This window comes from Verrucomicrobiia bacterium (genome assembly GCA_036268055.1).
Taxonomy (GTDB): domain Bacteria; phylum Verrucomicrobiota; class Verrucomicrobiia; order Limisphaerales; family Pedosphaeraceae; genus DATAUW01.
Genome location: DATAUW010000038.1, coordinates 57672 through 115342 on the forward strand (window position 1 = coordinate 57672; position 57671 = coordinate 115342).

Here is a 57671-nt window from a genome sequence, read left to right on the forward strand (position 1 = left end):
TAAGTGAACGGCGCGGTGCCGTTGGCGGTTACGGTGAAGGTCGCTCCCGTGTTGGTTGTAGGCTGGGCGTTCGCAAATGAAGTAAGAAACAGGATCGGCAGCCATCGCATCAGAGATTTCATAGTAGTCAGGCAAGCTTAGGGGGAAACCGAAAAATTCGCCAGCACGTTTTCATTCCGGGTGGACCGCGGGTCTATGACCCGCAGCAACGCACAAAGAAGATTGCCGCTCAAGGCTGATTCGAGAACGGCTTTACCGGATGGACCTTGCTGCGGATCATAGACCCGCGATCCGTCAGGAGTAATTTCCCACCAACGCAACTACGCTTTTAACGCCTTCAACGCCGCCTTGAAATCTTCCGGCAACGGCGCTTCACACGTCAGTTTCTTTTTTTTGCGCGGATGCAAAATGGTCAGCTTGCGCGCGTGCAACAACTGGCGCGGCGCGGCGTAACCCGTCAATTCCATGAGCCGCTTGTTCTGTCGCGCGCCATAGGTGTCGTCACCCACCACGGGAAATCCCAGATGCTGAAAATGCACGCGGATCTGATGCGTGCGTCCGGTGTGCAGCAACGCCTCCATAAGCGTCGCCGCATGTAATCGCTGAAGCACGCGATAACTCGTCCACGCTTCCCGTCCGCTGCCATCCGTCGCCGCCATGCGTTTGCGATGGGTGGGATGCCGCGCAATCGCCGCGCGAATTTCACCCTGCGCGCGCGGCACTTCGCCGCAAACAATCGCCTCGTAAATTTTTTCCACCGTCCGCCCGGCGAATTGTTCCGCCAGCGCGACGTGCGTCTCGTCATTTTTCGCCACCACCAAACAGCCGCTGGTTTCCTGATCGAGCCGATGCACAATTCCCGGCCGCGCGACGCCGCCGATGCCGCTCAACTTTCCCGCGCAATGATGCAGCAACGCATTGACGAGTGTGTGCTCCTCATGGCCGGCGGCGGGATGCACCACGATTCCCGGCGGTTTGTTCAGCACGAGCAAATCGCGATCTTCAAAAAGAATTTCGAGCGGGATGTCTTCGGGTTGCGCTTCCGCGGGCCGCGCCTCGGGCCAATAAACCTGGATTTCTTCGCCCGCATGCGGATGGTGAGTGGGCTTGACGGTGCGGCCATTGACGCGGATGTGGCCTTCTTCGATCAAGCGTTGAATCGTGCCGCGCGACACGGCGGGAAATTTTTCGCGCAGCACACTGTCCAGCCGTTCCATCGGGCGGGAGATTTCCACAATGAATGTTTCCGTGCGCGATGACATGTGCGGCAAAGTTAAATGGAGAATGGCTTCTACGCCGACGGCTGCGGCGCGGCGGGAACCTTTTCGTTTTTCAACGAGAGAATAAAAATCAATCCCACGCCGACACAAATCGCGCTATCGGCGATGTTGAATGCTGGAAAACCAATTTCCGAACCGCCGCGTTGATCGAGATAAAAATACAAAAAATCCGTCACGTAATGCGAAATCAACCGGTCAATCAGGTTGCCGATGATGCCGCCGAAAATCAGTCCCAGCGCGACCTGGCCCATGAGCGTGTGGGCATCAAAATGATGGCGGCTGCGATAAAGTATGAACAAGGCGATGAGCGCGACGAGGGCGAGCAGGTTATTCCGTCCACTGAACAGGCTCCACGCCGCGCCGGTGTTGTGCCAATTCACGAATTTAAAAAACCCCGCGATGATCACGCGGTCTTCGTCAAAGTGCAGAAGATGTTTGACGAGTTGCTTGGTGACCTGGTCAAGCACCAGCACGAACGCGGCGACAAGCGCAATGCGGCGATTGGACGTGCTCAAGGCGGGCATGGTCGTTAGCGTTTTACCGCTTTTAATTGCATCGCTGCCTTCAATCCCATGAAAATGCGGAACAAGACGTATGCATGAAGCGCCAGCGCGATCCAGTCAGGTTCAAGTATGACCACTATGCCGTCCACCACATACAATAGCGCACCCACGATGAATGCCCAAACCTGCCCTTTTCGCGCAAACACTCCGAATACGGCAAAAAACGCCGATACAATAATGTAGGCGGCAACTCCTTCATTTAAGTTGCCACTGGAACCTGCGACTAATTCCAACGCCTTGCTCGCGAGCCCAAGTTCACCAAAAATAAGCTGGATGCCCGCATGTGCCAAACCGAGGACGATGTTGATGATGGACAAAGCGGCGATCCAATAAAACCATTGCGCGCCGCGGATTAATTGCACCACGACTCTGGGATCATATCCGCCAGCGGGCACAGCGCGCACCGGCGAAATCGGCGCGGGGGAAGTAGGCATGGGCGGAGGCACGAGCACATTCGCGGGCGCGACCGGAAAATTTAACTCTGGATAACTCGAGGCCGGCAGCCACGACATAGTATCACTCCGCATCACTTTCGTATCGGGCAGGATGCGTCCCTCCGAAATCCAGGTTTGAAAATTGGGCAGCGTCACCGGGCCGTATTGCGCGCCGTCCGCGCCGATCATTGTATAGGTTATTTCCATAGCGTCACCATGCAGGAAGCGACGGGTTATTTAATCGTTTGCCGGGCGAAAAACAATTCAATTATTTGCGCGGCGTTTGGGAAAATCCACTCCGCGCTTGCCTCGCGCCAAAACTTTCCCTACAAAACCGCGCATGGCAGCAGCAAAACGCACCACCAAAAACACGTCCTTCGATTTGCCGGGTTATCTCAACTCCAGCACCGCCGCGGTGAACGCCGCGCTCGACCAGTTCCTGCCGTCGCAATCCACCAAGCCCGCCACCATCCATCAGGCGATGCGCTACTCGCTTTTCGCCGGCGGCAAACGCATGCGTCCCGCGCTGGTGCTCGCGTCGGCGGAAGCTTGCGGCGGCAAGCAAAGCGATGCCCTGCCCTTCGCTTGCGCGGTCGAGTGCATCCATACTTATTCGCTGATCCACGACGACTTGCCGGCGATGGACAACGACGATTTTCGCCGCGGCAAACCCACGAACCATAAAGTCTATGGCGAAGGCATCGCCGTGCTCGCGGGTGACGCGCTCCTGACACAAGCTTTTGAAATCGCGGCGCAATGCCGTTCATGGCCGCGATACTCTCATCAAACCATCGTGCTCGAAATCGCGCGCGCCTCGGGTTCGCTGCAACTCATCGCCGGGCAGGTCGCCGATCTCGAAGGCGAAGGCAAAAAGATTTCCGTGAACCAGTTGAAATATATTCACGAGCGCAAGACCTCGGCGCTGCTGTGCTGCTCAGCGCGCCTCGGCGGCATGAGCGCGAATTGCACCGCCGCGCAACTCGCCGCGCTGACGGATTTCGGTTATCATGTCGGCCTCGCGTTCCAGATCATTGACGACATCCTTGATGTCACCCAAACCAGCGAGCAACTCGGCAAGACCGCCGGGAAAGATACCGCCGCGCAGAAAGCGACTTATCCCGCCATCATCGGATTGGAAAAATCGCGCGGCATCGCCAAGCGCCTCACCGAACGCGCATTTGCATCCTTGAAGACTTTCGGAAAACGCGGCGCGGCGCTCGAAGCGCTGGCCACGTATCTTTTGCAGCGAAGCAACTGACGATCAGGTCCCGCCCGCGGCGTAATAATCGTCCACCTTTTGGGAGACGTCGCGATAGGCCATGTCAATTTCGTAGATCTGCTTGAACTGTTCGATGGCCTCTTCCTTCTTGTTCATCTTTTCATAGACGCTGCCGAGCGTGTAAACCAAATCCTTCTTCTCTTCGTCGAAAGAAATCTTTTCCTTGAGGACTTCCTGCAACCGCCGCGCCGCGAGATCATACATGCCGCGCTGTTGAAAACATTTCGCAAGATAAGTGATGGATTGCACGCGGCGATTCGGGTTCGCCTGCGCCTTTTGAAATTCCGCGATCGCTTCGTTGATCTTGCCGGCGTGAAAATAAAATTCACCCAGCTTGAAACGAAATTGCAGATCGGTCGGGTAGCGTTCGACAAGTTGCTTGGTCGCATCAATTTGATACGCCTGCTTCTCGGCTTTGATGGCGGCGGATTTGTCGGCGTAATCTTCCGCCGTGGAATCCAGTTGCGACAACGCGTGGTTGAACTTCTTCACTTTAAGATCCACGACCTGTTGCATCATGGACGCATCACCGCCGCTCTCCGTCGCGAGGATGCGATCATAATAAGTCAAGGCCTTGTCGAACTCGTTGCGTTGTGCGTAAACCTCGCCGAGGTTGCGCAGCATTTTGACATTGTTCGGCTCGGTCTTGAGCCGCGCTTCCCATTCCTTGACCAGTGAATCCGCCGAGTCTTCGCTCTTTATCTGGCGATTGGCTTGTTCCAGATTTACCGCTTCGGCCTTGTTCTTGAGCACGTCGCGATACGAACCCTGGCCGCTGGCGAGCGCCTCGTAACCGCCTTCGTCGAGCGTCTTGCGCGCGGACAAATCCTTGAGCTTCGAGGAAATCTCCTGATCAGCCGGATAATATTTTTGCAATTCGCTCAACACATTTTCGCCTTCGGTCTTGCGACCGGAACCGGCGAGCGCATCGGCGAGTTGATAACTCAAGTCCTTGTCCTTGGGCGAATGGGCCACGAGAATTTCCAGCGACATCACCGCGACCTTGGGCATCTCGGCGGCGAGCGCGGCTTCAGCCAGAAGCTTGTGTCCGCTGGCGTTGTTGGCGTCCGCGTTTAAAATTTGCTCCGCGATCTGCATCGCTTCGAGCGGATTTTTGCGCAAAGCCATCTGGCCCTTGGCGATCATCGGCGCGGCGCTGGCATTGCTCGATAAGCGCTTGAAGAAACCGCCGGCTTTCCCGCTCTTCGCCGTCTGGGCGGTCCGCAAAGTTTTGCGGATTTCAAAAACGTGAGGTTCCTTGGCTAAAATCTGGGTGAACATTTCGACTGCGTAATCGAAATTTTCCCGCTGGTAAGCTTCAAATCCCTTGGTGTACAACATCCGCAAGTCACGAGGCAAATCGTTCAGAGTTTTTTCTTGCATGGCCATAAGTTGCCAGAATCCCGAAAAAAAATCCAGACCAAAGCTCTCAGGACGGACCGCGGGTCTATGACCCGCAGCAATGCACAAAGAAGATTGCCGCTTCCGATCAAGGCAAGAATTTTGAAAACCACCAGACCTGGATGTTGCGGGATACGTCCGGCCGAAATTGTATCATGCGGTGGACTGAGCCGACAGCGGCTTGTCCGGATGTACCTTGCTGCGGGTCGCAGACCCGCGGTCCGTTCGGAAAAGGTTGAATGCGCGCTCGAATCCCACCGTCAAAACTTCATTGGAAATCCGCGCGCCGCACGTGCTATAATAGAACGACATGAACCATCATGCACCCAACCCGGAACATCTCGCGCTGACGCGCCGGGATTTTCTGCGCCGCTGCGGCATGGGCATGGGCTCGCTTGGCTTGGCCAGTTTGCTCGGCAATTTGGGCTTCATCAACACCGCGCAAGCTGAGACTTACAGTTCTCCGCTGCTGCCGAAGTCCCCGCAATTTCCCGCGAAGGCCAAACGCGTTATTCACATTTTCGCCAACGGCGGCCCGTCGCACGTTGATACTTTTGATCCCAAGCCCGCGCTCGAAAAATATTCCGGCAAACTGTTGCCGATGGAAAATCTCGCGACCGAACGCAAAACCGGCGCGGCTTTCCCCTCCCCGTTCAAATTTCAAAAATACGGCCAGAGCGGCATCGAGGTCAGCGAATTGTTTCCCCACGTCGCTGAAAATATTGACGACATCTGCGTGATCCGTTCGATGACGGCGGACGTGCCGAACCACGAGCCTTCGCTGCTGCTGATGAATTGCGGCGACGCGCGTTCGATCCGGCCGAGCATGGGTTCGTGGGTGACGTACGGCCTCGGCTCGGAGAACCAGAATTTGCCGGGCTTCATCGCCATGTGCCCGGGCGGCTATCCCATCCAGGAATCGCAGAATTGGCAGTCGGGATTTTTGCCGGGAGTTTATCAGGGCACTTACGTAAACACCGAGCATACGAAGATCGAGGAATTGATCCAGAACATCTCGAACAAATACACTTCGCAGCCGGAACAACGGCAGCAGCTCGACCTGCTCCAAAAGCTCAACGAGATTCACCAGGCCAAACGCCGCGACGATGCCCAACTCGAAGCGCGCATTCAGTCCTTCGAACTTGCGTACCGCATGCAGATGGATGCGAGCGATGCCTTCGACATCAGCCGCGAGCCCGAGAGCATCCGCAAACTTTACGGCGAAGGCACGCAAGCGCGGCAACTGCTCATCACGCGCCGCCTGTTGGAGCGCGGCGTGCGTTTCGTGCAGGTATGGCACGGCGCGGGCCAGCCGTGGGACAGCCACGACGACATCAAGATCAATCACGCCCGGCTCGCGCGCGAATCGGACCAGGCCATCGGCGCGCTGCTCCAGGATTTGAAACAACGCGGGATGCTGGACGATACGCTGGTGATTTGGGGCGGTGAATTCGGCCGCACGCCGACGGTGGAGTTGCCCAAGCCGGGCGCGAATGCCGGCAAGATCAACGGGCGCGATCATAATCATCACGGTTTCACCATGTGGCTCGCGGGCGGCGGCGCGCGCGGCGGCCATGTTCACGGCGCGACGGATGAATATGGTTTTGCCGCCGTGGAAAATAAAGTCCACGTCCACGATCTGCACGCGACCATTTTGCAACTGCTGGGTTTCGATCATGAGAAATTCACATTCCGCAATTCCGGCCGCGATTTTCGTTTGACGGATGTCTATGGCCGCGTGGTGCGTGAGTTGATTGCGTAGTTACTTCCTAACGGACCGCGGGTCTATGACCCGCAGCAAGGTCCATAAGGTCAAGCCGTTTGCGGCTCAGCCTTACCGTGTGACACCGTCCCCATCTTATCTCTGCATTATTCAAGATTCGTATTTTTTCAAAATTCTTGCCGAGTCGGAAGCGGCAATCTTAGCGTGGGTTGCTGCGGGTCATAGACCCGCGCTCCGTCCGGATTGATTAAGCTTGTAATTGGGCGGGGTTGCGGGTTTGGTCAGGGCATTCGGACATGAAAAATTTCACCAGCATCTTATTCTGCGCCGCCGTCATCGCGCTACTGGCCGGTTGTTCCAAAGCGAAGGAAGAGAAAGCGGTTTCGATGCAAATAAAATGGATGGCGGGCAAGCAATACACGAATGAAATGATCATGAGTCAGGCTTCGCACATGGATGTGCCCGGCTTGCCCAATGCCGTGGATCAGATCACGGACGTGGCCCAAAGTTACACCATCTCCGCATTGAAAGACTTGCCGAATGGCGTGACGGAAATGGCGATGGATTTCACCGCGGAAAAAATGCTCATCCGCGTAGGCAATAATACCGTCGCCGCATCCGATTCCAAAACGAGCGCTGCTGGCGACAACACCAACAATGTGGCCGCAATGCTGCGCCGGATCGTGGGCGCGCATTTTGGTTATGAGATGGATGCCCAGGGCAAGGCGAGCCACATCACTGGGGTGAAGGAATTTTTTGCGCACGTGCCCACCGAAGACAACCAGGGATCGAGCATCCTCAAAAGTATGATGAGCGAGGATTTGATCCGGCAGTTCGCCACGCGCGGCCAGGGTTTGCCGCCAAACCCGGTCAAGCTCGGAGATCATTGGAAATTGCATCTCGAGGAAAACGCGGGCTCGGTGGGCGTATTGCAAATGGACCTGAATTATATTTTCAGCGGGTTTGAAAATCACGACGGACATCACTGCGCGGCGATTGATTTCAACGGAACCGTAATGAGCAAGCCGTCCACGAACGCGGCTGCGATGAACATCACCGTGGAAGGCGGTTCCATCCTCGGCAAGATGTGGTTCGATCCCGAATTGAACATGGTCATGGAAACCGGCTCCGACCAAATGATGACGATGAAGATTCTCGCCCAGGGAAAAACCATCCATTCGCAGATGAAACAGACCGTGGACATCCGCATGACCGGCGTCGGCGATCTGCCAAAATAATTTTCGCAAACTCCCTTGCGTAAAAAATGTTTCGAGGCATTTTAAGCCGCGCTTCCCGTTTTGACGGCAGCGCGTAATTCATTAACCAATAAAAAAGAAAAAGGAAACTATGCCACTCACGAATGCACCTGATCTGACCCAGCGTCCGCCCCGCAGCGCGCGCGTCCGCCTTGGCGGCTACGCCGTGCTGCCCCGCATGCTCGACAAAGGCCGCGCGACCATCGCCGGCAAGAACGGCGAATTTCATTACAACTGCCCGCTCGACCAGCACATCCTGAATTTCCTCGGCGTTGATCCGGAAGCCTTGAAAAAAGAACTCGAAACCGGCAAAGGCGACGGCGACATCTTCGAGTGGATTGAAAAGAATGCCAAAAACAAACATTCGCTCGTCGAAATCCAGGCGTGGTCCGACTTCATGGACAAGCGCGCCCCGGCGGATGTGGAATCCCGTGCCTACTTCAACGAACTCCACACCAAGCTCGCGCCGAAATTGGAGAACGTCGTTTCCTGGGGTGACTTGCTGGACATTGACGACTACGTTTCGTTCGGCGGGAAAGTGTAAAATCGGCGATCATAAATCGCCGCTATAATTACACTGAAATATTTCCGAGCCGGTTGGTGCTTTGCGCCAGCCGGTTTTTTTATGGAAAAATGGCGAGAAGCTTTATGCGTAGAGACTGGTTTTGCGCAAATGGACGGCGTCAATCAACCCCTGGTCGGTCAACTTTAATTCAGGTATCGGCGAGAGGCTGAGGAACGAGAGAGTCATGAACGGCGCTTCGAGATCGCAACCCATGTCGTGGGCGGCGGCGTTGAGGGCATCCATTTTTTTGATGACTTCGGCGAGGGGTTGATCGGAAACAAGTCCCGCAATCGGCAAGCCCAGCGCCGCTTTGACTTTGCCGTGGGCGACGGCTACCTGTCCGCCTTTGAGATGCTCCAATTCTTCGATGACCCGCTGGATGTCGGCATCGTTTGTGCCCGCCACGACCACATTGTGGGCATCGTGGGCGACGGTGGAACCCAGTGCGCCATATTTTAATTTGAAACCGCGCACGAAACCGACGCCGACATTGCCCGTGGCACAATGCCGTTCAACCACGACCAATTTTAAAATATCGCGCTCCACGTCCGCCACGATTTTTCCGTCTTCGATTTTCGGCGTCGCGAGAATTTGCTTGGTGACGATCTGGTCGGGGACGATTTCAATGACTTTGATTTTTCCGCGCGGCGCGGCCTTCACCTGAAAATTCCCGGGATGATAGCGCAGGTTCATGGTGCTGCGCGGTTGCGGGACGATTTCCGTTTTGCGCCCCAAATATTTTCCGTTCTCCGCGATGAGCAGGCCCTTTTTATAAACCTGGCGCACCACCGGTTTTTTCAAATTGTCGAATACCACGAAGTCCGCCCAATACCGCGGCGCGACGGCGCCGAAATTTCGCAGGCGATAGTGGCGCGCGGTATTGATGGTGGCGATTTGAATGGCGGTGATCGGCGGCATGCCAAGCTTGATGGATTTGCGCACGCAATGATCAATGTGGCCTTCGATCACGAGGTCGCCCGCGAGTTTGTCATCGGTGGCGAAGGAGCAATTCATCGAATTGTGCGGATTGACGAGCGGCGCGATGGTCGCGAGGTTGCGTTCCGTGCTGCCCTCGCGCAACAGGAGGTGCATGCCCAGGCGAAGTTTTTGTTCGGCTTCGTCAAGCTCGGTGGATTCGTGGTCGGAGCGCACGCCAGCAAGGACGTAGGCGTTGAGATTTTTCCCCTTGAGGCCGGGCGCGTGGCCGTCAATGGCCTTGCCTTTGCCGGCGCGAATTTTCGCCAGCTCACTTTCCTGCCCGAGATAAACCCCGGGATAATTCATCAATTCCGCCACGCCCGCCACACGTTCATCGGCGATCATCAATGCGAGGTCGTCGGCGGTGAGGCGCGCGCCGGCGGTTTCCAGATGCGTCGCGGGAACGCATGAAGGCAGCATGATAAAAAAATCGAGTGGCAAATTTTTGCTCGATTCCAGCACGTAACGAATGCCATCGAGGCCAAGGACATTGGCATATTCGTGCGGGTCAATTACTACTGCGCCCGTGCCGTGCGGAACCACCGCGCGCGCGAACTCGGGCATGGTGAGCATGGAGCTTTCGACATGAAAATGGCCGTCAATAAAACTCGGGGCGAGATACGCGCCTTTGAGATCTATGGTTTTTTTGGCTTCGTAATCGCCGATGCCGACGACGCGGCCATCGGTGACGGCGATGTTGGCCTTGTAGATTTCGCCACTGAGGACGTTGACGAGTTTGGCGTTCTTGAAAAGAAATTCCGCGGGTTGTTCGCCACGCGCCATCGCCAGTTTTTGTTGAAGGTTCCTCATGAATCAGGGTTGCGCCGGGACATCGTTTTTATCCTTGGGAAATTTGTGGTTCGCCTCCGTGCTGATGATGCGGGCGCCGCGTTTGTAAGTGACGTAGGAATAAAACCACTGGATGAGCACCGCAATCTTGTTGCGAAAACCGATGAGAAAAAGCAGATGCACGCCGAGCCACGCCAGCCACGCGATAAAACCAGTGAACTCCAGCTTGCCGATTTGCGCGACCGCCGCGGAACGTCCGATGGTGGACATCGTGCCTTTGTCCCAATATTTAAAGGGTGGACGCGCTCCCTCACCGGAGAAGTTGATTTCGTGCTGGATGATTTGGGCCGCATGCCGCGCCATTTGCATGGCGGCGGGCGAAACGCCGGGAACCGGTTTTCCATTTTCATCCAGAATCAGGGTCACGTCGCCGACGGCGAAAACTTCCGGATGGCCGGGAACGCTCAAATCAGGATTCACTTTGATGCGATCGCCCTTGTCGAGTTCGACGCCGAGTTTTTTCATCAATGGAGAAGCAGAAACCCCGGCGGCCCAAACGATGTTTGCGGCGAAAATGGTTTCGCCATTCTCCAATTCAATGCGGCCTTCGCTGATGTTTTTGACTTTCGTTTTAAGCCGCACTTGCACGCCGAGTTTTTCCAACTGGTGCAGCGCGTTCTCCGAAAGCTCGGGCGACATGTGGGCGAGAATGCGCGACTCGGCTTCAAGCAATAGGATGTGCGCCTGCGAAGGGTCCACGTGGCGAAAATCCGTGACCAGGACGCGCCGCGCAAGTTCGGCAAACGCGCCCGCCAATTCCACGCCGGTCGGCCCGCCGCCCACGACCACGATGGTCATCAGGCGTTGCTGATGGTCGGGCTCGGTTTCGATTTCAGCGCGCTCGAAGGCGAGCAAAATATTGCTGCGGATGTGGACGGCATCGGCAAGTGATTTTAGACCGGGCGCGAATTGCTCCCATTCCGGGTGGCCGAAATAACTGGTGCGTCCGCCGAGCGCGAGAATGAGGTAATCGTATTCAAGGACTTTTTCCTCGAGAAAAACTTTTTTGGCGTCCAGCTTGATGTCAACGACTTGATCGAGCAGGACGGTGGTGTTCGTGTGTTCCGTCAGGATGGAACGGATGGGCTGGGCGATGTCCGGCGCGGACAAACCCGCCGTGGCAACCTGGTAAAGCAGCGGCTGGAAGAGATGATGATTGGTGCGGTCCACCAGCGTGATGCGCACATCCGGGCTTCGGAAATTTTTGCAAAATTCCAAGCCGCCAAATCCAGCGCCAAGCACAACGATATGCGGTTTCGCGTCTTCCGCCATGCACTATTCTTAGTTGGATTTGAGAAAAAAGCAATGTCTCACGTTTTTATCGCGACGGGCCCGAAATTTAATTCGCAGCGGTATCTATGAGTGTTTAATCTGTTTGGACCGCGGGTCTATGACCCGTGGTCCATTAAGAGAAAGTTGCGCGCGCTTGACTTAGAGGCCGCGAGCAGTTTGGGTTTGGCGTTCATGAATTTGGTTTCCTATTCCGCAATACCCGCGTGGGGCTTCGCCGTGCTGTTTCTTACGGGACTCGTCGCGGGCTTTGTGGATTCGATTGCTGGCGGAGGCGGATTGATCACGTTGCCGGTATTGTTGAGCCTCGGATTGCCGCCGCAATTCGCGCTGGGGACGAACAAGCTTCAAGCAACTTTCGGCTCCGCCACTGCCGCGTGGCATTATACGCGCGCGGGTTTGGTAGATCTGCACAAATGCAAATGGGGTATTGTATTTACCATTGTGGGCGCAACGGCGGGGACGGTGACCGTGCAACATCTCGACGCAACTTTTTTGAAACACTTCATTCCGGTGGTGCTGATAGCGATCGCGGCTTACATGTTTTTCAAACCGCAACTGGGAGCGGAAGATATTCATCCGCGCATGAAGACGGGAATATTTTATCTGGTAGTGGGCCTGGGACTGGGATTCTACGATGGATTTATCGGGCCGGGAACCGGGACGTTTTGGACGATGGCGCTGATGCTCGGACTTGGATTCAATCTCACCAAAGCGACGGCGCATACGAAGGTGATGAACTTCGCGAGCAACATAACCTCGCTCACTTTTTTTGCGTGCGCGGGACAGATGTACGTGGCGGCGGGATTGGCGATGGGCGCGGGCCAGTTGCTCGGCGCGCGCGCGGGCTCAAGCCTGGTTGTTACGAAAGGCACGAAATTTATACGGCCCATTTTCCTGGCGACCGTGCTGGTGGTGACGGTGAAATTATTGTTCGACTCGTATCGGAAGTGAGGAAATTCGCAATTACCGCGCAACTCGGCTAGGATACAGGCGTCGAAACTTTTTTATGCAACGATTGATCGTGGATATGGATGGGGTGCTGGCGGATGTTTATTCGCAATTCATCGTATTTGAGGAGCGGGCTACCGGGAAAAAACTTTCCATGAACGACGTGGCCGGAAAATCGGAACTCGAGGCGTTCACGCACGCGCGCGAATACGTGCGCACGCCGGGATTTTTTCGCACCGCGCCGGTGGTAAAAGGCAGCCAGGAAACGCTGCAAAAATTAAATGACCGGTATGAGATTTTCATCGTGTCGGCGGCGACGGAATTTCCGCGCAGCTTTAACGAGAAGATGGAATGGCTGGAGGAAAATTTCTCGTTCATCAAATGGCAGCAGATTGTTTTTTGCGGCTCCAAGCGCATCGTGACCGGCGACATCATGATTGATGATCATTTCAAGAATTTGGATTTCTTCAAGGGCCGCACTTTGCTTTTCACGCAGCCGCATAATCAGAATGAAGACAGCAAGTGGCACGAACGCGTCAGCACCTGGGAGGAAATTTCGCATGTGCTGGGGTGACGGGCGCGGGATTGGCCGTTCACTTTTTCTTTGCGCTCGGAGGGCGGGGGCGGTATTTTCGCTTCGGTTTGTCCGATGGTGTAATGGTAGCACAAGGCCCTTTGGAGGCTTTTGTCATGGTTCGAATCCATGTCGGACAGCCAACTTCTTGCAGAGGATTTGCCACTAATGAAATCAATTACCAATGCGCCAGCGGAAGAATTGCACGCGCTTGTAACGTCGGGAGTCGCGGATGGCTGGAATGTCGAGTTCCGGACGAGCCTGCCGTTGATGACCGACGCCGGCCAACTGGAATTTTTGGGCGACGTCTGTTCGTTCGCCAATGGACCGGGCGGAAACATCCTGTACGGCGCGACGCCGCGGACGGATGCGCCGGTGGAACTGCGCGGGTTTGATACGCTCTCGGTCGCGCAGGCGTTGACGTGGCTGGAGGAGGCAGTTGCCGCTGGCATTTCGCCGCGTGTGATCGGGATCAAGTTCAAGATCGTGGAAGTGACGAAACAAAAATCGCTGCTCGCGATCCATGTTCCGAAATCATGGAGCGGTCCGCACCTGGTTTCGTTTAAAGACTCGAACCAATTTTTTTCGCGGAACCAGCATGGAAAATATTTATTGAACGTGGGCGAATTGCGCTCAGCGTTTTTATTGACCGAATCGTTGCGCGATAAGCTGCGAAATTTCCGGCTGGAACGAATGAACGCGATCACGAATCGGACGTTGTCCATTCAACTTTCCACGGCGCCGAAGACGGTGCTTCACATCGTGCCGTTGTGCGCGTTCGCGCCGGGATTTCGGATAGATGTATCACAAGTGGCGGCGATGGAACCCGGGATGTTCAAGCCGATGCAATCGCGCAGCCTGGTCACGCATTTCAATTACGACGGCATGATGGCGTTCAGTTCGATGGAGAAATTTGCGTATTCCTACATGCAGGTTTTTCGCAACGGGTGTCTCGAAGCGGGTGAAACGCTCATGCTCGAGTTGCGCGACGGGCGCAAATATATTCCAGGTGTGGCCTTCGAGAAGGAAATCATCCAGTGCGGCGAGCGCATGGTGGGCTTGCTGCGCCGGCTCGAAGTGCCGCCGCCGTACGTGGCGATGCTGAGCTTCCTCGGGGTGAAAGGCTATAGCATGTTCATCGGTTCAATGCGCTGGCAATCCAATGCGCATCATATTGAACGCGATGATTTGTATCTCGACGATGTGATCATCGAAGACCCGACCCAGGATTTTTCGCAGATCATCCGGCCCGCGTTTGACCAGGTTTGGAATTCGTGCGGCTGGGCGAAGTCCATGAATTACGACGACGCCGGGAAGTGGCACGAGACGGCGCGATGATTGTGGCTCAGCGCTGCTGACAGAATCAATCCTCAGCGAAAAGATATTCCAAATCCGTCTTCGACAAACTGCGGGCGAAACCTTCTTCGCCCAGCACATCGGCGATGGTTTGCGCTTTGCTTTGCTGGAGTTCCCAAATTTTTTCCTCGACAGTTCCTGGCGCGATGAGGCGGTAGGCGTTCACGGTGTTGACCTGGCCGATGCGATGGGAACGATCAATCGCCTGCGCCTCGACGGCGGGATTCCACCACGGATCGTAGAGAACCACGTAGCTGGCGTTCGTCAAATTCAAGCCAGTGCCGGCGGCGCGCAGGCTCAGCAAAAACACCGCCGCGCCGGAATCGTTTTGAAACGCGGTCACGACTTCCTGGCGTTGTTTGGTTTGGCCGGTGAGCAGATGCGTGCGGATTTGGCGGCGCTGGCATTCCGTTTCAAGCAGCTTCAACACCTGGACGAATTGGCTGAACACTAAAACTTTTTGGCCGTCGGACAATAGCGGGTCGAGCAACTCGAAGAGCGTTTCGGTTTTGCCGGAGACGGCGTCGTTGCCGACGAGTTGCGGATGGCAGCAAATCTGACGGAGGCGCGTGAGCGCGGCGAGCACGTGAATTTTGCTTTGGTTGAGGCCTTTTTCGGCAACGGTCTGGAAAACCTGTTCGCGGCTGCGGCGCAGTTCGGCGAGATACAGTTTGCGCTGGTCGTCGCCAAGCTGGCAATCGCGGCGCTGTTCGATGCGGTCGGGCAGGTCCTTGGCGACGCGTTGCTTGAGGCGGCGCAGCATGAGCGGGCGAAGCTTGGCCGACAGACGGCGGCGCGCGATGCGCTGGGCGTTCTCGGGATCTTCACCGCGCGGCTCGTAGGTCTGCGTGAAATGTTCTTGCGTGCCGAGGTAACCCGGCTGGATGAAATCCACAATGCTCCACAAGTCGAGCAAACGATTTTCCAACGGCGTGCCCGTGAGCGCGAGCATGTGGTCGGCGCGAAGTTGTTTAACCGATTGGGTGACTTGCGCGGTCGGGTTTTTGATGAACTGCGCCTCGTCGAGAATCACCGCGTGGAAAGCGAATTTTTGCAAGGCTTCCAAATCGCGGCGGAGGAGCGCGTAATTCGTCACGATCAAATCGTGCTGGGGAATTTGTTTGCGCAAGTTGTGGCGCGCGGAACCGCTCTCGAGCACGAGCACTTTGAGATGCGGCGTGAAGCGCTCGGCTTCGCGGCGCCAGTTGTGCAAAACGGACGCGGGACAAATCACAAGCGACGGGCGCGGATGCGCATTCGGGCGCGCCTGCAACCACGCCAGCCATGCGAGCGTCTGCAAGGTTTTGCCGAGGCCCATGTCGTCGGCAAGGATGCCACCAAGTTTGATTTGCGTAAGGTGGCAAAGGAAATCGAAACCTTCCTTTTGATACGGCCGCAGGTCGGCGCGGATACTGTCCGGCAGCGCAGTGGACGGCGTGCCTTTGAAATCCTTGAGGCGTTCGCGCAAGGCCTGGGCGTGCGCGGAATCGCCGAAGCGTTTGAGTTCGTCCTCGTCGAGATGCGCAGCCTGCTCGATGCCGATGCGATGCGGCACGGGGATGAGGCCATCCACGCCGAGATCGGCCATCGCTTCATGCGCAGATTGCACGGCGCCCGCGTCGAGTTCGACCCAGCCGGAATCGGGAAGTTTGACGAAACGGCCCGTGGCGGTTTGCAGGCGTTGTAAATCGGCGGCGGTCAGGCGCAGTCCTTCCTGTTCCCACTCGGCGGACACCGAGAGCCAGTCAATGCCGCTGCCCTTGACGACGACGCGGGGGCGAAGCTGGCGCGGCGTGAGGAACAGGCGATGAAACGCGGGGTTGCCCAGATATTCGGCTTCGTTCGGGCGCTCCGGCCACGCGGCGCCGAGGACGCTCAGGAAATTTTCATTGGCATCGCCAACCCAAAGCCCGGGCTCAGGTGTGAACCAATCGAGTTTGCGCAACCAGCGCGTGACGGGTTCGAGTCGCGGGTCGTCGAGAATTTCCGGTTTGTCACCGGCGTTCGCGCGCGGTTCGTTGAATTGCCATTCGTGGCCGTTCCAAAGCCAGAGGCTTTGATCGCGATCACTGCGGGCCATGAGACGAAGGCGCACGGTGTCGTCGAGCAATTCAAAAATGAATTGGGGCATCGCCGTGTGCGCGACGCACAGTTGCTCCCAATCCGCGCCGGGAAAAGCGCGGGCGGCGCGCAATTTTTTCAACAGGCGATGACTGAGCTTGCGCACAGGCATGGCCGGTTTCCGCGACCAATGCTCGAGCAGCGTCGGCGGCGGGGCGTTGCGCAAAAGATAAAAAGTATTGCCGACCAGTGCGAGCGGCGGGCGTTGGGAAAAGAATTGGACATTGGCGAGCGGATGGATTTCGCCGCCGGGAAGCGTGACTTGATGGAGAAAAGAAAGGTCCTCGCCCTCGTGATGAAGATGCGGTGTCAATTCGGCGACCTGCCCTTGGAACTTCAAGCCGCCCGGACCGGTGGCGAGTTCGAGGCGCGTGCCGTGACCCCAGCGCGCGAGCCATTGAAGCAATTCAAGATCGGAAAGGAGTAAAGTTTCCTCGCCATCGGCGCGGCCGGCGTGAGTATCGGCCAGCCACTGGATGAACTCCCAATCGGCGGGCTGGAAAAGCTCCTGTTCGTGCGCGGCGCGCGTGGTAAGTTCCATGACCTCGCCCATCGTCTTGTGTTTCTCGCCGGTGCGCGAACGGAACAAATGGAATTGCACAGCGAGGCGATGCCGCGCGGGATTTTCGGGATCGGGATGCGTGCGGCAAAGCACGCGCAACGCGGCGCGGGGAGAATCCAGATGCGATGGCGCGGGTGGAAAGAGCCATTGCTCAAGCTGGTGCATGAGGCGCTGCTCCTGTTCGGCTTCCTCGACTTCGGCAAAGTGATCGAGGTTGGCGAGCGGCAGCAACTCGGTCGGCAGCGGACGATGGGCGCGCAGAAAAAGAAAAGCGAGTTGTTCGAGGCGCGTCTTGCCGGCGACGGCCATGAGATGCGGCCACCAGTCTTCGCCGGTGAAATCCTTGCGCGAGAGCGAAAGCTTCTCGAAATAATCCTCCAGCAGCAACCAGGCGCGCTGGGAATCGGCGCAGGTGGAGAATTGGTTGAGGATGTCGGTGCGCAGCGCGACCGCAGTTTTGGAGTCGGCGAGTTCGCGACGAAGGTCGGCAAGCGCACCGTAGGTCTTGGACAGGACAGTATGATGCGCGTCGTACTTCGTCGTGCTCGACGAGCGCAAGGCATTCCCGCTTCTTAACGAACCTTTGGCCATTCTGATTAAAATTGCCCTAGGGCAACGGTCTATCATCACGTCATAACACCCCCCATGTGGTCAATCTTATTCTTGGGATTTTTCGGTGGTGAAAGCCAGAAAAGTGTTGCAATGAGGGGAGAATTTCAGCCACGGATGGAACACTGATTTTAAAACGGATTGGGGAAACCGTGAATTTGGGCTAAGCTTATTTTGTGAAAAAGCAAAGCGCGGGCTTGATGATGTACCGGCGGGGCGAGGGTGTAGTGGAAATTTTACTGGCGCATCCGGGCGGGCCGTTTTGGAAAAACAAGGATGCCGGGGCGTGGACGATTCCAAAGGGTGAACCGGCGGATGGTGAAGATTTATTGGCGGCGGCGATTCGTGAGTTCAAAGAGGAATTGGGCGTGGAAGCAACCGGGCCATTTCAATCATTAGGCTCAATCACGCAGAAGGCAGGGAAGGTAGTGCATGCGTGGGCATTTGAAGGAGACCTGAACCCGGCAGAAATTCAGAGCAATTTTTTTGAAATGGAATGGCCGCCGCGATCAGGAAGGAAAATGACTTTCCCTGAAGTGGACCGGGCAGAATTTTTTTCGCTCGAAGAGGCGCGCGGAAAAATGAACGCGGCTCAGGTGGAGTTTTTAGGGCGGTTGGAAAAATTATTGTTTTGATTTTGGGTCGCGGGAAGCATCGCGACGCCCCGCACCGTAAGCCTCAAATACGCGCTGAATTTCATCACGAACCTGGCGGAATATTTTCAGGATTTCTTCGTCAGTTCCGATGGCTTTGGCGGGATCATAAAATGGCCAATGATGCCGATTAACCTGGCCGGGGAAAACCGGGCATGCCGTGTCGGCGTCGCCGCACACGGTGATGACCGTCTCAATTTTTTGGTTGAGGAATTCGTCCAGGTGTTTGGAGCAATGCTCCGAAATATCAATGCCCACTTCATTCATGACTTGGATGGCGATCGGATGAACATGCCCCGCGGGTTTTGACCCCGCGCTTTGCACATCGAGAAAATCTCCGGCGGCCGCGCGAAGAAATCCTTCGGCGAGATGGCTTCGGCAGGAGTTTCCGGTGCAAAGAATTAAAATAGTGGGCTTGCCGGTTTTCATAAAAAAATTAGCAACATTTGCCCGCTTTGAATTCCGGGATCGGCGCGAACCGAGAAGCCTTATTAAGATTCGGCGGCAGGCAACGATCTTCAGCCAAACAAGCGGTATGTTTGACACCCAACTGGATCGCCAACTCTTCATTCTTTATTTCCGCGCTCTCGACAGGAAATTGGGAGACAAACGGCGCCTCATATTCCACGTCCACCTCCAATTCGTCGTTTGTCAGGAAGGACCCGGCCTTGTTCAGCACGCCAAGCAATTTGCCCGCAGTCAGGCGATGGTCTGTATCATCGGCAAACCAGGCTTGCAGGCGGCACGTTGATTCGGTGCGGAATTGTCCGCCGCAATCAATAAATTTTTTCTCGATGAGGGCGATTTCCGTGACGTGAGCATGAGGCGGTATCTTGCTGCCCGTCGGCAGAAAAAAGCGCACGTTGCGTTGAGGATTATCAGCGAGAATTCGTTTAAATTCAGACAGTTTCATTGGTAACTCCGGTTTGGGGAATGATGGAAGAGTCGTCAGACCCGCGGCAGCAACGGCACACCGGGACGGCAAATGAAGCGCCAGCAAAGGGCGCCGCGATATAAATCCAAAGATGCGCGAGGTTTCCCGAAACAATCGCGGGCGCCAGCGAGCGCGCAGGATTCATGGACGCTCCGCAAATGGGCCCGGCGAACATGGCCTCCAAACCGATCACCGCGCCGACCGCGATACCGGCTGTGATGCCCTTTTCTTTGGCGCCGGTTGACACGCTTAATATAACGAACATCAAAAATAACGTGAGGATAAATTCCAGACCGAAAGATTGCATTTCTGAACCGGCGGGCAAAGTAATTCCAAGCTGCCGATCCAGCGGAAAAAGCCCATGGAGGATGAGGCTCGCCAGCACCGCGCCGCCGCACTGGACGGCGATGTATGGCAAAACTTGTGAGATTGGAAAACGCCCGGCTAGCGAAAACGCCGCCGTGACCGCAGGATTTAAATGCGCGCCGGAAACGTCTCCCACCGCGTATATCATGGCCAGGACAATTAACCCGAAAGTCAGCGCAATGCCCACGTGCGTGACGCCGCCGGTAGTCTCGTTGATCACCACCGCCCCCGTTCCTGCGAAAACCAGCGCAAAGGTGCCGATGAACTCCGAAACGAGCTTGTTGGCCAGCGTTATTTTCATATTTGATTACGCGTATATGATGATGTCATTGCACATATATGTCAATCCGTATATAATGTGACGATGCGCAATCTCCCATTGTTCTTTTCGGCGCTGGCGGATGAAAATCGCCTGCGCCTCCTGCTGCTCATTGGGAAAGGCGAAGTCTGCGTCTGCCACCTTCAGTCCGTCCTGCAAACCAACCAGCCGAAGATTTCACGGCATCTGGCCTATTTGAAACGCGCCGGCCTGGTTTCAGCGCGGCGCGATGGGAAATGGATGCATTATCGCCTGGGGAAACTGGATGCGTTCCAGCAAAAAATCCTAGCGGAAACATTGCATGATCTAAAAAGACATGCGCAAATCCAGCGCGATCTGCAAAGACTCAAAAAAATCCTTTGTTGTCCTGGCGAATAAAAAAACCGCCGAAAGAAATTGAAATGAAATTTCAGCGCGACGAAACCATCGCGTGCCGCTTTAGGATTTATCGAGTTTCTTCTCGATATCGCGCACGCGGCGGATGAGGTCGGGTAGCTGGCTGATGCCGATGTATTGCCGTTTGGCCTGGCGGTCAGGGACGGCTGGCGACCCCAAATATTTTTCACCGTCGGGAATATCATTCATCACGCCGGACTGCGCGGCGACGGTGACCTGGTTGCCAAGCTTGAGATGCCCCGCGATGCCCACTTGCCCGCCGAGCACGACGTAGCTGCCCAGTTTGGTGCTGCCTGCAATGCCCACTTGCGACACGAGCAAACAATGTTCGCCAACGGCCACGTTGTGGGCGATCTGGACAAGATTATCAATCTTGCTGCCTTTGCCGATGGTCGTCGGGCCAAGCGCGCCGCGGTCCACAGTGACGCACGCGCCAATTTCGACATCGTCGCCAATGATGACGTTGCCGATCTGCGGCACTTTGCGATGGACGCCCTGATCGAAGACATAACCAAAACCGTCCGAGCCGATAACACTTCCCGAATGGATGCGAACGCGTTTGCCAATCTGGGTGCGCGGATAAATTGTGACGTTGGGAAAAAGCTGAGTCTCCTCGCCGAGTTGCGATTGGAAACCAATCGAGTTGCCGCCCTGCAACACAACGCGCGCGCTGATTTGCGCCCCTGCCCCGACGATGCAATTTGGCCCGATGTGTGCCGTGGGATCAATCTTCGCATCTGCCGCGACGACCGCCGAAGGATGCACGCCCGGAGCGAAGACCGGGTCGGGAAAAAACAAGGGCAGCACGCGCGCGAAGGCGATGCGCGCATTGGGCACGGCGATCAAGGTCTTGCGTTCGGAATTGAAATTTCCCGTCACGAGAATGGCGGACGCGGCACTGGCTTCGGCGCGTTGAAAATAGGTTTCGTTCTCGGCGAAGGTAAGGTCACCGGCGCGGGCGCTTTCCGCGGGAGCAAAGCCGGTCAGGACGACCGAGGCATCACCACGGACCTGGCCCGCGAGTTGTTTGGCAATTTCGGCGGCAGTAAAGGGCATAAAGGGTTGATGATTCGAAAACTGCGGTGAATATAATTTGGCGGGCGGGTATTACAACATCAAGTTTGACAAATGCACTTACGTTTTTACGGTGCTATCTGATGCGCACAGAAGAAAGGGTGAGACGGTAGAATGTCCAACCCCATTGACGAATTCAAGTTTCCGGAGCATTGTGGCGTTGTATAGTAGGTGTGAGCACACAGCGATAATCAATTTTGAGGGTTATCCAGTACAAATAATTAATTGTTGGATAGGAAGCTAATTTCGACATGTCACGGCTTATGCAAACCGCCACCCAGCCCATTCATGATAGATGGATGAGTGTTCCCCAGCGGACTCAGGCCACACGCACTTCATTGGAAAGTATCGAAGGGATCTCGGAAGATGCCCTGATAACTTTCTACTCCGTGGATTGGTTCAACGCAGTACATCAATTTCGAGCGGAGGAAGCCGATTACCTTTGCCAGGATGGGCAGTTCGAGTCCACCTTGGACGAACACCGGGCGGCTGTAGCACAATTAATTGCATTGGGCGAAACTTTGGTTTTGGCCATCAAAAAAACCGGGCTCGTGAAAGGCGCTAAATTCTCAATCGAAGATGTTCGAGCGGTGATTGAATCTTTACGCGAAACCTTTAGGGGCGTTCATGGCCCACACAATCATCCTGCCATTAGTAAAAATATTCTCAAGGCTCTTGAAGCGGCGTGAGCCGAAACCAAACAATCGAGAGGATTCTTGAATTGTGGTTTGACGTGGATCATTGCCCATTTGAAATGCGTCATGAAAAGCGGCAGGCGCGGGATAAGTTTATTTTGAATTGCGTCAGTGGACAGCACTTTACCGTTGAACAGACCTTGGACACTCTTCATTCGCAATATCTGGATTACAGGCGCGAGCGCAGAAAAAACGAGAGACTCGCTGGCGGCCAACAAGCTCCTCCGACAAGTTAAATTAGTTGTTTAATATATTTGCGAAGATTCCCTCCTGTTGACTTCTTTTCTGTTCGTTAGCTGTCCCTTTCCATTGGTCCCGTGGAGTAACTTGCCGCTTATAGTCAGAAAATTAGACAGCAATACGGGTTTATGCTGTCTTGAAACCTAATATCTCACGCCAATTAGGATATAATAATTAGTTATTCTAATTGTTTAGAGACGAATAAAGCAGGTCATTTTTGACCACTTTGCTCAAAAAACTTCAAAAGGTTTTCCGAGCCAAGAGCGAATAAAGGCCAAAAACGGGCAACTTCTTAAGATTTGTCTTTTGTAGAGCAGCTTATCGGCCAATTTCAAAGCTGGCACGTATTTTGCAGATAGATTGGCAGTTGAGATCCTAAAGGAGGCATCCACTCTAACAACTCCATTAGGTTTTTAACTATTGAACAGCGCCGGGCTTTTTCCGGCGTTGATTGGTGCAGAAAACTAAAAACTGAAACGCAGTAGTCACAAGACGTAATGAAAACTAAAATCAACCACATCGGTATCATCAGACAATCGCTCGGCTGGCTGGCCGTATTCACGGGCGCAGGACTGGCCGTGGTTGCGCTGAACTATCGGGAGTTCAATCAGCAGATCGAACTCGGAGAAAAAAATGCGGAGTTGACCCAGGCCATGTTGCAGGTGGCGCACGACAATGCGTTGCTTCGCCAGCTTGGCGAGGGGCAATTCGATCAAGCCAAAAAGGAACTAAGTTCCCGTTTGGCTGGAAACCTGGCGGAAGTGAATACCCTGTCCGCTTCAACCGCGCCGGCGACGCAGGAGTTCGCCCGGGGAGTCATCATTCAGGTGTCGCATGATAAGATCAAGCACCCGGATTATTACTTCGCCGCGGCGGGGCTGGAGAAAATTCAAACCGGCGAAGTCATGCAGGTCGTCCGGCACTGATCGGTTGAGATCAATATAGAAAATTGATTGAGGCCTTCAAGGCTTTGGTCAATGAACCAATGCGGGGGTTTTGCGCCTTGCCCGGCAATGCGCGAGCCCCCGCATCTTATTGTCCCGGTGGCGACATAAGTGCAGGTTTTGGATTTTTTGCACTCACATTTCGCAAGCTTGATTGCTCGCGACCATTAAAACTTCTCCTTCTCCCCCTTGACACTGAAAACTGAACACTTGAAACTTACTCCATGTTCGATTCCCTGAGCGGCAAGCTCCAGAACGCTTTCAAGAACCTGCGTGGCCTCGGTAAAATCTCCGAGACCAACGTGTCCGATTCCTTGCGCGACGTGCGCCTCGCGCTGCTCGAAGCCGATGTCAATTTCAAGGTCGCGCGGGATTTCATCGAACGCGTCAAGACCAAGGCCATCGGCCAGGAAGTCATCCAGAGCGTTCATCCCGGCCAGCAGATCATCAAGGTCATCCATGATGAATTGGTGGATCTGCTCGGCTCGTCCAACGCGGCGCTCAATCTCAGCGGCAATCCCGCCTGTGTGATGATGGTGGGTTTGCACGGTTCCGGAAAAACCACTTCCAGCGCCAAGCTCGCGCGCCTTTTGCTCAAGCAAGCCCGCACTCCCCTGCTCGTCGCGGCTGATGTCTATCGTCCCGCCGCGATGGATCAACTCGAAACGCTCGGCAAACAAATTGAAATTCCTGTCTTCGTGCAAAAGGGCGAAACCGACGTTTTGAAGATCGCCCGCGGCGCGCTGGAATTTGCGAAAGCGAATAATCGCAACACGCTCATTTTCGATACCGCTGGCCGTTTGCAGATTGACGAGCCGCTGGTGCAGGAACTTGTCCGTCTGCGCGATCTGGTGCAGCCACAGGAAATTTTGCTCGTGCTCGATGCCGCCACCGGCCAGGAAGCTGTGAATGTCGCCACGCATTTTGACAAGGCGCTCAACATCACTGGTTCCATTCTGACCAAGCTGGACGGCGATGCCCGCGGCGGCGCGGCGCTAAGTTTGAAGTCCGTCACCGGCAAACCCATCAAGCTCGCGGGCACGGGTGAAAAGCTGGAGGAGTTCGAGGCGTTTCATCCCGAGCGCATGGCTTCGCGCATTTTGGGAATGGGCGATGTCGTCAGCCTCGTCGAGCGCGCGGCCGAAGCGGTGGACATGGACGAAGCCAAGCGCATGGAAGAAAAAATGCGCAAGGGGCAGTTCACGCTTGAGGATTTCCTCGAGCAGTTGCGCCAGATGAAAAAGCTCGGCTCACTTGAAACCATCGTCGGCATGTTGCCCGGCGGCGCGGAGATGATCAAAGGCGCGGACCTCAACAAGCAGGAAAAAGAATTTGTCCACATGGAGGCGATGATTTGCTCCATGACCATGCAGGAGCGGCGCCAGCCACAAATCTTAAATGCCAAACGCCGCATCCGCATCGCCAAAGGCAGCGGCGTGACCGTGGCTCAACTCAACACCATGCTTAACAAATTCGGTGAGATGCAGCAGATGATGAAGAAAATGGGCAAGCTGCAAAAGATGATGATGAAGCGTGGCGGAGCGATGCCGGGTTTGTTCGGAGGATAAAAATTCGCGGCGGTTTACGCGCTCTTGCGCTTCGCTTTTTTCCGCGATTGTTGAAACGCCTGGAGCATTTCCGATTGCGCTTCAAAAAATCCGGCCAGGTCGGCCAGCACTTCCACCGTCTTTGGACTCAGGTGATGTTCGATGCCCTCGATGTCGCGGCGCTGGGTTTCCGCATCGAGACCGAACAGCGAAAAGAATCGTGAGAGCGTTTCGTGGCGGCTGCGGATTTTGCGCGCCACTTCCCGGCCCTTTTTCGTGAGGATCAACCCGCGATATTTTTCGTATTTGAGATAACCCGCCTCACCGAGTTTTTGCACCATGCTCGTGACGGATGCCTGCTTCACCTTGAGCGAGGACGCGATGTCCACCACGCGCGCGTAGCCCTTTTCTTCGATCAATTCGTGGATGCGCTCCAAATAATCTTCGGCGCTCTGGCTCGGTGAATTTGCCGCTGGCATTTCCGAAATCAAACACCAAGGCCCGCGTGATGGCAAGCGCGGTAAATATTGTGAGCCACGGATGGAACACGGATTAAACACGGAAAAATTTCCCAATCAGTGTCAAATCGGTGTTCCATCCGTGGCTAAATTTCTCTTCCGCATTTTTTATTTGTAGGAAAATGCCTACAGACTTTTCCGTAGTATTCCGACGAGATAATCCGCCTTCCTGTCCCTCATCATCTCGCGCGTTGTTGTTAAATTTATTTTATGTTTCCGAAAGATTTTTCGAGTCGTACGGGTTTTATTTTTGCCCTGGTCATTTTGGTGTTTTTTGTTTGTACTTGCGCCCGCAGCCAGCAAATGCTCAGTTTCGGCTGGGACCCCAGTCCGGATACCAATGTAGTCGGTTACCTCGTGGAATACGGCACTGAAAGTGGCGTTTATACTTCGCAGGTGGATGTCGGCTCCAGCCCGCAGGTCACCATCACGAACCTGCAGGAAGGCGCCAATTATTATTTCGTGGTCGTCGCGTATGAGACGAACTACGTACAAAGCCCGCCCTCCGGCGAATTGATGGTGACGATGCCGGGCACTATTTCCATCACGCCGCCGATCAATCCCGGAGCCCCTTATACCCTTTCATTTCCGATGGCTCCGGGTCATTGGTATGAGATTCAATCGGCCACGACCATTGGCGCGTGGCAAACGCTTTGGCAAACGCCCGTGTCCGATGATTACGAATGGGCTGAATTCGAGGACTTCATGAGCATGTACGAACCGCAATGTTTTTACCGGCTGGTTTTGCATTAGCCTGAGCGCCGTTCCGCGAATCACGCCGTTCTGTCCTTCAGAAAAATTGCAACCAATCCCTTTCTGCGGTTATACTTATGGGAAATGGATCTGCATTCTTTGATCGGCATGGCCAAGGCCAATGGCGCGAGCGATCTCCATCTTGAGCCCGGCCTGCCCGCGGCTATTCGTGTGCGCGGGACTCTTCGCGCAAGCGGCGCGCCGATTCCCGGGAAAGTTTTACTCGAAGCGGCGCACGAATTGATCGGGCCGGAAGAATGGCCGCACTTTCTCGAACGCCAATCTTATGATCTTTCGCGCAGCGTCTCCGGTGTTCGTTGTCGCATCAATGTTTTGCAAACCTCGCGCGGGATCGGCCTGGCCATTCGTTTGTTGATCGGCTTTCAAGCCACGGTGGAGAAACTCAACCTGCATCCTGATCTCAAGAAATTGATCGGTCATAGCAACGGCCTCATCATCATCAGCGGTGCGACGGGTTCCGGCAAATCCTCCACGCTCGCCGCGTTGATCCAGGAAATCAATCTTACCGAGACGCGCCACATCGTCACGATTGAGAGCCCGATTGAATACGTCTTCAAACCGCATCGCGCCTATATCCGCCAACGCGAAGTTGGCCGCGACACGCCGTCATTCGAGCAAGCTCTCATGGATGCCATGCGCGAAGATCCGGATGTCCTCATGGTCGGCGAGATGCGCGATCCTGAAACCATGCGCCTCACCCTCAACGCCGCCGAGACGGGCCATCTCGTCCTCGCGACCGCGCATTCCGCTACGGCGGCCGAGGCGTTGCAACGCGTCGTTTCCGCTTTTCCTTCCGAGATACAAAATAGCGTTTGCGCGCAACTCGCCGATTGCATCGTCGCCGTCATCAGCCAGCGTCTGCAATATCGCACCGACCTTAAAATGCAGGTGCCCGAGTGCGAAATATTGATGAGCGGCCACGCGGTAAAAAATTTCATCCGGCGCGGTGAATTTTTCAAACTCACTTCCGCCATGGAAACCGGCGCGAACGAAGGCATGTGGACATACTCGCGTTATCGCACCTGGCTCGAAGCCCGCAAAACCTGGCATTTCCCCGGCGACCAAGGAACCGAAGAGCCCACCGCCGATCTCACGACGACCGAGGAAGTCACCCCGCTTCCCCGGCCTTCGCGCACGTCAACCACTCCATCCGCGCGTCCGAATAAAGTGCCTTCAACTTCTGCCGGGGTCACATCGGGCGGCGCTTCCGGCAAAAACCGCGACGACCTTTTGGAGATCGAACCTGAAGCCGGCGGCCTCGAAGCCATCATTTCTAAATTGAAGTCCAAGCCATGACGTAAAACGCTCGCCTCCACGAATGCCGGTGGTAAATTCCACCCATGCCGGATCCGGTCAGTCATAAGAGAAAAGATCCCAAGCGATTATATCGGTTGAGCAAATCACCGGTCTTCGGCCGGCTCGCCGTGGTCAATCATTTCAAGAGCGCAGTATCCAAGGTGGATCCGCGCGGCGAATATCCCAAGCTCTCCCTTTTTCTTTCAAGACGTTTGTGGACCTGGATCTGGCAATACATTAAAAACCTTGGACCGCGCACCAAATTTCGCACGTACGAAAACGCTCCCCATAATGGCGTATATCAGCTCAAGCCAGCGCCCGGCGCCAGCCGCATTCAAATCGCGCTTGCCGGCGATTGGGGAACCGGCACGGATGAAGCCGCAAAAATTGCTACCCTGATGTCGGCGACGAATCCCGATCTTACGCTGCACTTGGGAGATGTTTATTACGTCGGTAATAAATCGGAGATTGAAGAAAACTTTCTCGGTCGAAAGAACCCTGATTTCCTTCCGGTTAAGTGGTCACATGGCGCGCAGGGAAGTTTTTCGCTCATCGGCAACCACGAATTATATGCCGGCGGCGGTCCTTATTACACCGTGCTTTTGCCCACGCTGGGGATGAACGGCCAGAAACAACTCGCGAGTTTTTTCTGCCTCGAGTTGGATCACTGGCGCATCCTCGCGCTCGACACCGGCTACAATTCCAGCGGCTGGCCAATTCTCAGCCAGATACCAGGAATCAAAAATATTCCGATTGTCGGCGGTGATTGCCATCTCGAAAAGCCGGTGCTCGATTGGCTGCGCACCCAGGTCGCACCCGATAAAAATAAGAAAGCCACGTTGATTCTCTCGCATCATCAATATCTCACGGCTTTTCCCGGTGAACAGGAATATCCCCGCGCCGCCCAGCAGATCGCGGAATTTTTTAAAGATCAGGAGGTGCTTTGGATTTGGGGACACGAACATCGCCTGGCATTTTACAATCGTGTCACCACGCCGGAATGGCTCACGTTTTACGGTCGCTGCGTCGGCCACAGTGGCATGCCTGTCGAGCCCGCGACCCCTGATTTGTCCAAAGGGACTTTGCTCTGTTATGACGGCGACCCCAACCGCACGCATAAACTCGATGACGGCACGGTGGTCGGCCAAAATGGTTTCGTCAATTTGACCTTTGAAGGCACAGACCTCACGCTCGATTATCGCGACATTGATAACATTCAGTTATTGGTCGAGCGTTTTACGCCCAATGCGGACGGGACGCTCCAGCGCACGGTCGTCACTGACCCCGCCGTGCTCTGGTCACCGCATTGAATTTGGGCGCAAAAAGTTAAAAAAGGGGCTTGCAATCAAACGTCTTGCTGCTACCTTCTCCGTTCCTTTTCGAAAGGAAATATAATTTATGTCGAGAATTTGTGAATTAACCGGAACCGGGCCGATCAAAGGCAACCACATCTGGCGCAGCGGTAAAGCCAAGAAAAAAGGCGGCATCGGCACGCACGTCACCGCCATCACCAAGCGCAAATTCATGCCGAATTTGCAGCGCGTGAAGGCCCTTATCAACGGTGAAGTGCGCTACATCCGCGTCACGGCCAACGCCCTCAAAAAAGGCATGGTCGTCAAAGCCCCCCGCCGCACCTGGAAGAAGCCTGAGACCAAGGCCGAAGCCAAAGCGAAATAATTACGATCCACCAACTAAAAAGGCGAAGCCAGCCAGCTTCGCCTTTTTTCTTTTCCAGGATTACTTCCCTTTCAGCCGGTGCATCGTGGCGCGCTTGAGTTCGCGGTCGGAATCGCGTTCCTTCAAATCTTCGCGCTTGTCGAATTGCACCTTGCCTTTGCCCACCGCCAGCGCCACTTTTACGCGTCCATCCTTCCAGTAAAACGAGAGTGGAAAAAGCGCGTTGCCTTTGACCTGGCTCAATTCAAAAAGTTTGCGGATCTCGGTTCGATGCAAAAGTAATTTCCGCACCGCCTTGGGCAGATGATTCTGCCGATTGCCCTGCGCATACTCGTCAATGTGCGCGTTGTGCAGGAAAACTTCATCTTTTTCAACCCGCGCGAAAGCGTCCGCAATCTGGCCTTTGCCCGCGCGCAAGGCTTTGACCTCGGTTCCGTGCAGCACGATCCCCGCCTCAAACGTCTCGACGATATGATAATCGCGCCGGGCTTTGGAATTGTTCAGGATGTCCGCCATAAATAACGACAGCCAGAAGATAGCTTCTGGCTGCCGGTAAAACTAGGGTGATATTGCGTTCGCGTTTAACTGTAGCGGCGGCCTATGACCGCCGAACACCGCAGAAATCGCTTAGTGTTTCTTGCGTTTCTTGCTGTTGTTGGCGGGCTTTTCAACCTCGGCCAATTCCGGCAAGTCCCAGCCGGTTTTTTCTTCGATCAATTCTATCAGGGCGATGTCCGCCGCGCCCAGGCCGGTGGTATCGCTGATCAGGGGACGGCTGATGGAGCCGCCGCCGGAATTGAGCTGGCGCACGCGGCGCGAAACGAGATTAATCAGAACGTTGGGATTGCCAACCTTCTCCAATGCTTTTTTAGTCAGTTCAGCTTTCAAATTTATTCCCAGTTTTAAAGTCGAGTCGGACACAATAGCGTCTATCGGCGATGACGCAACATAAAAATGACCCGCTTTTTAGACGAATTCAAAGAATCGAACCAAGCGGATTTGTAACCTATGGAAGGGTGGACTCTTTGGGTGAAACTAGGCATCATGGGGATAGTTCTTTGAATATGGAACTGTTGTCTGTGTCCAGCCAGTTTGGAGGCGCAAGGCCTTCTGAAGTTGAACTGTATAAAAAACGCCACTTAAGCGGTTTGATTCGATGCCAAGCGAGCCAAAAAGTGAATTTTGGTTCGGAAAAGTTCGCTTGAGTTCGCGTTGACTCGGATAAGTTCGGATAAGTTCGCTTAACGGCGTGAAAAAAATGTTACAACGCGGCCAGCCCCAATCCCGGTTGCTTATAATATTGCCCTGATCCGTCAAAAGGATTCCGAAGAAAGACACAGACTTGACACCACCTGCTAAATCTCAAACTCTGCCCCAATCAAATCGCGAATCCCATGAACTATATCCCCCATCCCAAGCCGGGTACATTGCGCCACATCCGAATTGTTTTGGTCGCCGCCGCCATGCTGGGCGCATTGACCGCCTGTCTGACGGGCAACCAGCAATCCGGTTTCGTAAATCTGTTCGACGGCCAAACCCTGAACGGCTGGACTTACCTCGGCAATCCCGGCGGCGAATATTTTGTCACCAATGGCGTCATCGTTTGTCCCAAGGCCAGCACCGGCAATTTGGTCACCGAAAAGGAATATTCCGATTTCGTTTTTCGCGTCGAATATAAATATGAAGCCGACGGCAATAATGGCGTGGCCATTCGCGCCCCGCTGACGCGCGAAAATCTCACTTACGTCGGCGTCGAAATCCAGATGCTCGACGACACCGCGCCCATGCATCGCAACTTGAAACCGTGGCAATATAATGGTTCGGTCTATGGCATCTGTCCCGCGACGAACGGCACTGGTGTCATCGGCCAGTGGAACACCGAGGAAATCACCTGCATCGGCCGCCATTATCATATCGTATTGAATGGCCGCGTCATCGTTGACACGGATTTGAATGATGTCCACGACCCGTTCACGCTCGAAACCCATCCCGGCTTCTTGCGCACCCGCGGGCATCTTGGTTTTCTCGGCCACAACAGCCGCTTTGAATTTCGCAATATTTCCATCAAGGAATTGCCGGTGCAAACCGCCGACAACACGCCGCCAGCCGGTTTCACCGCGCTCTTCAACGGCAAAGATTTGACCGGTTGGAAAGGCCTGGTCGCCGACCCACCCACGCGTGCGAAAATGAGTCCCGAGAAATTGGCCAGCGAACAAGCCCGCGCTGATGCGGAAATGCTCAAGCATTGGCACGCGCAGGACGGGCAAATTGTCTTTGACGGTCACAACAACAATCTCTGCACGGCGAAGGATTACGGCGATTTTGAAATGCTGGTGGATTGGAAAATCCCTGCGAAAGGCGACAGCGGCATTTATTTGCGCGGCAGTCCGCAGGTTCAGATTTGGGACACGAACAGTCCCGGCCAATTCACGCCGCCCGATGGTTCCGGTGGATTATACAACAATGAAAAAAATCCCCGCCACCCGTTGCGCTTCGCCGACAAACCCGCCGGCGAGTGGAATCATTTTCGCATTCTCATGATCGGCGAGAAAGTCCACGTCTTTCTCAACGGCCAGTTGGTGGTCAACGATACGACCCTGGAAAATTATTGGGAACGCGACAAATCGATTTATCCCACCGGCCAAATAGAACTCCAAAACCACGGCGGCCCGCTTTGGTTCAAGAATATTTACATCCGCGAAATTCCACGCGGCCAGTAAAAATCTAACACGACTTAGTAACTCAGAGCTTTGGCAAATCCACAGCTACTCAACCTCCCTCTCCTGCAATTAAATTGCAGGAAAGGACCAGGGCAAGGGTGCGATGACTGATAAACACCAATATTTAAAGAACAAAAACAGCACTCCTGTATAATCTCCGTTTAATTTTATTTTCCCGCTTCGTTTCAAAACCCCATTTAATTCCCCGGCGAATATTCCGCCAGTAACTCCCCGCGAGTAAGTCTTGCCTTTTGATTTAGTTCGGGCACTCTAACTGCGGAAAAAGGGAAACACTCGCAGCTTAACTTATGCGCAGTAACCGTCGCGAATTCATCAAACGCTCCGCCGTCGCCACCGCTGGCACATGGCTGCTTGGAGTCCATTCCTCGTTTGGAAAAATCTCGCCCAACGAACGCCTGAATATCGGTGTCGTCGGAACAGCAGGTCGCGCCGCCGCAGACATCGCGGGCGTGAAGCAGGAAAATATCGTCGCCTTGTGCGACGTGGATTCTCTGTTGCTCGACAAGGCGCAGTTGAAATTTCCGTCCGCCGCGCGCTACACCGATTTTCGCAAAATGCTCGAGCGAAAAGACCTGGATGCCATCGTCGTCGGCACGCCCGACCACACGCACGCGGTTGCCACTGTCGCCGCTTTGCAAAGTGGCCGCCATGTTTATTGCGAGAAGCCCCTGACTCACACGATTTCCGAAACGCGCATCGTCGCAGCCGTCGCGCGCAAGACCGGCCTTGTCACGCAAATGGGCAATCAGATCCACGCGACCGAACACTATCGCCGCGTCGTCGAAATCGTAAAGAGCGGCGCGCTGGGGCCGATCCGCGAAGTTCATTGTTGGGCTGATTCTCCGTGGGAAGCGATGGATCGTCCCGCCGGCGAACCCGTTCCGCCCAACGTGGACTACGAACAATGGCTTGGCCCCATTAGCTACCGTCCCTATAGCCACGAATATTTGCCATTCAACTGGCGGCGTTGGTGGGCGTTTGGCGGAGGAACCCTTTCCGATTTCTGCTGCCACCTGACCGACTTGGCATTTTGGTCGCTCGATCTTAAAGCGCCGCTGACCATCGAAGCCGAAGGTCCGCCCGTCCATCCCGAATGCGCACCCGCGTGGTTAATTGTCCGCTACGAATACGCCGCGCGCGCCGCCGCGCCGCCGGTCAAACTGATTTGGTATTCGGGCGGCAAACGTCCGCCGCAGGAACTACCAAAGTGGGGCAACGGCGTTTTGTTCGTCGGCGATAAAGGCATGCTGCTGACGAATTACGATAAACATGTTTTGCTGCCCGAAAAAGATTTCGCTGGTTTTGTGCCGCCCCCGCCATCCATCGCGCCTTCTCTCGGCCACCACGCCGAGTGGATCAACGCGTGTAAAACCAACGGCCCAACCACATGTAATTTTCAATACGGCGCGTTGCTGACCGAGGCCGGTTTGCTTGGAAACGTCGCCTACCGCACCGGCAAGAAAATTATTTGGGATCCGAAGAAAATGCGCGCACAGAATTGTCCGGAAGCGGACCAGTTCATTCATCATGAATATCGTTCCGGCTGGAAAATCCGTGCGTGAGCCATAAATTTCTGCGGAGAAACCCGGCACATTTCGCGGTTCCGGCTGTCAAGTTCCAATCGCCCGGAACCTGCCTGCTTTTTCAATAAAACGGCAAGTGCCTCTGCTTCAACCACGAAGAGTTTCCAAATTATAGTTGACTGGTTAGTCTAGTATGCTATCTTTTCAACGTGAGTAGGAAATGGCGTATCAAAACAATGACGATGGAAGAAGTTTTAAACGAAACCTTGACCTGGCTGTCTAAATATCATCGGGCCATGCGAGGTGGCAACTCGAATGAATTGAATAGCGCAACGTCCAATGATGTACGGTGTTCAATAGATGCAAAATAGTTGACTAGTCGCTTTATAAACCTGAAGGCCTGGCAAGGTCGTAGAGCGGAAAATAATTTGCCGATCTGATTTTTAAAACCAACAACCAAAATGAAAGAAAACTTTGTGAAAAAAAGCCATACGAGGAAAATCAGAACTGGGGTCGCTACGCCGCGCCTCGCCGTCAAAGGCGGGCGCCGGCGATTTGCGCTGAAAAGCAAAGGGCCTGAGCAGACCGCTCAGATCATCGAATTGAAGGAACCGTCGGTGGCGATTGTCCCGCGCGATGAAGCGCAGCTTGCGGCCGATTACGAAAAGGCGCCTGAGCGCTTGCCGTATGATGGCAACACGGCGTTCAATTTATATCTGCGCGAAGTGGGCCAGACCAAGTTGCTCACGATTGAGGAGGAAAATCAGTTGGCCGCGCGCATCAAGAAGGGCGACAAAAAAGCCCGCGAATTGATGATCAAGGCAAATCTGCGTCTCGTCGTGAAAATCGCGCGTGAGTACGAAGATTATGGCATGCCGTTGCTCGACTTGATCAACGAAGGCAACATCGGCTTGATGAAAGCGGTCGAACGCTTTGATCCCACCAAAGGCGCCAAGCTTTCGACTTACAGCGCCTGGTGGATCAAGCAGGCCATCAAACGCGCCCTGGCGAATCAATCGAAGACCATTCGTTTGCCGGTTCACGTGGTGGACAAACTGTTCCACATGCGCCGCTCGGCGATGAAGCTTCAGGAAGTCCTCGGTCGCGAACCGACCGATGAAGAGCTTGGCGATGAACTTGGTTTCAGCGCGCAGAAAGTGGCGCAGTTGCGGACCGCGGCGATTCGCCCGGCCTCGCTCGAAGCGCCGCTCGGCGATGACGACACCAGCCGCATCTCGGATGTGGTGGCGGATGAATCCGCCGACACGCCGTACGAACAACTTGAGGACAAGACCAATACCTCGATGTTGCGCGAACTGGTCGCCACGCTGGAACAACGCGAAGCGGAAATTCTCCGCTATCGTTTCGGGCTCGACGGCGATGCGGAACGCACGCTGGAAGAAGTCGGCCAAAAATTTGGCGTGACGCGCGAACGCATTCGCCAGATCCAGAACACGGCTTTGGCCAAGCTGCGCAAGCAGATCGAGAAGCTCGAGACCGTGCGCGTCGCCGCCTGATTTGGCGCGAGCAAAAAGTTTTGCTATAGTTCCATCATGGAACAACGAAAACTTGGCAGTCAGGGGCTGATCGTTTCGGCGATCGGCCTCGGGTGCATGGGAATGTCGGATTTCTACGGCTCGCGCAATGATCAGGAATCCGAAACCACCATCGCCCGGGCATTGGAACTCGGCATCAATTTTCTCGACACAGCGGACATGTATGGTCCGTTCAAAAACGAGGAACTCGTCGGGCGCGCGATTCAAAATCATCGCAAACAAGTAATCCTCGCGACGAAATTCGGCATCGTCCGCAGCGCGACCGATCACAATGTTCGCGGCGTCAACGGCAAACCTGAATACGTCCGTAGCGCATGCGAAGCCAGCCTGCGCCGCCTGAACACCGACGCCATTGACCTTTACTATCAACACCGCGTTGATCCCAACACGCCAATTGAAGAAACCGTCGGCGCGATGGCGCAACTCGTGAAGGAAGGCAAAGTGCGTTACCTCGGCTTGTCCGAAGCAGGCGCGCAAACCATTCGCCGCGCCCATGCCGTGCATCCCATCACGGCGTTGCAGACCGAGTATTCACTGTGGACGCGCGATCCCGAGGACGAAATTCTCTCCGTGTGCCGCGAATTGGGAATTGGATTCGTTGCGTATAGCCCACTTGGCCGGGGCTTCCTGACTGGCGCGTTCAAAAAGCCGGACGATTTGACCACCGATGATTTCCGCCACAAGTCGCCGCGCTTTCAAGGCGAAAATTTTCAACGCAACGTGCATTGGGTGGCGCGCATCGAATCGCTCGCGAAAGAAAAAAATTGCACCGCGTCTCAACTCGCGCTCGCGTGGGTGCTCGCGCAAGGCAAAGACATCGTGCCCATCCCGGGAACAAAACGCCGCAGCTATCTCGAGGAAAATGTCGGCGCGCTCAAGCTTCAACTGACAGCATCCGACCTCGCGCACCTCAACGAAGCCGCGCCGCAAGGTGCCGCTGCCGGCATGCGCTATAACGAAACACAGATGGCCACCGTGAATCGGTGATTGCCGGTTGGCCAAAGCGTCTATTTTGTAGCGACCGTTTAACCTTCGGTTGTAAGTTGAAATTTTAACAGCGACCTGTCTTCATCAATCTATGAAAGCGATTCGCGTTCATCAGTTCGGCGGGCCTGAAGTTTTGCAATTCGAGGACGTTCCGGTTCCGCAACCATCTGCCGAACAAATTCTCGTTCGCATTTACGCCGCGGGCATCAATCCTGTGGATACCTATATTCGTAGCGGAAGTTACGCGGCGAAACCCACCCTGCCCTACACTCCCGGCAAAGACGCCGCGGGCATCGTGGACACCCTCGGCAAAGGCGTCAAAAATTTTAAACCCGGCGACCGCGTTTATCTCGCGGGCACGTTGACCGGTGCGTACGCGGAATACGCGCTCGCAGAATCTTCGCAAGTTCATCCCCTGCCGGAAAAAATTTCATTCACCCAGGGCGCGGCCGTCAACATTCCCTACGGCACGGCGTATCACGCATTGATTCAACGCGCGAAAGCAGTGGCGGGCGAGACCGTGCTGATTCACGGCGCGACCGGCGGAGTTGGTTTGGCTGCGGTGCAGATCGCGCGCGCGGCGGGATTGACGATCATCGGAACCGGCGGCACGGATGCGGGACGCGTTGTCGTGCTGGAGCAAGGCGCTCATCACGTGCTCGATCATCGCGCGCGCGGATATTTGCAACAGATTGAAGACCTCACCGGCGGGCACGGCGTGGATGTCATTGTGGAAATGCTTGCGAATATCAATCTTGGCAAAGACCTGACCGTGATCGCGCAAGGCGGACGCGTCGCTGTCGTCGGCAGCCGCGGTCCTGTCGAAATAAATCCGCGCGATGCCATGTCCCGCGACGCCGCCATTCTCGGCGTCATGTTTGGCAACGGCTCGGCCAAGGAACTCGCAGGAGTTTACGCCGCGCTCAATGCGGGATTGGAAAACGGGACATTGCGTCCGGTCGTTGGAAAAGAATTTCCACTGGCTGAAGCCGCCGCCGGCCATAAAGCCGTGATGGAACCGGGCGCGCTGGGAAAAATCGTATTGCGCGCGTGACGGTGATTACTGCGCGGGCACCTTCGTCAACACATGTCCCGGGACGCTGCAAGTGGGCGGCATGTTCACCGCATTGATTGAATAACTCCCGCCCGCCGGGCAAATGATCAGATTCATATTTGGCAAATAACTCGCCAGGTCCGCAGGCGTGGGAACATCCGTCGCAGCTTTTTTATTGTCCATCGCCCACTGCTGTTTGGCGCCGTCAATTTGACGGAGATTGGCGATGCACGCTTGCGTCGCTTGCATCTCCTGGTCGCGCGCGGCCTTTTCCGTCTGGCCGCGCAACGCCACATTTTCATTCGCCAATTTTTCCGAAAGCTGCTGTTGCGTTTGCTGGGCTTGTTCGCTTTTCTGTTGCACCGCGGCAAGCTGCGCCGTTAGTTGCTTGTTTTGATCGCGCAAACGATGAAGCTCACTGCGCATGGTAAGCATCTCCTCGTTTTCCTTGCGCAAACGAATCAACTCCTGCTTGTCACCCGCCGTCTTTTTCAATTCATCGCTGTCCGCGCGCAACTTGTCCATTTCCACCAGCTCGTCGGCCTGCTTCGCGAGGGTGACATCCTTCTCCTTGCTGGCGGAATACAAAACATAAACTCCACCCAGCAATACCACGATGATGACCCAGGGTAAAAAGGTTTTCATAACTTCGCCGGCGATTGAAAGTGGTGCGCGTGGCGGGAGTTGAACCCACAACCTGCGGCTTCGGAGGCCGTCACTCTATCCAATTGAGCTACACGCGCAGACATTGATGTCAGATTTTTCGCACCTTTTTTCAGCATAGGGCCGCAATAATTTTCGAGCAAGTAAAAGTCTGGAAGAAAGTTTCAAGTTTTCAGTTCAGGCGGTCTTGCTGAAAACTTGAAACTTGAAACTGAAAACTTCCCCTCATTCACCCGAGATGCGATATAAATCTGTCTTGGTTCGCAAGATCAAATCTTTTCCCGCGATCGCCGGACACGCCATAAAACCATCATTGAGGCGATTGGTCGCGAGCACTTCATAATTGCGCGCCGCCTTCAACACCGTTGCTACGCCATCTCGATTAAAACAATAGATGCGGCCATCCCCGTAAAGTAGGGACGAGTAATAATCTCCAGGCACGCGCTCCTGCCACAACACTTTGCCAGTCGCGCTTTCGACGCACGTCACGATGCCGCCCTCGTTGAGCATGAACAGCAAATCGCCCGCGAGCACGGGCGACACCATGTGCGGTGCGCCCTTCGTCATTCGCCAGATCACGCCCGTGTCGGTGACATCGCCACCACCTTCCGCGTGCGCGGCGAGCATTTCACCCTTGCCGTTTCCAGTCGCGATGAATACGACGCCATTTTTATACAATGGCCGCGACGCGCCGGAATGTCCGCTGTGGCGTATCTTCCAAATTTCCTTTCCCGTCGCCGGGTCATAGCAATACGCCGCCTTTGAGCCCAGGCTGAACATCACCGTCTTGCCATTCAATTTGACAAACAACGGCGTGGAAAAACCCTTGCGTAAATCGCCGCCGTTAACAGGTTTGCCATCCTGGTTCAAATCGTTCCATTGCGCGGTGCGATCGGTTTTCCAAATTGTTTTGCCAGTCTTCTTATCCAGCGCAATGAGATATTGCAGATCAATGCCATCGAGCGTGAGAATAAGCAGATTTTCAAAAATCACCGGCGACGACGCCGGACCGCGATAATGTCGGCAGGGAATATCGTCCCGTTTCCAAAGCACTTTAAAACTCTTCGTGTCCAGACAGGCGGTTCCGTAACTGCCGAAATGCACATAGACGCGACCTGGCTCGAGAATCGGCGAAGGAGATGCGTAACAATTCACGTCGTTGCCGAGTGGCTCGGGATTGTCGCTATGAAATAATTTTTGGTCGGACAAAATTTTCCCCGTGTCGGCATCCACGCAGACAGCATAAAAATCGTGCCCGTCTTCGGTCGCCGTGGTGAGCCAGATTTGTTTGCCGAGAATGACCGGCGTGGACCAGCCTCGGTCATGGATGGGCATCTTCCATTTAACGTGGCTCGTTTCGCTCCATTGCAATGGCAGGCCGAGCAAATTGGTGTTGCCGGGCGCGCAGGCATCGCCATCCTCCCACGGCCCGCGAAAGTCCGGCCAATCGGCGCGCGCGGCAAATGAGCCCAGAAAAATAAAGCAAATAAGAAGTGAACGGAGTTTGCTCATGGTTGGGAAAAAATAAGCGAGCCTAAGGAAATTGCACGCCATTTTTGTCGGCAACTAATGTGTCTGCTTTTCCCTTAAAGAAATTTCGGGCATATATTCGCCGATGAGTTTCCGGGTCCACCAGTTGCCGGTCGCGCGACGTTCCTGCGGCGTGGTGAAATGATAATCATAGACCAGCGCGCGAATATATCGCGGCGGCGTTACGGGAAACGGGTTGTGCTTGAATAGGCCGGTGACATCGCGCGAGCCTTGCAACAGGCGCAGGCAACAATTCGAGAACCAGCGGTTGTCATCGTAATTGCCGAGCGCGGCGAACCACATCTGCCAGTCAAGCCGTGGTTGCAGCGGCGCGACGAATCGCGGACGGCGTGCGGGATCGCCGGGTTTATATTTGAATTCGTACGGCAGCCAGGTTTGCCCATCACTACTGCCTTCGATCACGATTTCGCGCCGCTCTGTGGTCATCACCGCGAAGAGACCGTAAGTATTGATGCTCCGAAACGGGCTGAGCAACCCTTCCGCAACCGCTCCCGGCGGAAACCATATTTGTGTCTGCGTCAACATGCCGACGACCTGCGGCACTGTGATCACCAGCACCACCGCTAGGCAAATACCAGTCGCCCATCCCGGCCAGCGGCGCGCATTTGCCGGCGGAAGCGACGGCCCCGCCGGAACCACAATTTCCTGCAACGCTTTTCCATCCGGCGGCGATGTTTCACTCGCAGAAATTTTTCCAGCGCGCCAGCGTTTGGGCAGAAAGCGGCTGATGAACGCATCGTCCAAAAGTGCGATGCACAAAGCCATCGTCAGCAGATTGAAGAAGCAATAATTCCCCGTTAGAAAAATCGCGACCTGCAGCAAGATCAATATTCCACATCCAATAAACCGAAGACGGCGCGGCGCAAAAATCAGGAATGGAACCGCCAGTTCAATGACGAACATCAGGAACACCGAAGCCGTCTGAAACCAGCCGGGTAATTGATGCGCGTACCAACCGATCCACGTTGGCAGCGGTTGGGTTTCATAATGAAAACGCAGTGCACCCAGGTTTCGCCAGTTTGCGTCGTGGTTGATCAATTTGACCACGCCCGATTCAAACATCAACCGGAACAAAAGCCATCGCAGCAGCCATAAGATCGCCCGTGATGGCGGTGATGATTTTTTACGCGATGGAAAAATATGCAGCGGCGCGAAAAAGATCGCGAGCAAACCCGTTTCAAGCAATAGCGCATCCCATTGGAAACTCAGAAAATCTTCACCCACGCACATCAGCGAAAGATAAATCAGCCACGTCAAAAAAAGACACGCAGCCGGCGCCACATTGACGATCAGCAAAACTGAGATCGCCGCGCCGGCGATGCAAAGTCCTTCAAGAAATTTATCGCTCGCGCTGAACCAGCAAAGGGTCGGCAGGATCTGGTATCTTTCAAAGCCGATGTGCTCGCGATCCAGTTGCGCTTGCGCCGCGGTCATATATTTTTCGGCGGGCAGTATGCCGTTGCTGCCGATGAGACCGGTCACTTGCGTGCCGAGCGAAACAAATGCCGCGAGGTAAATCAGCCCCAGCAACCGGAGAAAAATCCAGCGCACGCGAGTGTATTCTGGCGAAGCGCCTTCGCGCCCCCAAAGCAGTCGCGTGAGTGAGGAAAAAAATTCGCGGCGGCGCGCGACGAATTTATAAAGCCCTTCCGTCACCGGCTTCACCCCGGCAACCCGGTCATAAAGAAAAAACGTCCATGCCCACCACCGGCTGTAAGTCAGTGAACGAAAAACCGCCTCCGCGCCGCTGTAGATTTTTCCGTCCGACTCTACGAATTGCACTGCCTCATTAAATTGCTCGCGCGGAATTTCGGGAAACGCCTCGGCGATGCGCGGGTCTTGCGAGGGCGCATATTCGACGCGCCCCTCGGTGGCGCGTTGCCAGCGAATGATCCAAAATTTGCAAAAGTTGCAATCGCCGTCGTAGATCATCAGCGGCATGACCGGCAGCGAATCAGTATCGGAAGCGACTGTCACAAAATTATCTTACACGAACGATTCGAGATTGGCGATTTACGATTTGCCGCAGCGCTATTCGCGATTTTTGGAATCAATCATGATGGTCACCGGGCCGTCGTTGGTAAGCGTGACTTGCATGTCGGCGCCAAATTTGCCGGTTTGAATGGGCTGGCCCAAATCGGCGGCCAACCGCGCGATGAATTGCTCATACAGCGGCACGGCAATCTCCGCCCGCGCGGACCGAATGTAAGATGGGCGGTTGCCTTTTTTTGTGCTCGCAAAAAGTGTGAATTGACTGATGAGCAGAATCCCGCCCTGCTTGTCCTGCACGGAAAGATTCATTAAACCGGCGTCGTCGGAAAAAATTCGCAGGCGCACAATTTTTCCACTGAGCCATTCAATGTCCTCGACCGTGTCCGCCTCTTCAATGGCGAGCAGCACCAGCAAACCATTCGCAATCGCGCCATGAATCTTTCCATCAATGACGACGCTGGCGCTCGAAACTCGTTGGATAACGGCACGCATCTGTGAAGGTTGGCGCAGTCGTGGTCATTTGAAAAGTCCTGACGTTGCCCGCAACGAAAAGATTTTTCAAAGAACAAGCGGACGTATTTACGAAGTCTTCTCCCTCGCCCGTTCCGTTAGAAACGGGAGAGGGAATAGATGCCCGCACCCTCAATTCCGCGCCGGCGATTCCGCGGGCACAATGTCCGTGAACATATTTTCCGTGTGCCGAACCACATGCAGCCGCGACTTGTTGCCGATGCGCGATTCCGTCAGTAATTTATGCAGCGCATCAATCGAAGCCACGGGTTGCCCGTCGAATTCGACGATCACATCGCCGACCTGCAAACCCGCCGCTTCCGCCGGACTCTTCGGCTCGACCGACACCACCAGCAAACCCGTTTCCACTGGCAAATTGTGGAACCGGATCACGCGCCGGTGAAGTTTCACATTCTGGCCGCCCACGCCAATATAGCTGCGCCGAATCTTGCCATCCTTCACGAGCCAGCCGGCGACATATTTCGCGGTGTCTATCGCAATCGCGAAGCAAATGCCTTGCGCCGGCAAAATCACCGCGCTATTCACGCCGATGACTTCGCCGCGCGAATTGACCAGCGGCCCGCCGGAATTTCCCGGGTTCAACGCCGCGTCCGTCTGGATGATGTCATCCATCAAGCGCCCCGAATTGGCGCGCAACGACCGTCCCAACGCGCTCACCACGCCCGCCGTCACGGTGTATTGAAAACCATACGGATTGCCAATCGCGATGGCCAGTTGTCCGACGCGCAAATCTTTCGACTCACCGAGTTTCGCGGCGGTCAAATTCGGCGCGTAGATACGCAGCACCGCAAGATCCGTCTCCGGGTCTTCGCCGATCAAATGGGCATCGGGCCGGCGGCCATCGTCGAGCGTGACTTCGATTTTACTCGCGCCGTGGACGACGTGGCTGTTCGTCAGCACCAAACCGTCCGGACTGATGATGAAACCCGAACCGCTGCCCGCGCGCACGTCACCGCGACCGGGCACATGCTTCATCACTTCGATATTGACGACGGCGTGGCTGACTTGTTCGGTCGCCTTAACGACTGCGCGCGAATAGGCATCGAGCAATTCATCGTCGCTGGAAACGGGCGTTGTGGTTTGGGACGAAATGAGCGGGTTATCGCTCACGTCGAGAATCGGCTGCGCGGCTCCCTGCTCCCAATCGGTGTGAAAATGTGTGTCGTTCATACTTCTCTTTCTAGTGGGCGCCTCCCGAAAGCCCCCAACTTTCTATCGCAAGATAATGGAGATTTCGCCGTCGTCAAATGAGGGCGACGATACTCATTTGAACCGCGGAGGCGCGGAGGGAATTTGACTTTATAAATCTCGTAAGCGAAATTGCTTCATCCAAGGTTCGCAAATTTTTTCGCATGAAAGACCTCACCTCGGCAAAAGCCATAAAATTCAAAGGAATTTTATTCCTCCTTCTCGGCCTGCTATCAGCGGCATTGTTGATTCTCGAAGCGCCCACGTTGAAAGTCACCGCGCTGCTGGCGCTCTCTGTTTGGTGCTTTTGCCGGTTCTACTACTGCGTGTTTTACGTCATCGAAAAATATGTGGATTCGCAATACCGCTTTTCTGGCTTGTGGTCGTTCCTCCTTTATTTGCTGGGCAAAAAGCCAAACACCTAACCCATCTCACTGAAAACCGGCTCGGCCGCAGTTTCACTACTATGCGCCGGCAGCTTGAGAAAACGCGCTAGATAAATGCACATGCACATGCAAGCGATGGAGATGATGCCGTTGATCGGAAAATTCGTCATCTCACCGTGCTGTCCCGTGCCAATGATTTTTCCAGTGAAATAAGCGGTGACTCCCATCGTGAATTGCTGCACCGAAGAATTGACGCTCATGAATCCTCCCCGGTAACGCGCCTCCACCGCCCCGGTCATCAGGGCCATCGCCGGGACCATGCGCCCGGACATGCAAACGAAAACCAGCGTCGAAACCGCAATCGCCACCACCAGCGAAACGCGCGGCAAATTCGTCACCAAAAGAATCGGCGCCGCCGTCGAACACGAAATGATCGTAAATACTCTGAGCTTCCCCCAATGATCCGCCAACCGCCCAATCCAGTTCATGCTGAATACCGTGCACAATCCGCCCACCAAATAAATCAACGGCAGTTGGTCCTCGGTCATTCCCACATTGGTGACCATGTAAGTCGGGATATAGGAAAAGATGCAGAACCCCGCGCACGTCAGCGCCGCCATGAATATATACGACTTCTGATGATCGGGATGCTTTATGACCGCCCAGATGCGCGCCACCGGATGTTCATCCGTCGCGTGCTTCAAGTGATCGCGCAACGGCGGCGTGACGATCACCGCGATCACCCACACGACCGCGCTCATCACCGCAATCGCATAAAAAGGCACATGCCAACTCGACCGCGCCGCCACATATAAACCGGCGGGCACACCCACGATGGACGACACCGAAAACGAAGACATCACCAATCCCATCGCGCGACCGCGCCGCGCCATCGGAATCACGTCGCCGACAATCGAGAGAATTACCGTTCCGCAAACGCCGCCAAACGCGCCCGCGAAAAACCGTGCCGCCACCAGCAGTTGATACGTCGGCGCCATCGCGCAAAAAAGCGTGCCGATGGTAAAACCGGCATACAGGAAAACCAGCGCGCTCTTCCGGTCAAAACGATCCAGGAAAAAACTCGCGACCAGCCCCGCGACTCCCGCGCTGATGCCATACGCGCCCACGATCAGTTGAAATTGTTCGATCGAGATATGGAAAACCTCCATATACTGCGGCCCGAGCGGAATGATGATCAGGAAATCGAGGATCGTGGTGAATTGAATGGCCGCGAGTGTCAGCAACAGGAATCGCTCCCGCGCTGGCGTCCAAACCACACCGCCCGTGTCCGCATTTATATTAGTCATGATGCTGCCAATCCGAGCCGGTGAGTCTAAGTTCACCCAAAATCATCGCAAGTCTGTTCCATCGAATGCTCTAAAGCGCAAATTCTTTATCAAATTAAAAATTTGCGGTCTTAATCGCACCCTTCCAAAAAAATATTTTCCCCGTTAAGCGAACTTATCCGAGCCTAAGCGAGCCAACGCGAATTTAAGCGGATCAAACGCGAGCCAATTTGAGCAAATAAGCGAACTTTCCCGGCCCATAGTGCTTCCTCCGGTCACTTCGCCTCCTCAAACCGCAAAATCCCTTGTCAAAGATCCGCCCCATTGAACCACACTTTGAAAACATCTCCAACCCTTCCATAGGTATCACCAGCAAAAAAATATCCTACCTACAGCAGGGCGAAGCCACCGTTCCGCCTTTCCCTTCCCCATTCCCATCCGTGGCCAAAAAAAAACGCTGCCCAATCGTCACAAAGTTTTTCACATTTTCTTTTTGTGAGACCCGCGCTAAAATGCCAAGATATTAAAAAATGAATGCCAATATTGAGGAAGCCTTATCGGGGATCGCGAACCAACTGCGTATTGATTCCATTGCGGCGACGACTGCGGCGGGCAGCGGACATCCCAGTTCCTGCTGCTCGGCGGCGGACATCGTGGCCGCGCTGTTCTTCGGCCACATGCGCTTCGATCCCAAAAATCCCCGCTACGCCAACAATGACCGTTTCATTCTTTCCAAAGGCCACGCCGCTCCCCTGCTCTACGCCGCCTGGGCGGAACTCGGCCTGTTCCCGCGCGAACATCTCCTCACTCTCCGCGAACTGAACAGCGATCTCGAAGGCCATCCGACTCCCCGGCTCGCGTTTGTGGATGTCGCCACTGGTTCGCTCGGCCAGGGTCTCGGCGTCGGCGTCGGCATGGCCCTTTGCGCACGCCTCGATAATCTCGATTATCGCACCTACGTTTTGATGGGCGATGGCGAATGCGCCGAAGGCTCCGTTTGGGAAGCCGCCTCGCTCGCGGGCGTCAATCAACTCAGCAATCTCGTCGCCATCGTGGATTGCAATCGCCTCGGCCAAAGCCAGGCCACCGCCTTCGGCCACGACGTGGAGGTTTATCGCAAGCGTTTTGAAGCCTTCAACTGGCGCACCGAAGTCATCAACGGCCATGACATGGAGGAAATTCTCGAAGTGCTAGGTGCCGCCGGCCTCGGCAAGCAGCCGCTCGCCATCATCGCCAAGACCAACAAAGGCCACGGCGTTGCCCTGATGGAAGACAAGGACGGCTGGCATGGCAAGGCGCTCTCCAAGGACGAAGCCGCCACCGCCATCGCCGAGTTGCAACCCAAGGCCAAGAGCGGTCTCGCGGAACCCATTCCCGCGCCCAGCGAACTTCCCCTGCCCGCCAACGCCGCGCCCGCGAGCTATCCGCCGACCACTTACAAGCTCGGCGAATCTGTCGCGACTCGCGAAGCCTTTGGCAACGCCCTCGCGCGCATCGGCGGCGTGGACGAACGCATCGTCGCGCTGGATGGTGACACTAAGAATTCAACCTTCTCGGACAAGTTTTTCAAAAAATTTCCTGCGCGTTTTACCGAGTGTTTCATCGCGGAACAAAACATGGTCGGCGTCGCCACCGGTTTCGCCACGCGCGGCAAGGTGCCGTTCGCCTCGACCTTCGCCTGCTTTCTCAGCCGCGCGTATGACCAGATCCGCATGGCGGGCATCTCGACCGCGAACGTCAAGCTCGCCGGTTCGCATGTCGGCGTGAGCATCGGCGAAGACGGCACCTCGCAAATGGCTCTCGAAGATATGGCCATGATGCGCGCCGTCATGGGCAGCGTCGTCCTCTATCCGAGCGATGCCGTGTGCGCCGAAAAACTTGTCGAGCAGATGGCCCTGCACAAGGGCGTGGCCTTCCTCCGCACCTCGCGCCCCAAGACCCCGGTCATCTACGACAACAACGAATCATTCCCCATCGGTGGCGCAAAAATCCGCAAGCAAGCCGCTGGCGATAAAGTCACCGTCATCGGCGCGGGCGTCACTTTGTTCGAAGCCTTGAAAGCCGCGGACACTTTGGCCAAGGAAGGCATCGGCATCACCGTCGTGGATGCCTACAGCATCAAGCCGCTCGGCAAGGACGTCATTCTCGCCGCCGCGCAAAAAACCAACAACCTCGTCCTCACCGTCGAAGACCACGCTCCCGAAGGCGGCTTGGGCGATGCCGTGGCTGGAGAATTGAGCACTGATGGCATCAAAGTCCACAAATTAGCCATTCGCGAACTGCCCCATTCCGGCAAGCCGGAAGAATTGATGGCCAAATACGGCATTGATGCCGCCGCCATCGTCAAAGCCGTCAAAAGTATGGCTTGATTTCAGGCCATTTAATGAGTTTCATCCAAGGCGCCTTCGGGCGCCTTTTTGTTTTGGCATTTGACGGCCCACGACAGGAGCAAAAAGGCCATTTTGGCATGTTTCAAGCTCACTTTTCGACGGATTATTATGTCGAGATTTTTGAGCATTCGTTTCAGCGCTTTGTGCGCGTTATTTTTCGCGTGGGCCGCCATCGCCTCGGCGCAGGCCCTTAAGTGCGATATCTGCGGCGACCCCATCACCGAAAATTACCACGTGATGGAAGACCTCACGACCTACGAAAAGAAAACCGTTTGCGTGTCGTGCTATAAATTGGAAAACCGCTGCTTCATTTGCGGATTGCCCGTGCGCGAAAATTTCCAGACCTTGCGCGATGGCCGCGTCATCTGCGAACGCGACGCCAAGGATATCGTCGCGTCCGAAGACGACGCCAAACAAATTTGCCAGCAGACGCGCGACGACCTCGACCGCCTGCTCTCGCGTTTTATCACGTTCCCCGACACCAATGTGATCCTCTCCATCGTGAATCGCTTTTATCTCGAAAATCTTTTCAAGTCCCCCGAGGAAGGCCAGGCGTGCGTGAGCATTTACGGCGCGACCACCAGCAACCGCCTTCCCGGCGATCGCGTCGTGCATTCGGTTTGCATTTTGAGCCACCTGCGCAAGCCGCGTCTTATGGCCGTCTGTGCTCACGAATTCACCCACGCCTGGATGGGCCAGAACGTCTCCCGTGGCCGCACCGCCGCGCTCGACAAGGACACGCTCGAGGCCTTCTGCGAACTCGTCGCCTACAAATACATGGAGAGCCGCGGCGAAACCCAGGAAATGGAATCCATCAAGCGCAATAAATATACGCGCGGGAAAATTGATGTGCTCATCGCCGCCGACGCCAATTTCGGCTTCAATTCCGTCGTGGATTGGATTAAGAGCGGTGATGACGAAAAACTCGAGATCGCCACCCTCGAACGCATCCGCGCCGTCAACGGCGCCTACGTTCCCGCCGCCCCCGCGCCGACCACCTCCGCCTTGCTAAGCTTCCCCGTCGCCCGTCCCACACCCGAACCCACCACCCTCGTGCTCAAGGGAATTTCCGGCATCGGCAAAGACCGCTTCGCCCTCATCAACAATACGACTTTTGAAACCATGGAAAAAGCGAAAGTCCGCATCGGCACCACCAACGTCACCGTCCGCTGCCTGGAAATCCGCAACGATTCCGTCACCATCCAGGTGGACGGCTCCCCCGAAAAAAAGCAACTCTTCCTCAAGTCCGAATAACCATCCTGGCCCTCCACGCCGCGCCCAATACTCAACACGCACGGGGGTGGCACTGCCGCTCCACCGCCCGAAGTCCCGCAAGAACGCCCAAACTTTCACATCCATTTTCCCCAGCACCCACACCTGCAAAGACTTCTTATTAACCCCCAACTTCAGTTGGGGGGAAACCTCAGCAAAAATCCCACTTCTATATCGAGCGAAGCGAGGCGAGCCCAGGCGAGCATCATCTTATCACCCGCGCGAGTCCACCCATCAAAAGTTTCCTCCAAGAATTTGCCGCATTGGATTCTTTATAACCGCGCGGACGACCGGCCTTAGGGCGGAGGTGCACCGCCTTCCTCCTTTTCGCCCTAAATCCAATCCCGATTGCAAAAACCCTCCGTCTGCGCCATAGTAGTTACAGATGGCATGACGGAGTCATCAAAATATTTGAAAGGCCAATTACTGCTGGACAGCGGACAGCTCAACGGCTCCTTTTTCCAACGCACCGTCGTCCTCATCTGCCAGCACAATGCCGAGGGCGCCTTCGGCCTCGTCCTAAATCGTTCCAGCGGAAATAAACTCGGCGAAATGCTCGTCGCCGACGTGCCCGAACTCCTCAAGGAACAACCCCTTTACCTCGGCGGCCCCGTTCAAGTCTCCGCCCTGAGCTTCCTGCACTCGGACAATTTCCTGCCCGATGCCAGCGTTCTGCCGAACCTCGAACTCGGCCATTCGCTCGAAACCCTCGTCGAACTCGGCGAATCTTTTTCCGCGACCAAAAAAGTGAAAATGTTCGCCGGTTACGCCGGCTGGAGTGCGGGCCAGCTAGAAGACGAAATGAAACGTAACGCCTGGCTCACGCATCCGGCATCGCTCGACCTCGTGTTCGACACCTCGCCCGAAAAACTCTGGCAAATGATCCTGCGCCAAAAAGGTTTGAAATATCGCCTCCTCGCCGACCTGCCCGAAGACGTCTCGCTGAACTGAAATCCGCCAACCGCCTCGCCGTTCCTCACCCCGGCACACCTGTCTTCACCTGCCTCTTTCCCCCGCGCCGCGTTCTCCCATAACTGATCGAACGCGATTTTTCAACCGCCGGCGCCTCACCCGTCGCGCGCTTCAATTCCCGCACCTGATCGCGCAACAACGCCGCCTTCTCGAACTCCAAATTATTCGCCGCCGTGATCATCTCCTCCTCCAATTCGCGAACCGTTTCCGTCACATCAAAATTTTTATTGCCCTCCTGCAACACCGCGTTCGCCTTGTCATGCAGCGTTTGTTGCGATGCCAAACTCTCCTCCACCGCGCGGCTCACGCTTCGCGGCGTGATATTGTGCTCGGCATTATACGCCAGTTGCCTCGTCCGGCGATACTCCGACACCGCCAAAAATTTCTGGATGCTCTGCGTCTTCACATCCGCGTACAAAATCACTTCGCCGTTCAAATGCCGCGCCGCGCGTCCCGCCGTCTGGATCAAACTCGTGGTCGAACGCAAATACCCTTCCTTGTCCGCATCCAAAATCGCCACCAGCGAAACCTCCGGCAAATCGAGCCCCTCGCGCAGCAAATTGATTCCCACCAGCACGTCAAACTCTCCCTTGCGCAAGCTCCGCAAAATTTCCACCCGCTCGATCGCATCAATCTCGCTATGCAGATAACGCACATTGATGCCGATACCGCGCAAATACTCGCTCAACTCCTCCGCCGTGCGTTTCGTGAGCGTCGTGACCAGCACGCGCTCCTTCAACTCAATGCGTTTGCGCGCCTCTTCCAGCAAATCGTCTATCTGCCCCTTCAACGGTTTGAGCGTGATGCGCGGGTCAATCAATCCCGTCGGGCGCACGATCTGTTCCACCACCCGCCCGCGCGACCACTCGATCTCCTTCGGCCCCGGCGTCGCGCTCACATAAATCGTTTGGTTCTGCCAGCCTTGAAATTCCTCGAAGTTCAACGGCCGATTGTCCAGCGCGCTCGGCAATCGAAAACCATGATCCACCAGCACCGTCTTGCGTGAAAAATCCCCGGCGTACATTCCGCCCACCTGCGGAATCGTCGCGTGCGATTCATCCACCACCAGCAAATAATCCTGCGGAAAAAAATCGAACAACGTCGTTGGCCGCGAACCCGGCGCGCGTCCGCTGATATGCCGCGTGTAATTTTCAATCCCCGAACAAAAACCCATTTCCTCCATCATCTCCAAATCATATTCCGTGCGCATCTTGATGCGTTGCGCCTCAATTAGCTTCCCCTGCTTCTCAAACCACGCGATGCGATCGCCGAGTTCCTCGCGGATGGATAGCAGCGCCGGTTTCATTTTATCGGCGGGCGTCACGAATTGTTTGCCGGGAAAAATCGTCACCGATACCAGCGATTCAATTTTATTCCCCGTGAGCGGATCAAAACGCGTGATGCGCTCGATCTCTTCGCCAAAAAATTCAATGCGCAACGCGTCCTCGCGCCCCGCTGGGCAAAGCTCCACCGTATCGCCGCGCACGCGAAACTGCCCGCGCGTGAATTCAATATCGTTTCGCGTATAGAGCAAATCCACGAGCCGCTGAAGCAACTGCTCGCGCGTGATTTCCTGGTTCACCCGCAACGGCAGCACCAGCGCCTCATAATCCTCCTTGCTGCCGATGCCGTAAATGCACGACACACTCGCCACCACCACCACGTCGCGCCGCGTGAACAGCGAACTCATCGTCGAAAGCCGCATCCGCTCGATCTCCTCATTCACGCTCGAATCTTTTTCGACAAACGTATCCGTGCGCGGAATGTAGGCCTCCGGCTGGTAGTAATCGAAATAGCTGACAAAATATTCGACCGCATTGTTTGGAAAAAATCCTTTGAACTCCGCGTAAAGCTGCGCCGCCAATGTCTTGTTATGCGACAACACCAGCGTCGGCCGGTTCACATTGCGGATCACATTCGCCACACTGAACGTCTTGCCCGAACCCGTCACCCCCATCAGCGATTGATGCCTCGCGCCCGCAAGCAATCCCTCCGTGAGTTTCGCGATGGCATTCGGCTGGTCGCCGGCGGGTGAATAGGAAGAAACCAAATCGAACATGCGAGCAAATTAAAGGCGTTCCCCAAGAGTGTCAAACAAGTGAAGTTTTCACCTCCCCAACCACACCGCCCGATAAAACATCCCCACCGGATTCACCGGCAACGGCAACACAACATTAACTCCACTGGACGTAATTGTATTCGTGCTTAACCCGACCCAGTTGGGATTTTGCAGCGACGCCGTGCTCTCGATACGATAAATCGTATTGGTCGTCCCGCGCAGACCGATCCCTTGCGGCGTGATCACCAGCATCGGATTGGCCACCGTGTAAGAAATGCTCGACGCGGAAATAATCCCCGGCGTGACGGTAATGGATTGGTTCGTCGGCACGATCCATCCCGGAATCGGCTTGAACGCGATCACCACCGCGTTCGTCGAAAAAACCGCCTCGGTAAAATTAGTTACCGTCGAATAATTCGTGTGCGGCTGCAACAACCACGCCGCGCCCGCCGCCACCGCCGCTGGCGGCCCAAGCTCAACTTGCAAATAACCCGGATTCGCGAAGCTGACGGATTGATTCGGAACCACCGTGATGACGCCGCCGCCATTGAAGTTCGTGCCCGCATCGCCCAGCGTCGCCGCCAGCGTGATCAGGTTCGTCACGTTGCTGTCAATCGCCCGCACCACCGATTGCCCGTTTAGCGTCCCCAAATAAACTCCCGCCGGATAAAAATATCCGTTCAACTCCACATAAAACGGCCCGCCGCTGTTGCCCGGATAACTCAAAAACCACGACGCCGTATAAACCTCCTGCTGCGCCGCCGTCGTGTCCGACGCCAGGTTCAGCGGGTACGGTTGCGGCCCCGCTTGATACATCATGCCCGGGACGATGTTCGCCACGCCGTATTGCGAACCATCCACCGGATAACCGACCAGCATCTTTTCGCTGTTGCCACTCAGCCATTGATTTGGCACCGCATCCGACGGCAGGTAACCGCCGAACCCGCCGCCTGCGACTGCCGTCTGAAAATAAATCGCCGCCACATCCAGGTTGCGAGAGTCCGGGCTCGAAACATCCGGGCCGAACAAACCGCTGTTGAGGTCGTTCGTGCGCTGCGTCGCGTAGCCGCTCAACAAATACCACCCGCGCGCGATCTCCGCGCTCGGCACGTACGTCGGCAATTCCTTTTGCAAAAAGAAATACGCGCCGCTCGCGTACGATTGCGTTTCGTCGTCAAACAACAAATGCGCCGCCGTCAACACGACGTTCGTTTGCACCACCACGCCGCTGCCAAAACCCACGTCCGTCTGCAACTGCCCGTCAAACGCAAACGGAAAATTCGTCGCGTCCGCGATATTCGCCACCGGCACTGGCGTCGGCAAAAGCGTGTTGCCCGGCGGCGGCGCCGCGAACGGATAACTCACCGAAATCACCGTCGGCTGGCCCGCGAGCACCTGCACGGATTCATTCTCCGGCGTGGCGCGATTGGCAAATGGTCCCGCAAATTCGATCAGATAAGTTCCCACCACCAAATTCGTCGTGAAATTCGAAGCGAAGAACGGCGTCGTGTCGCCGAGAAAACGCCAGCCTGCGCCCGCCGGCGGATTCGCGCCCAGCGATATTGTCAGCGAACCGTCCGCGCTGTCCGCCTCCGAAGGAGCGCTGGTGGGAAAATAGCTATTCGTCAACTGCGTCACACCGCTGGCCGCCACGACGACGAAATTGCTGGTCGTGAGCCGCGGCGGAATGGCCAGCCAGCCCGGCACCTCACGAAATTCCACCGGATAATTTCCCCCCGCGAGATTTGTCGCCGTAAATCCGCTGTCGTGCCACGCGATCTCCCACGGAAAACGCCATTGCCCGTGCGCCTCGGACGGCAAAAGCGTGACCATCAGCGCGCCGCCCATCCCCGGTGTGACCACCGTCGTGTTCACCGGCGAGTAAGCCGTGAACTGCCCTTTGCGAATCGTATTGTTGAAAAAATCCGCCACATACAAATCGCCCGCGCCGTCCACGGCGATGCCTTGCGGATTATAAAACAGCGCCATCGTTCCCGCGCCATCCGCGCTGCCGCCGACCGGGCTATCAAACTGATTCAACACGGTCGAAAGCTGGCCGCCGATGGTGCTCACTTCCCATTGCGAGCCGACCGGCGTGAGTTTGCGGATGGTCGAACTGTAATTGTCCGCCACATATATATTAGTGCTGCCGTCCACCGCCACGCCCGCCGGGCTATAAAACTGAGCGTCCGTTCCCAGCCCGTCCGCCGTCCCTTCATTCCCGCCCGCGATGGTGCTCACCACCGCTTTTGCCGTGACCCGCCGGATCGCGAAATTGTCCCGATCCGCCACGTACAAATTGGTCGCGGCATCTATCGCGATCCCGTACGGAAAACCAAATCGCGCCGACGTCCCGGTGGCATCCGTCCCGCCCGGCGTGCCGGACTTCCCGGCAAACGTCGTCACCGCCCAGTTCGTCCCGTTCAACGTCATTTTGCGGATCGTAAAATTTTCCGAATCGCAAACATAAATATTCGTGTTCGCATCCAGCGCGAGTGCGGAAGGCACGTTGAATCGCGCCACGCTGTTGCTTCCGTTCGCGCTGCCGGAATGTCCCGCCAAACCGGCGATGGTCGTCACCACTCCCGCCGCCGTCACCTTGCGGATCGTGTGGCTTCCCTGGTCGGCAATATAAAGATTGCCCGCGTCATCCACGGCGATGCCATAGGGCGTGTTGAATTGCGCATTGTTTCCCGCTCCGTTCGCGCTGCCCATGTTCGACACCGAGCCCGCGAGCGTCGTGACTTCCGCTTCCGAACTGATTTTGCGAATCGTTTCGTTGCCCGAATCCGTCACATAAAAATTTCCCGCGTTGTCAATCGCCACGTCCGTCGGAAAACTGAACCGCGCGTCCTGGCCCACGCCGTCCACGTTGCCCGCGCTCGCCGCCAGTCCCGCCAGCGTGGTCACCACCGCCGCCGAAGTGATTTTGCGCACTTCATTATTGCCTGTGTCCGCGACGTATAAATTCCCCGAACTATCCACCGTGATTCCCTGCGGCGAATTGAAAAGCGCGTTCGTCCCCGTGCCATCGCTGTTGCCAAAAATCTGTTCACCATCGCCATCGAATTCAGTCTGCCCGGCAAATGTGTCCACCGTGTAATTCTGGCCGGACGGAGTCAGTTTTACGACGATGCAATTTTCGCTGTCCGTGACATAAACATTTCCGTCGTTGTCCACCGCGATTCCGCTCGGCCCGAAAAAAGGCGAATCCGCTCCGCCCCCCGCAATCGTCGTGTAACGCCAACTGCTTCCCTGTGGCGTGACCTTGATGGCCGTGCCCGCATCGAAATCCGCCACGTATAAATTCGAACTGGCGTCCACCGCGATTCCAATCGGCTCATTCAAATTGGCAACGGAACCGGGAAGCGTGCTCACCACCCAATTCGTTCCCACCAATGTGATTTTGCGAATGGCGGAATTTCCCGTGTCCGCCACGTAAAGATTTCCCGCCGCGTCAATCGCGATTCCCGACGGTGTGTCAAACGTCGCATTGGTCCCGATGCCATCCATGTTGCCGCCGAGCGGATCGCCGTCAGGATTGAAACGCGCAAAACCCGCCACCGTGCTCACCACCCAATTCGTCCCCACCGGCTGCAACTCGCGAATCTCGAAATTAATCCGGTCCGCGACAAACAGATTTCCCGAACGATCCACCGCAATCGCGCTGGGTTTCAAAAAACGCGCGTTGTTGTTGATCCCATCCGCGTTGCCGGTCGTTCCCGAAAAACCTGCGATGGTTGTCACCAAACCTGCCGCAGTGATCTTGCGGATAGTGTCGTTGTTCATGTCGGCCACGAACACAGTTCCATTGGAGTCCACCACCACGCCGGCCGGTTGATCAAATTGGGCCCGCTGACCGACGCCGTCCGCATTGCCGATTCCCGACGTACCCGCAAAAGTCGTCCAAGTGTAGGCGGACGAATTTCCCGACTGCGCCATCGCCGATTGAGCTAGAAAACCTGCCAGAAAAAACAGCCCTGCGAAACGCCCTCCCCGGGAAAAAATTGAGAACCATGATGCCATCATAATCAAAGTATGAAAACGACCCGAATGAAGTGTATTCTTACACCATTTTACCCCAAAAAAGCAAGGATTAGCGGCGGTCGAATTTCGTGTCGTGCCACTCCTCCGGAGCCAAAAAAATTCTGCTGCGAAATACTTTTATAAACATGACGCTCCTAACAGAACTTGGGGCCAGAGACTGCCTTTTAAGCTCCGTTAGGAGCGTCATGTTTATAAAAAAACCCTACAAAAACCAGGCTCCGTAGGAGCGGCACAAAACGCTTTTCATCCATGCCGTCCTCCGAGTAAGTGATAGTAATTGGAACTACTTTTTCCCCTCAGTTTTGAGAGCCCATATCGTCGGCGCCACAATCGGCAGGCAAATAATTGGGATATCCCTCTTCACTACAAAAAAATATTGCACGGCGGGCATTGGCGGATCGAAATGCGGTAATAATAATTCGCAGGCTAACACGCACAGCAATACGCCTGAGCTAATGATAAGAAGTTTATTGCGATTCATATCTCACCCCGCTTGATCACCATCAACTGGCGTTGCTCTTGCCCGGCAAAATTCTTTGCAACACCAGGTCTTTAAGCTCAACGGCGGGTGCCACCTTGAATAAAAATGCCACCGTCCAATAAGCCAGCGCCGCCACGGTCATTGGCAGAAAAACTTCGCCGATTTGGCGCACCAACCCTTTATGGCCGATGGCCGATTCCCATTTATAACTGATGCCCGCCGCAAGGACCGCCGCCACCGCGCCCGCCGCGAGGATTGGCCACATCATTTTCCGCAGGCTGGCAAATTCCAGCCGCCCCAGCTTGCGCCGCAGCGCGTAGAGCAGCAGCGAAACATTGAAGCACGCGCTGATGGTGTTGGCCAAACCGAGCCCGCCCTGGCGCAGCTTCCACACAAATGTCATCGCGAATATCAAATTGATGACGAGACACGCGATGCTGATTTGCATCGGCGTTTTGGTATCGCCGAGCGCATAAAAAGCCCGCGCCAAAATATTGACCAGCGAAAATGCCAGCAGCCCCGGTGAGAGGCATACCAGCGCCCACGTGACTTTCGCGGTGGCTTCGGGACCGAATTTGCCGTGCTCGAACAACAGGCGGATCATCGGCGTGGCCAGGAAAAAAAGCATCAACGTCGCCAGCAGGTTCACAAAAACCAGATAGTCAATGCCGTGGTTCATCGTGCGGCGAAACTCATCGTACTTTTTTTCCGCGGCTAACCCCGAGAGCGTCGGCAATAAATACGTCGCCAGCGAAACGCCGAACACGCCTTGCGGAAGCTCCATCAATCGCACCGCGACCACGAACGACGCTGCGATCGTCGGATCCACCCAGAATGCGATGCCATAAGTGGTGAGCATGTTGATTTGAAATGCCGCCACGCCGATCGTGCCCGGAATCATTTGCCGAACCACCCGCTTCACCGTCGCATCCTTCCACGGCGAAACCCAATGGTAACGAAATCCCTCCCCGCGCAGCCACGGAATTTGAAACAGCGCCTGCAAAACCCCGGAGGCCAGCACGCCGATGGCCACGGCAAAAATTTGCTGTTCGAGCGTCGTCCCCATGTGCGGCGCGAGGAAGAAAACCGAACTGATCATCACCACGTTCATCACCAGCGCGCCGCTGGCCGGAATGAAAAAATGCCCGCGCGCATTGAGCATCCCCATGAAAACCGCCGTCAGGCAGACCAGCAGCATGTAGGGAAACATCACGCGCAACAGCCGCAGCATCAGTTCGGTCTTTTCCTCGAATTGATGCGCCGCGAGCGCGACCGAGATGCCTAGGATCGCGAGCACACTGAGGGCGCTGGCCACCACCAGCAAACCGGAAATCACCGCGTTCGCCGCCCGCCACATTTCCGCTTCGGAAGTGGTTTTTTCCTTTTCCTTGAAGATGGGAATGAACGCCGCCGTCAGCGCGCCCTCGCCCAGCAGCCGCCGGAAAAGGTTCGGGATCATGAACGCCAGTTGGAACGCCCCCGCCACCATCCCCACTCCCATAAATGAGGCATAAACCATTTCGCGCACCATTCCCATGATGCGGCTCATCATGGTGGCGGCGGCAAGTCCCCCGGAAGATTTCAACATCTGCGACATCGCGAGTGGAGTGTAAGGACGGAAGTTTGCGGCGCAAGAATCAACTCACGCGCCGAAGAAAATTTGCCGGAACGCGCAAGTCCCGCGCGAAAATCGCCCGCGTCAAAGCGGAATTTCCTGGTTGTCGCGCGCGAATGAAAAAGGAATGTCCTGCAGCATCTTCGCGGCAAG

At 55.5% G+C, this 57671-nt stretch carries 49 protein-coding genes and 2 tRNA genes (1 of these 51 only partly in view); 26 read left to right on the top strand and 25 right to left on the bottom strand.

What is annotated here, in order from left to right; all coding sequences use genetic code 11:
• Positions 1–320: 320 nt before the first annotated feature.
• From VH413_19415 to VH413_19425, 3 genes are read right to left on the bottom strand one after another with little or no spacing between them, the layout of a single operon-like run.
• Positions 321–1262, bottom strand: coding sequence for an RluA family pseudouridine synthase (locus VH413_19415; GenBank protein HEX3800872.1), 942 nt, complete (start codon positions 1260–1262; stop codon positions 321–323).
• Between the two features lie 29 nt (positions 1263–1291).
• The gene (gene lspA, locus VH413_19420; protein HEX3800873.1) at positions 1292–1804 is read right to left on the bottom strand and encodes a signal peptidase II; all 513 of its coding nucleotides are present in this window, start codon (positions 1802–1804) and stop codon (positions 1292–1294) included.
• A gap of 5 nt (positions 1805–1809) precedes the next feature.
• Positions 1810–2484, bottom strand: coding sequence for a DUF4339 domain-containing protein (locus VH413_19425; protein HEX3800874.1), 675 nt, complete (start codon positions 2482–2484; stop codon positions 1810–1812).
• A gap of 133 nt (positions 2485–2617) precedes the next feature.
• Between VH413_19425 and VH413_19430 the strand changes: the two genes are divergently transcribed.
• Positions 2618–3535 carry a farnesyl diphosphate synthase gene (locus VH413_19430; protein ID HEX3800875.1) on the top strand — a complete coding sequence of 306 codons (918 nt, stop codon included), beginning with the start codon at positions 2618–2620 and terminating at the stop codon, positions 3533–3535.
• 3 nt (positions 3536–3538) lie between these two features.
• On the opposite strand, the gene VH413_19435 is transcribed toward VH413_19430, so the two are convergent.
• Positions 3539–4939 carry a tetratricopeptide repeat protein gene (locus VH413_19435; GenBank protein HEX3800876.1) on the bottom strand — a complete coding sequence of 467 codons (1401 nt, stop codon included), beginning with the start codon at positions 4937–4939 and terminating at the stop codon, positions 3539–3541.
• A 328-nt stretch (positions 4940–5267) separates the two neighbouring features.
• Here VH413_19435 and VH413_19440 point away from each other — a divergent pair, with 328 nt between their 5' ends.
• The 3 genes from VH413_19440 to VH413_19450 all read left to right on the top strand — a co-directional run bounded on the left by VH413_19440 (position 5268) and on the right by VH413_19450 (position 8480).
• Complete coding sequence (locus VH413_19440; protein ID HEX3800877.1) at positions 5268–6719, top strand: DUF1501 domain-containing protein; 1452 nt, start codon at positions 5268–5270, stop codon at positions 6717–6719.
• Between the two features lie 257 nt (positions 6720–6976).
• Positions 6977–7918, top strand: a complete 942-nt coding sequence (locus VH413_19445; protein HEX3800878.1) for a DUF6263 family protein — start codon at positions 6977–6979, stop codon at positions 7916–7918.
• Between the two features lie 109 nt (positions 7919–8027).
• Positions 8028–8480: a DUF5069 domain-containing protein gene (locus tag VH413_19450; protein HEX3800879.1), complete on the top strand. Its 453-nt coding sequence runs from the start codon at positions 8028–8030 to the stop codon at positions 8478–8480.
• Positions 8481–8582: 102 nt separating this feature from the next.
• Here VH413_19450 and ade read toward each other — a convergent pair whose 3' ends face one another.
• Together ade and VH413_19460 are read right to left on the bottom strand one after the other, a co-directional pair.
• Positions 8583–10289, bottom strand: coding sequence for an adenine deaminase (gene ade, locus VH413_19455; protein ID HEX3800880.1), 1707 nt, complete (start codon positions 10287–10289; stop codon positions 8583–8585).
• Between the two features lie 3 nt (positions 10290–10292).
• Positions 10293–11600: an NAD(P)/FAD-dependent oxidoreductase gene (locus VH413_19460; protein HEX3800881.1), complete on the bottom strand. Its 1308-nt coding sequence runs from the start codon at positions 11598–11600 to the stop codon at positions 10293–10295.
• A gap of 192 nt (positions 11601–11792) precedes the next feature.
• Here VH413_19460 and VH413_19465 point away from each other — a divergent pair, with 192 nt between their 5' ends.
• The 4 genes from VH413_19465 (at position 11793) to VH413_19480 (ending at position 14481) form a co-directional block, all read left to right on the top strand.
• Positions 11793–12572, top strand: a complete 780-nt coding sequence (locus VH413_19465; protein ID HEX3800882.1) for a TSUP family transporter — start codon at positions 11793–11795, stop codon at positions 12570–12572.
• 55 nt (positions 12573–12627) lie between these two features.
• Positions 12628–13143 (top strand): 5'(3')-deoxyribonucleotidase, encoded by a 516-nt coding sequence (locus tag VH413_19470; GenBank protein ID HEX3800883.1) that lies wholly within the window; start codon positions 12628–12630, stop codon positions 13141–13143.
• Between the two features lie 69 nt (positions 13144–13212).
• Positions 13213–13286 (top strand) — tRNA-Gln (locus tag VH413_19475).
• 25 nt (positions 13287–13311) lie between these two features.
• Positions 13312–14481, top strand: coding sequence for an ATP-binding protein (locus tag VH413_19480; GenBank protein ID HEX3800884.1), 1170 nt, complete (start codon positions 13312–13314; stop codon positions 14479–14481).
• Positions 14482–14506: 25 nt separating this feature from the next.
• Here the strand turns inward: VH413_19480 and VH413_19485 are convergent, their stop codons facing one another.
• Positions 14507–17773 carry a DEAD/DEAH box helicase gene (locus tag VH413_19485; protein ID HEX3800885.1) on the bottom strand — a complete coding sequence of 1089 codons (3267 nt, stop codon included), beginning with the start codon at positions 17771–17773 and terminating at the stop codon, positions 14507–14509.
• Positions 17774–17967: 194 nt separating this feature from the next.
• On the opposite strand from VH413_19485, the gene VH413_19490 reads away from it, so the two are divergent.
• Positions 17968–18426, top strand: coding sequence for an NUDIX domain-containing protein (locus VH413_19490; protein HEX3800886.1), 459 nt, complete (start codon positions 17968–17970; stop codon positions 18424–18426).
• Here VH413_19490 and VH413_19495 read toward each other — a convergent pair.
• From VH413_19495 to VH413_19505, 3 genes are read right to left on the bottom strand one after another with little or no spacing between them, the layout of a single operon-like run.
• Positions 18415–18873 (bottom strand): arsenate reductase ArsC, encoded by a 459-nt coding sequence (locus VH413_19495; GenBank protein HEX3800887.1) that lies wholly within the window; start codon positions 18871–18873, stop codon positions 18415–18417. The genes VH413_19490 and VH413_19495 overlap by 12 nt on opposite strands.
• A 7-nt stretch (positions 18874–18880) precedes the next feature.
• Positions 18881–19357, bottom strand: a complete 477-nt coding sequence (locus tag VH413_19500) for a DUF6428 family protein (GenBank protein ID HEX3800888.1) — start codon at positions 19355–19357, stop codon at positions 18881–18883.
• Positions 19344–20045 carry an aquaporin gene (locus VH413_19505; protein ID HEX3800889.1) on the bottom strand — a complete coding sequence of 234 codons (702 nt, stop codon included), beginning with the start codon at positions 20043–20045 and terminating at the stop codon, positions 19344–19346. The genes VH413_19500 and VH413_19505 overlap by 14 nt, the downstream gene beginning before the upstream one ends.
• A gap of 63 nt (positions 20046–20108) precedes the next feature.
• On the opposite strand from VH413_19505, the gene VH413_19510 reads away from it, so the two are divergent.
• Positions 20109–20441: a metalloregulator ArsR/SmtB family transcription factor gene (locus tag VH413_19510; GenBank protein ID HEX3800890.1), complete on the top strand. Its 333-nt coding sequence runs from the start codon at positions 20109–20111 to the stop codon at positions 20439–20441.
• 60 nt (positions 20442–20501) lie between these two features.
• Here the strand turns inward: VH413_19510 and lpxD are convergent, their stop codons facing one another.
• Positions 20502–21515, bottom strand: coding sequence for a UDP-3-O-(3-hydroxymyristoyl)glucosamine N-acyltransferase (gene lpxD / locus VH413_19515; GenBank protein ID HEX3800891.1), 1014 nt, complete (start codon positions 21513–21515; stop codon positions 20502–20504).
• 281 nt (positions 21516–21796) lie between these two features.
• Between lpxD and VH413_19520 the strand changes: the two genes are divergently transcribed.
• The 3 genes from VH413_19520 (at position 21797) to ffh (ending at position 24980) form a co-directional block, all read left to right on the top strand.
• Complete coding sequence (locus VH413_19520) at positions 21797–22222, top strand: hypothetical protein (protein ID HEX3800892.1); 426 nt, start codon at positions 21797–21799, stop codon at positions 22220–22222.
• Between the two features lie 743 nt (positions 22223–22965).
• A complete protein-coding gene (locus VH413_19525; protein ID HEX3800893.1) occupies positions 22966–23394 on the top strand; it encodes a hypothetical protein in 429 nt (142 codons plus the stop codon).
• A 242-nt stretch (positions 23395–23636) separates the two neighbouring features.
• Positions 23637–24980, top strand: a complete 1344-nt coding sequence (ffh, locus tag VH413_19530) for a signal recognition particle protein (protein ID HEX3800894.1) — start codon at positions 23637–23639, stop codon at positions 24978–24980.
• Between the two features lie 14 nt (positions 24981–24994).
• On the opposite strand, the gene mntR is transcribed toward ffh, so the two are convergent.
• The gene (mntR, locus tag VH413_19535) at positions 24995–25438 is read right to left on the bottom strand and encodes a transcriptional regulator MntR (protein HEX3800895.1); all 444 of its coding nucleotides are present in this window, start codon (positions 25436–25438) and stop codon (positions 24995–24997) included.
• Between the two features lie 249 nt (positions 25439–25687).
• On the opposite strand from mntR, the gene VH413_19540 reads away from it, so the two are divergent.
• The 4 genes from VH413_19540 (at position 25688) to rpmB (ending at position 29224) form a co-directional block, all read left to right on the top strand.
• Positions 25688–26230: a fibronectin type III domain-containing protein gene (locus VH413_19540; protein HEX3800896.1), complete on the top strand. Its 543-nt coding sequence runs from the start codon at positions 25688–25690 to the stop codon at positions 26228–26230.
• 84 nt (positions 26231–26314) lie between these two features.
• Positions 26315–27547 (top strand): PilT/PilU family type 4a pilus ATPase, encoded by a 1233-nt coding sequence (locus VH413_19545; GenBank protein ID HEX3800897.1) that lies wholly within the window; start codon positions 26315–26317, stop codon positions 27545–27547.
• 44 nt (positions 27548–27591) lie between these two features.
• Positions 27592–28857, top strand: coding sequence for a metallophosphoesterase (locus VH413_19550; GenBank protein HEX3800898.1), 1266 nt, complete (start codon positions 27592–27594; stop codon positions 28855–28857).
• A gap of 88 nt (positions 28858–28945) precedes the next feature.
• Positions 28946–29224, top strand: coding sequence for a 50S ribosomal protein L28 (gene rpmB, locus VH413_19555; GenBank protein HEX3800899.1), 279 nt, complete (start codon positions 28946–28948; stop codon positions 29222–29224).
• 60 nt (positions 29225–29284) lie between these two features.
• On the opposite strand, the gene smpB is transcribed toward rpmB, so the two are convergent.
• Together smpB and VH413_19565 are read right to left on the bottom strand one after the other, a co-directional pair.
• A complete protein-coding gene (gene smpB, locus VH413_19560; GenBank protein HEX3800900.1) occupies positions 29285–29740 on the bottom strand; it encodes an SsrA-binding protein SmpB in 456 nt (151 codons plus the stop codon).
• Between the two features lie 111 nt (positions 29741–29851).
• Positions 29852–30112 carry a DNA-directed RNA polymerase subunit omega gene (locus tag VH413_19565; GenBank protein HEX3800901.1) on the bottom strand — a complete coding sequence of 87 codons (261 nt, stop codon included), beginning with the start codon at positions 30110–30112 and terminating at the stop codon, positions 29852–29854.
• Positions 30113–30618: 506 nt separating this feature from the next.
• Between VH413_19565 and VH413_19570 the strand changes: the two genes are divergently transcribed.
• The 5 genes from VH413_19570 (at position 30619) to VH413_19590 (ending at position 37085) form a co-directional block, all read left to right on the top strand.
• Complete coding sequence (locus VH413_19570; protein ID HEX3800902.1) at positions 30619–31944, top strand: DUF1080 domain-containing protein; 1326 nt, start codon at positions 30619–30621, stop codon at positions 31942–31944.
• Between the two features lie 308 nt (positions 31945–32252).
• Entirely contained in the window at positions 32253–33527 is a 1275-nt protein-coding gene (locus tag VH413_19575) for a Gfo/Idh/MocA family oxidoreductase (GenBank protein HEX3800903.1), read from the top strand.
• A 641-nt stretch (positions 33528–34168) separates the two neighbouring features.
• Positions 34169–35005: a sigma-70 family RNA polymerase sigma factor gene (locus tag VH413_19580; GenBank protein HEX3800904.1), complete on the top strand. Its 837-nt coding sequence runs from the start codon at positions 34169–34171 to the stop codon at positions 35003–35005.
• 36 nt (positions 35006–35041) lie between these two features.
• On the top strand, positions 35042–36031 hold the full coding sequence (locus tag VH413_19585; GenBank protein ID HEX3800905.1) for an aldo/keto reductase: 990 nt from the start codon (positions 35042–35044) through the stop codon (positions 36029–36031).
• A 91-nt stretch (positions 36032–36122) separates the two neighbouring features.
• Positions 36123–37085, top strand: coding sequence for an NADPH:quinone reductase (locus tag VH413_19590; protein HEX3800906.1), 963 nt, complete (start codon positions 36123–36125; stop codon positions 37083–37085).
• A 6-nt stretch (positions 37086–37091) separates the two neighbouring features.
• On the opposite strand, the gene VH413_19595 is transcribed toward VH413_19590, so the two are convergent.
• The 6 genes from VH413_19595 to VH413_19620 all read right to left on the bottom strand — a co-directional run bounded on the left by VH413_19595 (position 37092) and on the right by VH413_19620 (position 42992).
• On the bottom strand, positions 37092–37730 hold the full coding sequence (locus VH413_19595) for a hypothetical protein (GenBank protein HEX3800907.1): 639 nt from the start codon (positions 37728–37730) through the stop codon (positions 37092–37094).
• A gap of 21 nt (positions 37731–37751) precedes the next feature.
• Positions 37752–37828 (bottom strand) — tRNA-Arg (locus VH413_19600).
• A gap of 145 nt (positions 37829–37973) precedes the next feature.
• Positions 37974–39260 (bottom strand): PQQ-binding-like beta-propeller repeat protein, encoded by a 1287-nt coding sequence (locus VH413_19605; protein ID HEX3800908.1) that lies wholly within the window; start codon positions 39258–39260, stop codon positions 37974–37976.
• Positions 39261–39314: 54 nt separating this feature from the next.
• Positions 39315–41276 (bottom strand): lipase maturation factor family protein, encoded by a 1962-nt coding sequence (locus VH413_19610; protein ID HEX3800909.1) that lies wholly within the window; start codon positions 41274–41276, stop codon positions 39315–39317.
• Positions 41277–41330: 54 nt separating this feature from the next.
• Positions 41331–41783, bottom strand: coding sequence for a D-aminoacyl-tRNA deacylase (dtd, locus tag VH413_19615; protein ID HEX3800910.1), 453 nt, complete (start codon positions 41781–41783; stop codon positions 41331–41333).
• 150 nt (positions 41784–41933) lie between these two features.
• Positions 41934–42992 carry a trypsin-like peptidase domain-containing protein gene (locus VH413_19620; protein ID HEX3800911.1) on the bottom strand — a complete coding sequence of 353 codons (1059 nt, stop codon included), beginning with the start codon at positions 42990–42992 and terminating at the stop codon, positions 41934–41936.
• Positions 42993–43174: 182 nt separating this feature from the next.
• Here VH413_19620 and VH413_19625 point away from each other — a divergent pair, with 182 nt between their 5' ends.
• Positions 43175–43435 (top strand): hypothetical protein, encoded by a 261-nt coding sequence (locus VH413_19625; protein ID HEX3800912.1) that lies wholly within the window; start codon positions 43175–43177, stop codon positions 43433–43435.
• Here VH413_19625 and VH413_19630 read toward each other — a convergent pair.
• Positions 43432–44703 (bottom strand): MFS transporter, encoded by a 1272-nt coding sequence (locus tag VH413_19630; GenBank protein ID HEX3800913.1) that lies wholly within the window; start codon positions 44701–44703, stop codon positions 43432–43434. The genes VH413_19625 and VH413_19630 overlap by 4 nt on opposite strands.
• Positions 44704–45212: 509 nt before the next feature.
• On the opposite strand from VH413_19630, the gene VH413_19635 reads away from it, so the two are divergent.
• The 3 genes from VH413_19635 (at position 45213) to VH413_19645 (ending at position 49295) form a co-directional block, all read left to right on the top strand.
• Entirely contained in the window at positions 45213–47051 is a 1839-nt protein-coding gene (locus tag VH413_19635) for a transketolase (GenBank protein HEX3800914.1), read from the top strand.
• A 129-nt stretch (positions 47052–47180) separates the two neighbouring features.
• Complete coding sequence (locus VH413_19640; protein ID HEX3800915.1) at positions 47181–48326, top strand: protein DA1; 1146 nt, start codon at positions 47181–47183, stop codon at positions 48324–48326.
• A gap of 408 nt (positions 48327–48734) precedes the next feature.
• Positions 48735–49295, top strand: coding sequence for a YqgE/AlgH family protein (locus VH413_19645; protein ID HEX3800916.1), 561 nt, complete (start codon positions 48735–48737; stop codon positions 49293–49295).
• A gap of 25 nt (positions 49296–49320) precedes the next feature.
• Here the strand turns inward: VH413_19645 and uvrB are convergent, their stop codons facing one another.
• The 4 genes from uvrB to VH413_19665 all read right to left on the bottom strand — a co-directional run.
• Entirely contained in the window at positions 49321–51375 is a 2055-nt protein-coding gene (gene uvrB, locus VH413_19650; GenBank protein HEX3800917.1) for an excinuclease ABC subunit UvrB, read from the bottom strand.
• A 48-nt stretch (positions 51376–51423) separates the two neighbouring features.
• Positions 51424–55404 (bottom strand): hypothetical protein, encoded by a 3981-nt coding sequence (locus VH413_19655; GenBank protein ID HEX3800918.1) that lies wholly within the window; start codon positions 55402–55404, stop codon positions 51424–51426.
• Positions 55405–55925: 521 nt separating this feature from the next.
• Positions 55926–57500 (bottom strand): murein biosynthesis integral membrane protein MurJ, encoded by a 1575-nt coding sequence (murJ, locus tag VH413_19660; GenBank protein ID HEX3800919.1) that lies wholly within the window; start codon positions 57498–57500, stop codon positions 55926–55928.
• A 102-nt stretch (positions 57501–57602) separates the two neighbouring features.
• A protein-coding gene (locus VH413_19665; GenBank protein ID HEX3800920.1) for an MBL fold metallo-hydrolase crosses the window boundary here: on the bottom strand, positions 57603–57671 show its 3' end. It continues 774 nt past the right edge of the window; 69 of the gene's 843 nt are visible here — the last part of the coding sequence; the start codon falls outside the window, past its right edge; the stop codon is at positions 57603–57605.

What these genes read in the sequence shown, in the direction of transcription:
- lpxD (HEX3800891.1), bottom strand. Translation starts at nt 21,515, where the DNA reads ATGCCCTTTACTGCCGCCGAAATTGCCAAACAACTCGCGGGCCAGGTC.
- uvrB (HEX3800917.1), bottom strand. Translation starts at nt 51,375, where the DNA reads ATGTTCGATTTGGTTTCTTCCTATTCACCCGCCGGCGACCAGCCGAAT.
- VH413_19590 (HEX3800906.1), top strand. Translation starts at nt 36,123, where the DNA reads ATGAAAGCGATTCGCGTTCATCAGTTCGGCGGGCCTGAAGTTTTGCAA.
- ade (HEX3800880.1), bottom strand. Translation starts at nt 10,289, where the DNA reads ATGAGGAACCTTCAACAAAAACTGGCGATGGCGCGTGGCGAACAACCC.
- mntR (HEX3800895.1), bottom strand. Translation starts at nt 25,438, where the DNA reads ATGCCAGCGGCAAATTCACCGAGCCAGAGCGCCGAAGATTATTTGGAG.
- VH413_19510 (HEX3800890.1), top strand. Translation starts at nt 20,109, where the DNA reads ATGCGCAATCTCCCATTGTTCTTTTCGGCGCTGGCGGATGAAAATCGC.
- VH413_19605 (HEX3800908.1), bottom strand. Translation starts at nt 39,260, where the DNA reads ATGAGCAAACTCCGTTCACTTCTTATTTGCTTTATTTTTCTGGGCTCA.
- VH413_19550 (HEX3800898.1), top strand. Translation starts at nt 27,592, where the DNA reads ATGCCGGATCCGGTCAGTCATAAGAGAAAAGATCCCAAGCGATTATAT.
- VH413_19525 (HEX3800893.1), top strand. Translation starts at nt 22,966, where the DNA reads ATGAAAACTAAAATCAACCACATCGGTATCATCAGACAATCGCTCGGC.
- VH413_19430 (HEX3800875.1), top strand. Translation starts at nt 2,618, where the DNA reads ATGGCAGCAGCAAAACGCACCACCAAAAACACGTCCTTCGATTTGCCG.
- ffh (HEX3800894.1), top strand. Translation starts at nt 23,637, where the DNA reads ATGTTCGATTCCCTGAGCGGCAAGCTCCAGAACGCTTTCAAGAACCTG.
- VH413_19440 (HEX3800877.1), top strand. Translation starts at nt 5,268, where the DNA reads ATGAACCATCATGCACCCAACCCGGAACATCTCGCGCTGACGCGCCGG.
- VH413_19480 (HEX3800884.1), top strand. Translation starts at nt 13,312, where the DNA reads ATGAAATCAATTACCAATGCGCCAGCGGAAGAATTGCACGCGCTTGTA.
- VH413_19505 (HEX3800889.1), bottom strand. Translation starts at nt 20,045, where the DNA reads ATGAAAATAACGCTGGCCAACAAGCTCGTTTCGGAGTTCATCGGCACC.
- VH413_19435 (HEX3800876.1), bottom strand. Translation starts at nt 4,939, where the DNA reads ATGCAAGAAAAAACTCTGAACGATTTGCCTCGTGACTTGCGGATGTTG.
- VH413_19425 (HEX3800874.1), bottom strand. Translation starts at nt 2,484, where the DNA reads ATGGAAATAACCTATACAATGATCGGCGCGGACGGCGCGCAATACGGC.
- VH413_19630 (HEX3800913.1), bottom strand. Translation starts at nt 44,703, where the DNA reads ATGACTAATATAAATGCGGACACGGGCGGTGTGGTTTGGACGCCAGCG.
- VH413_19655 (HEX3800918.1), bottom strand. Translation starts at nt 55,404, where the DNA reads ATGATGGCATCATGGTTCTCAATTTTTTCCCGGGGAGGGCGTTTCGCA.
- VH413_19540 (HEX3800896.1), top strand. Translation starts at nt 25,688, where the DNA reads ATGTTTCCGAAAGATTTTTCGAGTCGTACGGGTTTTATTTTTGCCCTG.
- VH413_19570 (HEX3800902.1), top strand. Translation starts at nt 30,619, where the DNA reads ATGAACTATATCCCCCATCCCAAGCCGGGTACATTGCGCCACATCCGA.
- VH413_19470 (HEX3800883.1), top strand. Translation starts at nt 12,628, where the DNA reads ATGCAACGATTGATCGTGGATATGGATGGGGTGCTGGCGGATGTTTAT.
- VH413_19545 (HEX3800897.1), top strand. Translation starts at nt 26,315, where the DNA reads ATGGATCTGCATTCTTTGATCGGCATGGCCAAGGCCAATGGCGCGAGC.
- VH413_19520 (HEX3800892.1), top strand. Translation starts at nt 21,797, where the DNA reads ATGCAAACCGCCACCCAGCCCATTCATGATAGATGGATGAGTGTTCCC.
- VH413_19635 (HEX3800914.1), top strand. Translation starts at nt 45,213, where the DNA reads ATGAATGCCAATATTGAGGAAGCCTTATCGGGGATCGCGAACCAACTG.
- VH413_19485 (HEX3800885.1), bottom strand. Translation starts at nt 17,773, where the DNA reads ATGGCCAAAGGTTCGTTAAGAAGCGGGAATGCCTTGCGCTCGTCGAGC.
- smpB (HEX3800900.1), bottom strand. Translation starts at nt 29,740, where the DNA reads ATGGCGGACATCCTGAACAATTCCAAAGCCCGGCGCGATTATCATATC.
- VH413_19620 (HEX3800911.1), bottom strand. Translation starts at nt 42,992, where the DNA reads ATGAACGACACACATTTTCACACCGATTGGGAGCAGGGAGCCGCGCAG.
- VH413_19450 (HEX3800879.1), top strand. Translation starts at nt 8,028, where the DNA reads ATGCCACTCACGAATGCACCTGATCTGACCCAGCGTCCGCCCCGCAGC.
- rpmB (HEX3800899.1), top strand. Translation starts at nt 28,946, where the DNA reads ATGTCGAGAATTTGTGAATTAACCGGAACCGGGCCGATCAAAGGCAAC.
- VH413_19640 (HEX3800915.1), top strand. Translation starts at nt 47,181, where the DNA reads ATGTCGAGATTTTTGAGCATTCGTTTCAGCGCTTTGTGCGCGTTATTT.
- VH413_19500 (HEX3800888.1), bottom strand. Translation starts at nt 19,357, where the DNA reads ATGAAACTGTCTGAATTTAAACGAATTCTCGCTGATAATCCTCAACGC.
- VH413_19575 (HEX3800903.1), top strand. Translation starts at nt 32,253, where the DNA reads ATGCGCAGTAACCGTCGCGAATTCATCAAACGCTCCGCCGTCGCCACC.
- VH413_19625 (HEX3800912.1), top strand. Translation starts at nt 43,175, where the DNA reads ATGAAAGACCTCACCTCGGCAAAAGCCATAAAATTCAAAGGAATTTTA.
- VH413_19465 (HEX3800882.1), top strand. Translation starts at nt 11,793, where the DNA reads ATGAATTTGGTTTCCTATTCCGCAATACCCGCGTGGGGCTTCGCCGTG.
- VH413_19495 (HEX3800887.1), bottom strand. Translation starts at nt 18,873, where the DNA reads ATGAAAACCGGCAAGCCCACTATTTTAATTCTTTGCACCGGAAACTCC.
- lspA (HEX3800873.1), bottom strand. Translation starts at nt 1,804, where the DNA reads ATGCCCGCCTTGAGCACGTCCAATCGCCGCATTGCGCTTGTCGCCGCG.
- VH413_19585 (HEX3800905.1), top strand. Translation starts at nt 35,042, where the DNA reads ATGGAACAACGAAAACTTGGCAGTCAGGGGCTGATCGTTTCGGCGATC.
- VH413_19595 (HEX3800907.1), bottom strand. Translation starts at nt 37,730, where the DNA reads ATGAAAACCTTTTTACCCTGGGTCATCATCGTGGTATTGCTGGGTGGA.
- VH413_19460 (HEX3800881.1), bottom strand. Translation starts at nt 11,600, where the DNA reads ATGGCGGAAGACGCGAAACCGCATATCGTTGTGCTTGGCGCTGGATTT.
- VH413_19415 (HEX3800872.1), bottom strand. Translation starts at nt 1,262, where the DNA reads ATGTCATCGCGCACGGAAACATTCATTGTGGAAATCTCCCGCCCGATG.
- dtd (HEX3800910.1), bottom strand. Translation starts at nt 41,783, where the DNA reads ATGCGTGCCGTTATCCAACGAGTTTCGAGCGCCAGCGTCGTCATTGAT.
- VH413_19645 (HEX3800916.1), top strand. Translation starts at nt 48,735, where the DNA reads ATGACGGAGTCATCAAAATATTTGAAAGGCCAATTACTGCTGGACAGC.
- VH413_19445 (HEX3800878.1), top strand. Translation starts at nt 6,977, where the DNA reads ATGAAAAATTTCACCAGCATCTTATTCTGCGCCGCCGTCATCGCGCTA.
- murJ (HEX3800919.1), bottom strand. Translation starts at nt 57,500, where the DNA reads ATGTCGCAGATGTTGAAATCTTCCGGGGGACTTGCCGCCGCCACCATG.